This is a genomic window from Gordonia sp. IEGM753, from assembly GCF_050321825.1.
Lineage (GTDB): Bacteria > Pseudomonadota > Gammaproteobacteria > Pseudomonadales > Pseudomonadaceae > Aquipseudomonas.
Window position 1 is genome coordinate 1,164,328 of sequence record NZ_JBNQGB010000001.1, and the last position, 54,904, is coordinate 1,219,231.

The following is a 54,904-nucleotide window of genomic DNA, read 5'->3' on the forward strand; positions in this document are numbered from 1 at the left end:
ATCAATGTCGCCTGACACACCGCCATCGCTAGCAGGCTAGCTCCCACAAGGAATCCAGGACGGACACATAACCCGTGACCAACACGGAACAAAGTGTGGGAGCGAGCCTGCTCGCGATGGGGCCATTTCAGTCGATATCAATGTCGCCTGACACACCGCCATCGCTAGCAGGCTAGCTCCCACAAGGAATCCAGGACGGACACATAACCCGTGACCAACACGGAACAAAGTGTGGGAGCGAGCCTGCTCGCGATGGGGCCATTTCAGTCGATATCAATGTCGCCTGACACACCGCCATCGCTAGCAGGCTAGCTCCCACAAGGAATCCAGGACGGACACATAACCCGTGACCAACACGGAACAAAGTGTGGGAGCGAGCCTGCTCGCGATGGGGCCATTTCAGTCGATATCAATGTCGCCTGACACACCGCCATCGCTAGCAGGCTAGCTCCCACAAGGAATCCAGGACGGACACATAACCCGTGACCAACAGGGACCAAACTGTGGGAGCGAGCCTGCTCGCGATGGGGCCATATCAGTCATTACCCATGCCACATGACACTCCGCCAGCACAGGAAAATTCGTTTCGAAAAATTAAACACCCGAATAGATGGGCATCACCACCAACACGCTTTTCACCCACCCACTCATCGAACCTGCTGAGCAACTCCACCAAACGTGATTTAATACCCGACTTTCAAATATCCGGGACAGGGAAGCGGTACTTTCGCGGCCAAAAGTCGCCCGCCATCCACCCCCATAACCCTTAAGTATTTCCCACATAAGGCTGTCATGGACACGGGCTCACGACTCAAACTAGTACGCGAAAGCTACAAACTCTCCCAGCGCGAGCTGGCCCGGCGTAGCGGCGTCACCAATGCCACCATCTCTCTGATCGAACAAAATCGCGTCAGTCCCTCCGTCAGCTCACTGAAAAAATTGCTCGAAGGCATCCCCATGTCCTTGGCGGACTTTTTCACCTTCGACCAACCGCCACGCGAGCATCAATACGTATTCCGCGCCAACGAACAACCGGACCTCGGCCGTCATGGCTTGCGGTTGCTGCTGATTGGCGCTTCAGTGCCGAGCCGGCAAATGCGTTTGTTGCGCGAGCAGTACGCGCCTGGCGCCAGTTCTGGCGATGAGCCGATTGTGCATGCTGAAGGCGAGGAGTGCGGGCTGGTGACGCGGGGTACGGTTGAGTTGACGGTCGATGGGCAGATCAGCGTGCTCAATGCTGGCGACGGCTATTACTTTCCGACCACATTGCCGCACAAGTTTCGCAACATCGGAGCGGATGAGGCGGAAATCATCAGCGCCAACACCCCAGCCAACTTCTGAATGGATGGGCGAACCCTTCGCTATTACCTCTGGGCATGGCCGATGGTGCTGGCCTGTTCAGTGGTTTATACCGTGATAGTCATGGTCGGCCTGAAACAACTGATCACGCTGGAAGACAGGCATTTCTACGCGACAGGACTCGCCATTTACGGGATCTTCTGTTTCGTCGGCTTGCGCTACTACGCTCCGAAGATGAAAACGATTGAGTTCGATGAATCGCTGAATGGCCGTTACACCAGCGTACGGGCTTCAAGAATTGCCATCGTTGTGGGCGCTTGTATCGGGACGGTTATTTTTATTCCACAGATCGACACGATCCAGTATTTGAGCGACTTGCCGCATTGGGCGGCGATTGGCGTTTTGTTTTTGGCCTTTGCGGGTGTGGTGTCTGTTTTCAGCCACTTTGTGTGGCAACCAGGGCGCAGACGTTAATAAGTCGAAGACAAAGCCCCGAATCTTCGGGGCTTTGTAGTGGTGTTACTGCCTGGCTTGCGGTGAATGCGGGTTGTGTTCGGTGTGTTTTGGACCGACAAGGGCCCATGCCATGACCCCAAGTAGTGGCACAAACACAATCACTACGATCCATAAGAGTTTGTTACTCGATTTACCCTGAGCTTTGCGCACCCGGTTGATTGCCCATAGTTCAATCACCAGAAGAATTGCCACCAGTACGATCCAGATTGTTTCGATTTGCATGGGTCACCCTCTAGATAGTCTTTTAATTAGGTGGGCGAGGGTGAGCAGGGTTCATTAAATTTTGGTCTGCGTGACAGGGCCGCTCAGTTGCAAATGGAGGACAGCATCCGTTGCAGCATTTCATCGCAACCTTTCAACTGCTGCAGGCTGACGAATTCGTCGGGTTTATGGCCTTGGTCCATGCTGCCGGGACCGCAGACGACGGTGGGGATTCCTGCCGCGTCGAACAGGCCGCCCTCGGTGCCGAACGCTACCGTACCGAAGTCTTCAGAACCGCAGAATTCAGCGATCAATTCAGCCGCCTCACTGTGGGCATCTGTCACCAAACCCGGATAGGCGGACAGCTCGCTGAAGCGGATTTCACTCTGCTCACTGACCGCCCGCATGCGCGGTAATACCTGCTGTTCGGCGTACGCCTGTAACGCCTGCGCAACTTCGCGGGGATCCTGCGAGGGCAGCGCTCGAATTTCGAAATCAAAGCGGCAGTCAGCGGGGACAATGTTCAAGGCTTTGCCTCCGGAAATGACCCCGGTTTGCACGGTACTGAACGGCGGATCGAAGCGCACATCGTGATGCTCGGGCGCTTTCAAACGTTGGCCGAGGCGAGCCAATTCACTAATCAATTGCGCAGCATGTTCAATCGCGTTGACCCCACGCGGCGCGTACGCCGAGTGGCACGCTTCACCGTGAATATCACAGCGCATTGCCAGTTTGCCTTTATGCCCGAGCACCGGTTTCAGCTCGGTTGGCTCGCCGATGATGCAGAGCATCGGTTTGACCGGGCGTCCTTCCAGTTCCGCCAGCAAGGAGCGCACGCCCAGGCAGCCGACTTCTTCGTCGTACGACAGCGCGATGTGCACCGGCAGGCGCAACGAAGCTTTTACCAGCGAAGGCACCAGGGCGAGCACGCAGGCGATATAGCCTTTCATGTCTGCCGTGCCGCGACCGAATAACTTGCCATCGCGCTCGGTGAGTTCGAACGGCGGTAACGTCCATGGTTGGCCGTCGACCGGCACCACGTCGGTATGACCTGACAGCACGATGCCCGGTACATCCGTCGGGCCGATGCTGGCGAATAGATTGGCCTTGCTGCGTTGTGGGTTGTAGATCAGTTGGCACGGCACGTCGAAACCCGCGAGGTAGTCGCGAACGAATTCGATCAGTTGCAGGTTGGATTCGCGGCTTGTGGTGTCGAATGCCACCAGCGCTCGCAGCAAATCGCGACTGCTGTTCATCGGTCGTCTCCAGCCACGCCATAGCCCGGTGATTTGTCCGGGGCGAGGGCGCGGTCGATGTAGTCCTGAACTTGCGGTCGATAGGCGTCCCAGAGTTTTTCCAGCGCACCGATGGGGTTGTCGTCGGCCCAGTCGACACGCAGGTTGATGATCGGCCACGTCAGTTCGCCAACCACCACCAACGCCGCCGAATGCACCGGGCCGGCCTCGCCACCTGCCGCAATGGCGGCTTTCATGGCCGACAGCAAACGATCGGCCAATTGGCCTTCGGCATGTTCGAACGCCTGCACCATGGCCTGGACCACCGCGCGGTCGGCGAGCATGTTGCCCGCTGCCACGCACTGGTCGCCGGACACGGCATTGTGGTTGCCCAAAGTTTGCCCGCCGCTGAAATGCGCGGTCTGACCGAGGTGGTCGATTGCGGTGATCTGGCGATATTGGCTGTAGCCGTTGCGCGTCAGGACAGTGTCCAGCGCCTCGGCAGGGGATTGGCCTTGCTCCATGAGCGCCAGGGTTTCCGGGCCGAGGGAGGGCAGGGTGATGTTCTGTGTGGAGACCGCGCCGACACCCGGCAACAGCCACGGGCAACGTGCGCCAACGGCGATGCTGGAGGAACTGATCGCAATGCCGAACTGGCCGGTTTCAGGGCAACGGGCGGCGATGGAAAAGGTCATGGTTGTGCTCCTTGGTTTGCCTTGGAGAAATGGGTGTTTGTTCGGGCCTCTTCGCGAGCAAGCCCGCTCCCGCATTTGATCTGCGTTGCACACAAATCCCCTGTGGGCGCTGGGTTGCCTGTATGCCTGCTTACTCGGGAATCACCGCAATCACATCAATCTCCATCAACCACTGCGGCTGGCCCAACGCTGACACCACCAACCCGGTTGAGATAGGAAACACGCCTTTGAGCCACTTGCCGACTTCTTGATAAACCGGCTCGCGATACCGCGGGTCGATCAGGTAAGTCGTGGTTTTGACGATGTGGCTAAGTTCGCTGCCAGCCTCTTCCAGTAACTGCTTGACGTTGCGCATGGCCTGCTCGGCTTGCGCTCTTGGGTCACCGAGACCGATCAGATTGCCCTCGAAATCAGTCCCGACCTGACCACGCACATACACCGTGTTGCCGGCACGAACGGCTTGGCACAGGTCATTGTCGAGGCTCTGGTTGGGGTAGGTTTCTTTGGTGTTGAACATGCGAATTCGGGTATGAGTTGGCGTCGTCATCTGAAACTCCTGGGAAAAATCAGGCACTGGCCTTGGTTTTGAGGGCGACCGGGGCCGCGTCGGCCTCGCGCTGGGCGGCATCGTGGTACTCGAGGTAGGAACGCTGGATGGCGATGTGATCAGCCACGTATTTGGCGTCGTGCCAAACACCCCAAATGAACGAAGACCCGCGACGCGACTGCCATGGCAAACCCAGGAAGTACACGCCGGCCTCACTCGACACGCCACGCTGGTGCTGCGGTTTGCCGTTTTCGTCGAAGGCCGCGACCTTGAGCCAGCTGTAATCGGTCGCAAAACCGGTGGCCCAGATGATTGACGTCACGCCGGCCTTGACCAGGTCCAACTGCAGAATGGGCTGCGTCACGCAGTCCGGGTCGGGGAAGGTGTGACGTGCCTGCGGTTCTTCCGGCAGGTCCAGGCCATTGCGCTCGATGTAGGCATCGGCAGCGTTCAGTAGCGCCAGGTAATTCTCATCGCCGCGCGCCAGGTTCTCCGCCAGGTTTGGCTGGAACGTTGCTACACCGCCATCGAACGCCTGGGTCAGGCCGACCAGGGTCATGCCGCGCTGGGCCAGGTCACGAAAGTCCACGGTGCGGCCGCCCTGTGCACCGCTTACTGCAATGGTCACGTGTTCGCGGCCCGGTTTCATGGCGGCTTGGTCCCACTCGCCGAGTACGCCCAGCCACCAGCAGAAGTCGCGGTTGCGATAAGCACGAGGCGGGCGGTCGTGGGCGCCGACGGAGAGGTAGACCTTTTTACCGGAACGCTGCAGCTCGTCGGCAATTTGTACCCCGGACGAACCCGCACCCACCACCAGCACCGCGCCTTCAGGCAGTTGTGCCGGATTGCGGTAATCGGCTGAGTGAATCTGCATGAAGGGCTGATCTTGCGGTGCAATCGGCGGGATCACCGGGCGCTGGAAAGGCCCGGTGGCAGCGACCACTCGATTGGCTTCGATCACGCCTTCAGAGGTTTCAATGGTGAAGCCCGGGCGACCGACGTTGCGCTCGACCTTCAGGACGTCCACGCCCGTGCGGATGGGCGCCTTGAATTTGCGGGCATAGGCTTCGAAGTAATCGGCTACCCGCTCTTTGGGCGCAAAGCCGTCAGGGCTGAGATCGTCAAACGCCATGCCGGGAAAACGGTCATGCCACGCAGGACCATTCGCCACCAGCGAATCCCAACGCCCGGTGCGCCAACGCTCGGCGACACGGTGACGCTCCAGCACCAGGTGCGGCACGCCCAGTTTGCTCAGGTGTTCACTCATGGCCACGCCAGCCTGACCAGCGCCCACGATCAGCGTATCTGTTTTTATTTTTTCGGTGGTCATCTCTATACCCTTCGAAGGTTGCGTCAGGTCGCTAACGGCCTGCCATTTCTTGGGCTCAAGACTAGGGATGACCCTGTTATCGGTAAAATATTATTAAGCTGGCATTTGAGTATAAATAACTGAGGCAGAGCGTTTGATTCTGTAGCGCTGTAAACTGACAGCCACTTTTTACCCCCTCGAACAAGAGAACCCCATGGCTAACCAGGACATCACTTTTACCCCCGATCCCGATGCGGACTCCATCTCATCCGACGTTGCCGGTTTCGGCGGCATTCTGGTTTCAACGCAGATCCCGACGCGTGCCGATGGCAGCCTCGAACTGGGCGATATCACGCTACAAAGCGAGTGCACGTTGCAAGCGTTGAAGGTCGCGCTGGAGCGTGCAGGCAGTTCGATGGACCGTGTCATGCACCTCACCATCTACCTCACCGACATGGCTGACCGTGCCGCATTCAATGAGGTGTACAAGCGCTTCTTCGCCAAGCCATGGCCGGTTCGTGCCGCCGTGGGTGTCGCAGCACTAGCGGTTGAAGGCATGCGCGTGGAAGTGACCGCGATGGCCGCCAAAGCCTGAGTTTACGGACTTGATGAGCGGCCCTTTTCAGTGAAGGGTCGCTACATAACATAATGTGCGGAGGAATGATGGCGCTGCCGCCGCTTAATGGCTTTCGTGTTTTTGAGAGCGTCGCTCGCCTGGGAAGCATCTCCGCTGCCGCCGTGGAGTTGCATGTCACGGCAGGCGCCATCAGCCAGCAAATAAAAGTGCTGCAGGGCAGTCTTGGGGTTGATCTGTTTTACAAGCGTGGCCGGCAACTGGTGCTGACCGAGGGCGGTAAAACACTGCGCAAGAGTGTGGCCAAGGCGATTGGCGAGATTGAAGGGGCCGTGCAATTACTGCATGACTCATCCACGGGTCCGCAACCAATGACTGAAGTGACGCTCTCGTTGCCCTCGGTCGATGGCGTTACCTGGTTAGCGTCACACTTGTTCGCGTTCCTTGAAGAAAACAAAAATGTCAAACTGAGTGTCATCAGCGCGGACAACTTTTACGAGGTTGATTGGCGTCGTGCCGATGTCGCTGTCGTGTATGGAACGCCGCCGTGGTCTGGTTTCTGGTGGCGGCTATTGCATGCCATTCGAATGACGCCGGTTTGCAGCCCCAAGTTGCTCAGAGGCCCTGCCGGCATACGCTGTATCGCCGACCTCGCGACTCATCGATTGCTGCATGAAGACGACGGTGCTCAGTGGAAACAATGGCTGGCAGAGGCACGCCTGACTCGAAGTGATCCGCGCGATATGTATTTCGATGACTTCGGGATGGTGCTGCAGGCCGCGCGCGACGGGTTTGGTGTCGCATTGAGTGACGAGATGGTGTCTTCGCGGGATCTGGACGATGGCCGCTTGATCCAGCCGCTGACACTGACCGTTCCGGCGCTTCACAATTACTACTGCATCTGTGCCGAAGGCAAACGCGACAGGCCCGAAGTCAATGACCTGATTGAGTGGCTGTACTCTGTTTCAAACAAACCCTATTAGTGCACTGTGAAATGATAGCCCGCCTGAGTATTGAGCTCAGGCGAACTAAAGGCATTTCTATCAATAACCGTAAGTTCGACCGTCGGTAAATTTGATGTTTGTCAAAATACTGATGTGATTGTCGACCTTATAGAGTTTGGAGTCCTTGATCAGGTCCGGGTCGGTGAATGTTTTTCCCTTGGCCTTGCCTGCATTCATTTCGAGCATTTTGTCGCGAATGCTGGCGATCTCTTCATAGTTCATCTCAGGAACTTTGTTGGCGTCTTCGTCGGCATGAGCGCCATAAATCAGCGTCTGTTTATTGATGATGCCGAGGGTGGCATTAACCGATTTGATGTAGTCCTTCAGGTTGCCGGCCAGTAGCCAGGAGGGATAAAGATGATCTCCCGACAACAGGATGTTGTGTGCTTCATCATAAAGCGCCACTTCGTCCTGAGTATGACCGGGCGTACTGAGAAGCTTGAGTTTGACGCCGCCCAAGTCAATCACTTCATCAGCCTTGACCAGCCTGGCAACCTTGAAGGGGGCCAGCTTGAAGTGGTCGAGGTTGCCCAGGTAGACGGGTTCCGGCACGTGATACAGGCCGTCGGCTTGCTTGAAGTGCTGTGTGTAGGGCGAGTCAAGCAAGTAGACGCTGTCGAAGTTGTGCAAGCCGCCCAGATGATCGAAATGCAGGTGCGACGGCAGGACGGATAAAGGCTTGTCAGTGATGGTTTTTACCACTGTTGTGATGTCTTCCTTCTGATTGGCGCCGGAATCGAACATCAGTGCTTTTTCTGAACCCACGACCAGGTACGAGTAGTTTTTTTGATAGTAATTCGGCTCGCCAATCGCATACAGGAAGTCGTTGAGTTTGTGCACGACGAAGGCCGGTTGTGCTTTTTCAGTCTGGGCTGCTGATACTGTGTGGGCGCCAGATGCCAACATAGCCACGGCAGTAAAGATAAGGTTTTTTATTGTTTTTGCCATGAGGTTCTCAGCTTTGTATTCAGCGGTCAGTTAGGGGGCTGCAGCAAAAAACTGCACGTCATAACTACCGTTTGAGACCAGAGCAATCAATGCATTAAAACTAACTCATGACACTTTAGAAATTCTAACTGACCAAGGCTGGTCAAGTTCTTTGCCAGCGAATACTGTTGTTGTTTGCGGAGCGCATGTCCAATGAACAAACAAGCACTGTGCGATGCCTATCGCGGCTACATTGCCTGTCTCAATCAGCAGGACTGGCAAGCCTTGGGCCAGTTTGTGGGTGATGACGTCCATTACAACGGCAAGCGAGTCGGGTTAAGCGGTTACCGGGAAATGCTCGAAGGCGACTTTCGGGCAATCCCGGACCTGCGGTTTGTGATCGAACGCCTGGTTGCCGACCCTCCGCACATTGCTGCCAGGTTGCACTTCGATTGCACGCCGGTAGGGGAACTGTTTGGTTTGCCGGTGAACGGTCGGAACGTGGTGTTCTGCGAGAACGTTTTTTATGAGTACAGGGGCGGCAGGATCTTCGACGTGTGGTCGCTGATCGACAAAGCGGCGATCGAGGCGCAGCTCGATGCGATTTCATAGCATCAGTTCATTGATCACGCCGGTGAACGCTTCGACCAGCACACTGCGACCTTGGGCTCGCGTCAGCATCAACAACGGTGCGCAGGCCTTGTCATCGCTCAGAGGCCGATAAACAACGCCTTTTTTTGCCAACGCCTGAGCGCACTCCGGCACCAGCGCCACGCCTTGGCCGGCCGCGACGAGTGCAATGATTGAAGTGATCTGGCGACCGGCCGGACCCGGTTGCAAGGGCAGGCCGTGGCGTTGGTATAACTGTTCGATGGTCTGGTTGAGTCCGGAGCCGAAATCGGCGGGAAACAGGATCAACGGGTAGCCACTGAGTTGTGCCAGCGACACTTCGACCTGGCTGGCCAACGGATTATCGCAGGCGAGGGCGGCCACCAGCGGCTCGTCACCCAACGACATTGCCTGAGCCCCTGTCTGACTGTCGGCCAGCGGCATGCGACTCAAACCGATGTCCAGACGTCCGTCGATAATTTGTGACCATTGACTGCCTGAAGAACCTTCCACCAGCGTCAGTTGCACGTCGGGGTAACGCTGAGCGAACACCTGGATGGCCTGACTGAAAATATCTGACAGTGCAATCGAGCTGGCATAACCCAGGCTTAGCTGCCCGGCCGAACCTGCGGCCAGTTTTTTCGCGATGACCTCGGCGAGGCTGACCTGCTCCAGCACGGCCCGGGCGTGAGGCAGAAAATGGCGGCCTTGCGCAGTCACGAAACCGTACGGCTGGTGCGGTCGAAAAGGCGAAAGCCCAGTTCTGTTTCCAATGCCGAAATATGCCGGGTCAGAGGCGGCTGGGCGAGGTGCAGGCGCAAGGCTGCACGGCCAAAGTGCAGCTCTTCAGCGACCGTCAAAAAGTATCGTAGCCTGCGTAAATCGAGCATCCGTGTCCTTGGGTATCAATCGGTTCGAATTCGGTATTGGTGTCGGTGGGGCAGCCCATTTTATAAAGGCTTCGGCTCATAACACGAGAGGTCTCATGAATTCGCGACTGCAATCGGCCCGCGTCGCGCTGTTCCTGTGCGGGTGTGCGGCTTTTCTCAACCTGTATGCCACACAAAGTATTCTTCAGGCGTTGGCTGCGGATTTTCAAACCAGCATTCGCCTCGCCGGATGGAGCATTACCGTGACCACCCTCGCGGTTGCAATCACGGCACCCTTTGTCAGCCGTATGACCCGGCGCTTCGATCAGCGCTCGGTAATCACTGGCGCGGCGCTGTTGCTGGTTGTGCCGGCGTTGCTCGCCGCGCATGCCGGCAGTTTCCCCGAATTACTGGTGTGGCGCTTCGCAGAAGGCATGCTGATTCCCGTGGTGTTTGCCACCAGCGTGGCCTACATCGGTGATCGATGGCGCGGTGGCACGGTGACCGAAGTCACCAGTTTGTATGTCGCCGGCACCGTGCTGGGCGGTTTTGCGGGACGATTCCTGACCGGCGTCATGACCCAGTACCTTGGCTGGCGTGAAGGCTTCGTCTTGCTGGCTGCTGTGAGTCTATTGATTGGCCTGGCCATTTACCGGTTGCTGCCGTCGAATACGTTGCCAGTGAACCGCGTTGTCACCAGCCCTTTGCTGGCCCGACGCGAGCTGTACAGCACGCCGTTACTGGCGGCGTATGGCGTGGGGTTTTGTGTCCTGTTTTCGCAAGTGGCGACGTTCACCTACGCCGGTCTTTACCTCAGCCAGGCACCGTTCCTGTTGGGCACGGCGGCGCTAGGCTCGATCTATTCGGTGTTCCTGCTGGCGTTGGTGGTTATTCCCATTGCAGGTCGCTTGAGCAAATCCCGACCGCCATCCGAACTGCTGATGGGCGCGGCAGTGCTGGGTATCAGCGGATCGCTGTTGACCCTGCTGCCGTCGCTGTGGCTGATCGTCGTGGGATTGAGCTTGAGTTCGACCGGGGTTTTTCTTGCGCAGGCAGCGGCCAGCGCCTTTACCGCTAACACCGCCCGTCACAACAAGTCTGGCGCCGTGGGGCTCTACCTGACCTGTTATTACCTGGGGGGTAGCTTCGGCGCGGTGGTTCCAGCGATGATCTGGATTCATTGGGGCTGGCTGGGCTGCGTAGCCCTGATTATCGGTTTTCAGCTGTTGTCGTTACTGATAGCAGTGGCCGGGTGGAAGCCTGTGATAGCCGGTGAGCCGATGCGCTCGCCCGATTGACCTTTCAACAACTCTCTTTAGTGCCCGACTACGATGACGACGCTGAACGACGAAATCACCTCACACCCGTCGCCGCCCGCCGATGCTTCCGTGCGGCGCCGGTCGCTGGTGGCGGCCTGCAGTGCACACGCGATACATGACGGTTTGACCGACGTTATCTATGTGCTACTGCCCCTTTGGCAATTGCAATTTGGCTTGAGCCTGGCGCAAGTCGGGCTATTGCGCGGTGCTTATTCGGGGACGATGGCGTGTTGTCAGCTGTTGGCGAGCCGCGCCGCCAAACGCTGGGGGCGCAGCCGTTTGCTGGTGGGCGGAACCGCGTTGGCGGGTTTGGCTTACCTGTGCGTAGGCCTGGCAGACGGTTTGCCGCTGCTGTTGCTGGCGCTGATGTTGGGTGGCTTGGGCGCCAGCACTCAACATCCGCTGGCGTCTTCGATGGTCAGCGACACCTTTGAGGAGGGTGGCGGGGTCAAAGAGGCGTTATCGCAATACAACTTTGCCGGTGACATCGGCAAGATGCTGATCCCGGCACTGGTGGGCGTGTTGCTGACCGTCGTCAGTTGGCGCGTCAGCGTGACGCTGATGGGCGTGTTGGGGCTGGCTGCCGCAGCAATGCTCTGGTGGTTGATTTCGGCGCGCACGGCGTCTCCTCTCAAACTGAAGAAAGCCACCGCGCCTAGGGCCGGGAGCGACTCCGTCAGCGGCATACGTGCATTGCTATTGACCGGGATTATCGACAGCGCGGTGCGCATGGGTTTTCTGACGTTCCTGCCCTTTGTGTTAACAAGCAAAGGCGCCGGCACTGCAGGTATCGGCCTGGCACTGGCGTTGTTATTTGTCGGTGGCGCATTCGGCAAATTGCTCTGCGGTTATCTGGGCGCACGCATCGGCATGATGAAAACGGTTTGGCTGACCGAGTCGATGACCGCACTGTTGATCATCCTTGCCGTGTACCTGCCGCTGACCGGCATGATGCTGATGCTGCCCTTGTTGGGCCTGGCCTTGAATGGCACCTCGTCGGTGCTCTACGGCGTGGTGCCTGAGCTGTCGAGCGCTGCAAAACGTGAGCACGCCTTTGCGCTGTTCTACACCGGCACGATTGGCGGAGGGGCGTTGGCGCCGGTGTTGTTTGGCCGCTTGGGCGACGCCACCGGTATTCCCGTGGCGGTCATGACGCTGGCGGCGATTCTGTTGCTGACGTTGCCGTTGTCCTGGTGCGTGCAGCGCGCACTGGACCGCAGCATTGCGCCTGACAGTGATTCATCATTGGTATAGCGCGTTTACTGACAACTCTCGTTACACTTTGTCACTCCATCATTCCCAAGACCAGACCTCCATGTCCGAAGCGTTCGAAGTCCCCAGCCCGCATGAACAACACGTGGAACACGCGACTAAAAACGCCCATGCCCACGGCGACAATTTCGCCAGCAAGATCGCGGTGATGACGGCGATCATGGCCACCGTCGGCGCGATGCTCAGCTATCAGGCCGGCTCCACGGAGAGTGAGGCGGCCATGGACAAGAACAACGCCGCCATCGAAAAAACCGAAGCGTCCAACCAGTGGAATTATTACCAGGCCAAATCCAGTCGTCAGAACCTGGCGGAACTGGCGACTCATATCCCAGGCTTGGACGCGGCGCATTACGTGGCGGAGGCGCTGCGTTACAAGAATGAAAAAGAAGTGGTGCGCAAGAAAGCCGAGGCGATGGAGGCGGAGTCTCGCGCGTGGGATGAAAAATCAGAGCTGGCCTTGCATCAGCACCACCGCTGGGCGCAGGCGATGACGGCCATTCAGATTGCAATTTCCCTGGCCGCGATTACCCTGTTGACGCGCAAGGAATGGCTGAAGCGGCTCGCCTACACCGCGGCGGGTGTCAGCGTCGTGTTGGGCAGCCTGGCGTGGCTGAATATTTAAACGAACACGCTGCGGGTCAAGCAGCAGGACTTCACCGGTTTTATAGGGATAAGAATGGACGCTTGGACATTGCATTGGCTGGAAGCCTCGGGAAGTCTTGCTGACTTTCGCTCTGATTTGACCGGCGAATTCGAGGCCGCGTACCACACCGTTTCAAGGCTGGTTCAGCCGCCGCAACTTGATGTGTTGATCCAGCGGCTGCCGGGCGAAGTGCTTGCGGAGATGGGGCTGGTGGGGCGCGCGTATCGAAGCAGTATGTTCTCGATGACCGTCGACCCGGATAACCCGAATTTCTTGCCTAGCCTGGGCAATGGTGCGTTGCATCGGCAAATCGTTCATGAAGTGCACCACTGTCTGCGCATGGCCGGACCTGGCTACGGCTGGACGTTGGGTGAAGCCTTGGTCAGCGAGGGGCTCGCCGGCCAGTTTGTCCGGCGCCTGCTCGGCAGCGAGCCAGAGCCCTGGGAAAATGCCCTGGGTGCTGAAGCGCTGCAACGTACGCCCGTTGACCTGCAGACGCTTGGGGCCACCCACTACCATCACGCTGAATGGTTTTTCGGTTTGGGTGCTTACCCCAAGTGGCTGGGTTACACGCTGGGTTATCGGATGGTTGCAGGCTGGCTTGAATCCGTTGGCGAGGTCGATGCTGAAACCTGGATCAACGTGCCCGCGCAAGAGATCATTGCGTCGGCACTCGATCGCGGCATTTTGCGCTCGTAACGCGCGCAGTCATGGCCTACATTACGGCCGTCAACGTAATCGAGTGACCCTTGCAGTGATCGAACGACGCCAATTCAGCGGTGGCATGAAGGGCAAGAATCTTCGCTACCTGAACGAGAACGCTCAGCCTGTGCCAATGACCCGCACAGGCTTTTTGCTGCTCGAACATTTCTCGCTGCCCGCGTTCACCCAGGCGCTGGACACGATTGTTACCGCCAATCTTCTACGGCCAAAGCTGTTCTCTTCGCGAACGTTTGGCCTGAGCGACGGCGAAGTGGTCAGCGACCTCGGCCTGATTATCCGGCCCGATGCACGCATTGATTCCTCCGCGATTCAGGCACTGGACCTGTTGGTAGTGTGCGGCGGCTATCGCACTGAATTGAAGGCAACCGATGAACTGACCGGACTGTTGAAAGCGGCGGCGGATTCGGGGGTGACGCTGGCGGGATTATGGAACGGCGCCTGGTTCCTTGGCAGCGCTGGCCTGCTCGACGGTTATCGATGCGCGATTCACCCCGAGCATCGCCCGGCCCTGGCGGAGGTGGCGAAGTCGGCGCATGTCACCAGCGAACCTTTTGTCATCGACCGTGACCGGTTGACGGCCTCCAGTCCCTCGGGTGCCTTTCACATGGCCCTCGACTGGATCAAAAACCTGCACGACAAAGCGCTGGTCGAGGGCATCGAAGACATTCTTGCGTTCGAAGAGTCGCGCTATCGACGGATAAAACCGAGCGAAAACATTTGCGTCAGTGCGCCGCTGCGCGAGGTGGTGAAACTGATGGACGCCAACCTTGAAGAACCGCTGGAACTTGAGCAACTGGCGGTCTACGCCGGTCGTTCGCGGCGGCAACTGGAGCGTCTGTTCAAGGAGCAACTGGGCACCACGCCACAGCGCTATTACCTGGAATTGCGCATCACCGAGGCACGTCGCCTGCTGCAGCACACCGAGTTGTCTCAGGTCGATGTGTTGGTGGCGTGTGGTTTTGTGTCTCCGAGCCATTTCAGCAAGTGCTACAGCGCCTACTTTGGCTATCGGCCTTCAAAAGAAAAGCGCTTGGTCAAATAGCCGTTTCGGACCCGGTCAGGACGGCCAACGCGACATGAGTGCTTCGGTCAGATAATCCATAAATGCTTTGACCTTGGGGGTGATCGCCGCGCGGTCCTGGACGCACAGATAGATATCCAGCGGTTCGGGGCAGGCGCGGGTCATGGCTTGGCGATCTTCGAATAAGGGCACCAATTGCCCGCTCTCGATAAACGGTGCCGCCACGAATGCAGCTAAGCGAGTAATGCCTGCACCGCGCAGCGCCATGTGTGTGAGGGCATCAACGTCATCGCTGATGGCGGTGACATTGAGCGTCGCGTCAAAACGTTGTTCATCTCGCACGAAGCCCCAGCGTAGAAATCGCCCGTCCAGCGGGTAGCGAAATGCCAGGCAGGCGTGGTCTCGCAGGTCTTCGGGGGTGTGGGGCCAGCCCGCCCGTGCCAGATAAGCGGGCGCCGCGCAGATGATAAAAGGCACGGACGCGATCTTGCGCGCGACGATGCCTTCTTCCAGTTGCGGTTTGATCCGCAGGCTAAGGTCTATGCCTTCCTGAATGTGATTGATCTTGCGGTCTGTGGTCGACAGTTCGAGTTGCAGGCGTGGGTGACGCTGGGCGAAGCCTGCAATCAACGGGGCCAGCACGTGCCGGCCAAACGCCGACGTTGACGCAATGCTCAAGCGGCCCAGCAATTGCGATTGCGTGGTAGTGATTGCGCTGTGCGCCGCGTCAAGATCATGGGCAATACGTTTGACCTTTTCGTAGTACGCCGCGCCACTTTCAGACAACGCCATGCTGCGCGTGGTGCGCTGCAGCAGGCGCACGTCCAGGTGCGTTTCGAGGCGAGTGAGGGTCTGGCTGACGGCTGCGGCGCTGACCCCCAGGTTTTTCGCAGCGCCGACGATGGAGCCTGCTTCCACGACTTTGATAAAGCTTTCAATCGCTCCCAATAAATTCATTACTGTTCCAACACGTGGCGCTATTCGTAAGTAATTCTTTATAAAGCACTCACGGATAAGCGTCTAGTTAGCAGTATTTGATGTTGTTAAGGTGCACCTCGCTTACTCGATTGAAGATCATAAGGGACTGATATGAATTCACCGGCATCCTCCAAGACGCAGCTTTCAGGCCAGCGCAGGCTCTCTGCACGTGCCACGCCCTATGTGTTTGCTCTGTACATGGCCACCATCATGGCGTTCCTGATGTCGTTGGTGATTACCGCGGCCAACTCCGGCATTGGCAGCGATTACTTAAGCAATACGCTGCATGCCTACAGTTTGGCGATGCCGGTGGCTTTCCTTTGCATCCTCGTCGTGCGTCCCATTGTGGTGAAACTGGTCGCGCTGACCGTGCATCCACATCGTTGAGGGCGGCGCCCATCCACCTCGTCTGTCAGGTCAGTGTTGTTCCGGGGCCTTCGCAATCACTTTGATTTCGAACTGGAAGCCATACAGCCACGTCACGCCGACGGCAGTAAGTGTCGGGTGCGGAGCATTGCCCCAGAATTCCGGCACGACGGTCCAGATGGCTTCGAAGTGCGTCTGCGGATCGACGATGAACACGGTGATGTCGATCACGTCTTCGAAGGTGCAACCGGCCGCTTCCAGGATCGCGTTTAAATTGTTGAACGCGGTGCGCACCTGATCCTCAAGCACCGGCTCGGGCGAGCCGTCTTCAGTGCTGCCTACTTGGCCTGAGACAAACAAAAAACCATTGGATCGGATGGCCGGCGAATAACGATTGCGCTCGTAAAGCGCCCGCCGCCCGGCTGGAAAAACCACGTCACGTTGGGTCATACAGTGTCTCCATCAACGGGTCAGAACCGACCCGACATTATCGATGGAGGGACTTTAGGGGCTTGTGCCCACTCGATAAACGAGCAACTGTAGCTATCACTGTTTGCAAATCCCAAACAATCGAATGGCTAGCAGAGGCGCCCATGGACCGTTTTGATGCAATGCAGGCCTTCGCCCGGGTAGTGGAGGCGGGCAGTTTCACCAAGGCTGCCGAAACGCTGCACATGAGCAAGACCAGCGTGACGCAACTGGTGCAGCAACTGGAGGCGCGGCTGCGGGTAAAACTGCTCAACCGCACCACGCGCAAGGTCAATGTGACCGCCGATGGCGCGGTGTTTTACGAGCGCGTGGTGCGGCTGCTGGCCGACATGGACGATGCTGAAACCAGTCTTTCGAGCGCTGCGACACTGCCCAGAGGCCGACTGCGGGTGGACGTGCCCAGCCCGCTCGCGAGCATGATCCTGGTGCCGGCACTGCCAGCGTTTCACGCGCGGTATCCGGATATCCAGATCGACATGGGGGTCAGTGACCGCATTGTCGACATGATCGGGGAAAACGTCGATTGCGTGGTGCGGGGTGGCGAGATCAGTGACCAGTCGTTGATGGCGCGGCGTATCGGCGACCTGCAACTTGGCGTGTACGCCGCGCCCGGCTACCTGGAGCGTCTGGGCACGCCAACCCATCCTCGGGAGCTGGAAGATTCTGATCAGCGCATTGTCGGGTTTCTCTGGGCACGCACGGGCAAGGCGCTGCCGTATGCCATGCATCGGGACGGTGAGAGCGTCAATATCAAAGGCCGCTACGTGCTTGCCGTTGACGATGGCAATGCCTACCTTGCGGCAGGGCTGGCCGGGTTGGGCGTGCTGTGGATGCCGGACTACATGGCAAAGGCTCATGTAGCCCGTGGTGAGTTGGTGCGATTGTTCGAAGATTGGCAGTTTGAACCGATGCCGATTTTCGTGGCATTCCCGCCCAATCGGCATATCAGCATCAAGCTGCGGGTGTTCATTGATTGGGTCGCCGAATTGATGGCGCAGCACGCGCCGGTGATGGACCTTCAAGCGCGGCGACATTTATGAAGATCGTGTTAATCGTCAGGCTTGAACTTGCGCAACCATTCGTTTGGTCGATACTCAACATCAAGTAATGCACGTTCTGTTTTTCCGACAAGGGAGGAAGATAGCTTCATATCGAATTCGCCTTTGAAGGAGTCTGCGCGATGAAAATTTCAACTTTGCTGACGTTTGTTGCTGTATTGACCGGCAGCGCTTTCGCTTCAATTCCAGCCTACGCGGCCGACCCGTCCTGCCACTTTCTGCCGATGGCCGATAGCGCTGCCACTTTGCAGAATGCGCAATCGGTAGGCGTGCTCTATAGCGAAAACACCGTCGATACCCTGCAATACCTTGAGCAATACCATTCGGTGGCAGTGAACGGCGCGAAAAATCCTGCGCTGGATTCGCGCATCAGCAGTGCGTTCGTTAAAAGCTCCGATCCGAAACTGGCGATCAACTGGTTGATGGCGTCATTGCACAAGGAATTTGCTTCGGTGACGGTGTACGACAACCTCGATGCCTTGGTGCAAGCGCACCCGGACGTGGTGGTGATGCTCGACACCTACAGCCGTTTGGTTTCGAAGCGCAACGATCAGGTCGAAGCGCGTTTCATGGCCAAGTTCTACGACGCCAACCTGCAATACATCGGCATGGCCGAAGGCTCGCGTTCGCAAAAAATGCCGTCGGTCTGGGTGCACGGCAAAGCTGCGCCAGAAATTGCCGCGCAAATCGACAAGCAGAATGACATCCAGCTGAACGCGTTGAAGCAATTTGACTCGTCGCTGAAAGCGTTGGTGAAATCAGGCAATGTGGCGCAGGTCGCGAACAACTGATCGCTGCCTGGCCACACCGCTTTTCATCTCAAGCCTTGATCACGTAGCCGTACGCGCGGATGCGCCCCTCGGTCTCTTTCAAGTACACGCCCTGAAGTTCCGGGGTGAAGCCTGGCAGTGAATTGATCCCTTCTTCCAACGCCAGGAAGTACTTGAGCACCGCGCCGCCCCATATTTCCCCCGGCACCACACACAGCACGCCGGGCGGGTAGGGCAGCGCACCTTCGGCGGCGATGCGTCCTTGCGCGTCGGCCAGCGCTACCAGCTCAACGTTGCCGCGCACGAATTCGAATTGCGCTTGTTGCGGGTTCATCGCCTTTTTCGGGAAGTGTTCCTTACGGAACATCGCCTTCTGCAAATGCTGAACATCGTGTTCCCGATACAGGTCGTGCATTTCCTGGCAGAGCTGGCGAATCGTGTAGTTGCGATACCGTTGCTCGTGTTGCGCGTAAATGGCCGGCAGTACTCGGCTCATTGGCGCGTCGTCATTGATGAAACGCTCGAAACGGGCGATTTGCGCGGCGAGATGCGTCATCTTCGCCCAGTCTTCGGCCGGCGTGAGCAGGAACAGAATCGAGTTCAGGTCGCATTTTTCCGGAACGATGCCGTTCTCTCGCAGGAAGTTGGCGAGGATGCCCGCGTGAATCCCGAAGTCGGTGTAGTTGCCATCTACCGGGTCGATGCCCGGCGTGGTGAACAGCAATTTGCAGGGATCGATGAAGTATTGTTTGTCTTCATAGCCTGCAAACGCATGCCAGCGATCTTTTGGATGGAACTCGAAAAACCGGATGTCACTGGCGATTTCGTCAGTGGGATAGTCTTCCCACGCGCGACCTTCGATGGTCACAGGCACGAACGGGCGGACCATGGTGCAGGCTTCGAGGATCAACTTGCGCGCGTCGATACCGAACTTCACGCAGTCTTCCCACAGGCGCAGGCCGCTGCGTCCGGAGTGGATGCGCGCATTCACATCCAGGGAGGCAAACAGTGGGTAGAACGGGCTGGTAGAGGCCTGCGCCATGAACGCGTTGTTCAGTCGCGCGTGGTTACAGTAGCGGGCCTGACCTTTGATGTGCCGGTCTTTCTTGTGGATCTGTGAAGCCTGGGAAAATCCTGCCTGCTGTTTATGCACCGATTGGGTGACGAAAATACCCGGGTCGTTTTCATTCAGGTCGAGCAGCAGTGGCGAGCAATCCTTCATCATCGGGATGAACTGCTCGTAACCCACCCACGCCGAATCAAACAAAATGTAATCGCACAGTTTGCCGATGCGATCGACGACTTGCCGGGCGTTGTAGACCGTGCCGTCATAGGTGCCGAGCTGAATCACGGCGAGGCGGAACGGTCGCGCCAGGCCTGCCTTTTCGGGTGCGACTTCGCGGATCAGCTCGCGCAAATATTCCTCTTCGAAGCAATGCGCGTCGATACCGCCAATGAAGCCGTAGGGGTTGCGTGCGGTCTCCAGATAAACCGGGGTCGCGCCGGCCTGAATCAACGCACCTTGGTGCACGGATTTATGGTTGTTACGATCAAACAGCACCAGGTCGCCAGGGGTCAGCAACGCATTGGTCACCACTTTGTTCGACGCCGAGGTGCCGTTCAGGACGAAGTAGGTTTTGTCGGCATTGAACACTTTGGCTGCGTGTTTTTGAGCCAGTAACGCGGGGCCTTCGTGAATCAACAAGTCGCCGAGTTTGACGTCGGCGTTGCACATGTCGGCGCGAAACAAGGTCTCACCGAAGAAATCGAAAAACTGCCGGCCCGCCGGGTGTTTGCGGAAAAACTGACCGCCCTGATGCCCGGGACAGGCGAACGTGGCATTGGCCGATTCGGTGTAGGTTTTCAGGGAATCGAAGAAGGGTGGCAGCAAGCTTTCTTCATACGCCTTGGCCGCCGTTTCCAGTTGATGCCCATGGTATTCGGCGTTGTTGCGCGAGGGGTCAAAAATACCATTGACCTGCAGCAACACGTCTTGCAAGTGCTTGTAGACATCGCGAGGTTTGTTGTCCGAGCCCGGGGAGGCGACCAGGAAAATCGGGATATCAAAACCGGTGCGCTGCAGGGCTGCAAGCGCACCCGCCATCACATCGTCTACCGCGAACACCGCGACGGCGACGTCGGTGTAATCGGTCTGGTTGATCGGCACCACTTCTCGTGAAGTCGCAAAGCATTCGATGGCGGAATAACTGGCGGCTATTTTCAAAGCTTTCATGCGAACAATCTCCTAGCGGACACTCACTTGTCCGCTGTTATTCAAGAGATCAATTTACCGAGGCCGCCTTCAGGCGACCCTGACCCAAATCATGTCCACAGTGGTTATAGATCATGACCGGCCATTGCCTGGCATTTCTAGCGCAGGACGGACGAGAGGTGCTGCAACGTCTGCGCTTCCACGCTCCCTTCGTTAGCGCCTTGATCGAAAACCGCACACGTGGCGCTAACGCCGGCAAACGTGCTGCGATAAACCGCAATAACGCTGCCCGGCCCGGCGCCGGTGTGTCCGCTTAACACCCGCCCAGCGGTTGCCGCACCGTGCATCAGGCCCAAGCCATAGCCTGGCGAAATCCAGGGCCGTCCGGCGATAGGACCGCCCAATACTCGCGCCGCTTGCATGTCCTGCACCATCGATACGGGTAACAGATGCCCTGCCAGCAGACGGTCCAGGCACAACGCTGCCTGTGCCAGTGGGCCTACCAACAAGCCGTGATAGACCCAGCCTGGAGCGTATGTCGACGGGGTGATATCGCCTTGCGCGGTTGCCAGCCGAATGCCGGACAGGCCGAGCGGTGAAAACACCCGTTCGTTCAAGGCCTGTGCGAGCGGCAGATCGGTCAGTCGCTCGATCACCTTGGCCACAAACAGATAACCGACATTGGAGTAGCGCCAGCCTTCGCCGGGCGTATAGCGCAACCGTGTGGCGTCGAGTCGATGCAGCATGTCCTCGGCCGTCCACGGTGCCTCATTGCGGGCAACCGCTGCGTGGTAATCGGCCAGTTCACTGTAATCCGCCAAACCGGCTTCATGCCGCAGTAACTGGCGCAAAGTGAACGGGCCCTCAGGCAAGGCGTCATCGAGGCCGAGCAAGCCGTCGCGCACCAGCGACATTGCGGCGCCAGCCAACACGGTTTTGGTAAAGCTCCACCACGGCACTGTTGCCTCCGACAGTTCAGGGGTGCGCAGCGTACTGTCAGAGACGAGGGCGAAAAGCATGGCAGGTGACTCTGAAAAGGAATGCGCGGATTTTGCCAGAGTTCGATTCGCCTGCACCCGCATTGTATTCGCGCAAGGGTTTGGCTAATCTTGCACAAACCCGCATAAACAGGCAAAACCATGCAATCACAGCATTCTTCGGCTGAACTGCCTCATGTCCGTCGGCAGAAAATACTGCTGATTCTGGAGCGTGACGGCAAGGTCATGGCCTCCGCGTTGAGCCAGCATTTCGCGGTGTCCGAAGACACGATTCGGCGTGACCTGCTGGAGCTGTCCGTTGCAGGCTTGGTGCAGCGTGTGCACGGCGGCGCGCTGCCTCGTCCCAAGGACACCGGCAAGGATTTCTTTACCCGGGTCAGCGAAACCGATGAAGTGAAGACGCAGTTGGCGCAACTGGCTGCACGCGAAGTTCAGAACGGTCAAATCGTGATGTTCGATTCTGGCTCCACAACACTGCAGATTGCGCGGTCGTTGCCCTCGGATATTTCCATCACGGCAGTCACCGCGTCGCCGATGATCGCGATCATCCTGGCTGAGCACAAAGGCATCAACGTGATTCTGGCGGGTGGCCAACTCAACCCGGCGACCCTGTCTGTCAACGGTCATGAAACCCTGAGATTGATTGAAAGCATCAAGGCAGACCTGCTGTTCACCGGCGTCTGTGCCATTCACCCGGACGTCGGGATTACGTCACTGCATTTCGATGAAGTGCCGGTGAAGCTGGCAATGCTCGACAGCGCTTCTCATGTGATAGCGGTGACCACGGCAGACAAACTGGGGGCCGTTGAACCGTTTGTGGTCGCCCCGTGCAATCGCATTCATACGCTGATGACTGAACAATACCTTGCCTCAGGCAGCGTCGAGGATTACCAGCGTCAGGGCATCCACGTGGTACAGACCCTGCCTCAGCATTCGTTAAGCCGCAACTGAGCGCACAAGCCGCCCTCAGGCAAGTTGTAGAGCTTGAGGCTGCTGCCGATCTTGCTCACGATCATGGCCACGATGGCCAGCCCGAGGCCTGCGCCATTGGCATTGCCCTGGCTGTAGAATCGCTCGAACAGCCGGGCGTATTCCGCCTCGTCAATCCCTGGCCCGCAGTCGGCGATGCTGATGTACACCGCCCCCGAGGTTTGCAGACGAATCTGCACCCGGACTTCACTGCCGGGCGGGGAGAAGTTCAGGGCATTGGTCACAAGATTTTGCAGGGCGATGGCCAACGCCACGGGGTCGGTGTGGACCTCGCAATCGTGGTCACTCTCCAGCACCAGGTCGACGTCTTTTTCCAGCGCCAGCGGTGCCAACTCGGCCAATTCTTCGCGCACCAGTGCGGTCAGTTCGACGACGCTGATGCGCGGATTGTTCAGGCGCGGTTCGATGCGGGCCATGGTCAGTAACTGGCTACCGATGCGGGTGGCTCGATCAACGCCTGCGACCAAAAATTCCAGTGCTTCTTCACGCTGTTCCAAGGTACTGGCGCGCTGCGCGTTTTGTGCGTGAATGCGCAAGATCGCCAACGGCGTGCGCAGCTCATGGGCCGCGTCGGCGATAAAACGACGCTCGCGCTCCAGCAACTTGTCGATCTGCGCCAACAGGCCATTGAGCGCGGTTTGCATGGGCTCCAGGTCGACGGGAAGCGGTTTGAGCTGCAGCGGCTGCAATGCTTCGGTGTTACGCCCACGGATTGCCCGGGTCATGGCGCGCAACGGTTTGAGGCCCCAGCCGATGGTCAGCCAGATCAGCGCCGCCAGTAGCGGTACGCCGATCAACGTGGGCCACAGGGTATGGCGAACGATGCGCTGAATCAGGTCCTGACGAATGTCGTCACGCTCGCCAACCCAGATCAGCAAACCCTGTTGCGGGTCTGCGAGCAAAAAGGCGCACCAGTCGCGGCCGTTTTCCAACAGGTCGTGCGCGCCCAGCGTGGTCGGCGGAAACGCCAGCACCGGTGCTTCGGCGGAGCGCATCAGCAGTTCGCCATCGGTGCGCCACACCTGAAAAGTCAGCCGCGTTTCGTAAGGGTGCGCCACTTCGCCGTCACCCACCCGGCTCATGGCGTCATCGAACGCCTGGTACAAACGATTCCAGTCGGTATCGCCGGGTTCCCGTTGGCGCAGTACGCCCTGCAGCAGTCGGGCACTTTGCGCGAGTTGAGCGTCGTAAACTTCTTCGATTTCGTGATGGCTGTCGCGCAAGGCGAGCCAACTGATCAGTACGTTGCCGATCAGCAACAGCACCAACACTGGCACCAGAATGCGTGCGCGTACCGAGATCATGGTTTGAGCTCCACGACATAACCAACACCGCGCACGGTGCGAATCAGTTCCGTGAACAGTTTCTTGCGCAGGTTATGAATCAGAACCTCCAGCGTATTGCTCTCGACCCGGTCCTGCCAGCCGTACAACGCCCGGGACAAGCGTTCGCGGGTGACCACTTTGCCGGGGCGAGCCATCAGTTGATGCAGCAACTGGTACTCCATCGGTGTGACCACCACCTCCCAACCCTGATAGCTGACTTGCTGAGTGGCCGGGTCCAGGCTGACACCCGCGTGCTCCAACAACGGTTGCGCGCGGCCCTGGCTGCGGCGCAGCAGGGCACGGACCCGGGCCTTGAGCTCTTCGACGTCGAAGGGTTTGATCAGGTAGTCGTCGGCGCCAGCGTCGAGCCCGGCAATCCTTTCGGCGGTGCCGTCGCGGGCGGTCAGGATCAGCACCGGAAGGTCATGTTGATCGGCGCGCAGTTGTTGCAACAACGTCAGGCCGTCGAGCCGCGGCAAGCCAAGGTCGAGCAGCAGCAGGTCGAAATTTTCGCAGCGCAAGGCGTGCTGCGCACTGAGCCCGTCCTGCAGCCAGTCGAGCGTGTAGCCCTCGGCGCTCAAGGCCACGCGAATGCCTTGGCCCAAGGCACGATCATCTTCGACAAGCAGCAAGCGCATGGGCGGTTCTCGGCAGTAAACAGGTAACGGGACGGCGGCATGATGCCGCCACGAACGCGGCGCTGGCAGCCCCCTCGCCGGGAAAGATGTAACGGCGCGTTGCGAACTAAGCTTGGGCTAAGGTTGGTTTTGCACAGTGCAGCTCCCTCATTAAACGAGAGTGCTTCCATGCGCAAACTACTGCTGTTGTCGTTGGTCATCCTGAGCCCGATGGCCGTTGCCGGACCTCAATGCACCACTGCCGAACGTTCGCAATGGCAAGACCAGAAAGCCTTCCAGGAGCAACTCAAGGCACAGGGTTATGAGATCAGCAAGTTCAAGGTCACCGACGGTAATTGCTACGAGATCTATGGCTTCGACAAGGACAAGCGCAAGGTCGAGATTTACCACGATCCGGTGACCGGCAAAGCGATCAAGAGTGAGATCAAAGGCTGATGCCGCCTGAGTCCCTGCGCCTCTGGGACCCCGTGGTAAGGGTGTTTCATCTCTCTATTGCGGGTGTCTTCGTTGCCAATTACTTCTTCAACGAAGCGGGTGACGACTGGCATGTCTGGCTCGGTTATTACGCCGCTGCCTGGTTGCTGGTACGTGTGGTGTGGGGGTTCATCGGGCCACGAAGTGCTCGTTGGGCAGACTTCTGGCCGACGCCGGCGAGGCTTATCGGGCACGTGCGATCACTGATGGCCAAGCGTCCCGAGCATCGTCTCGGGCACTCGCCTATGGGTGCGTTAGTGATGATTGCGATGATGTTGGCGATGGCGATCCTGGCACTCAGTGGCTGGGCAATGGAGGAGGTCGATGCTTTGTGGGGCGCCGACTGGCCATTGCTGGTTCACGAAACCTGCGCCAACGTGCTGCTCGGTCTGGTCGGTATTCATGTCGCGGCCGCACTGGTTGAAAGTGTGATGGTCCGCGACAACTTGCCGTTATCGATGCTCACCGGCCGTCGTCGGCGACTCCCCGATGATGCTGCGCGCTGATCACCCGCGCCCTGTCGCTTGCCCCCCACCCGCACCTGCAACAGGTCATTCATGCGTACCCTTTCTTTTCGCCTGATTTTCATCATCAGCAGTGTGTTGCTGGTCAGTATTTTCTTCGCCGCGTGGCGTAGCCATCCGGACCATGTCCTGGCGGATTTCGCCGAGGCCAGTCCGGCCATTCCGACGCCGGCACAAAAGCCTGCGGTGGTGTACACCAGCCGTTTCGTGTCCTCAGATCTGGGGGATTTCGTGCATTCCTCATCGGTGACCGCATTGCCTGGCGGCAACTTGATGGCCGTGTGGTTCGCTGGCTCCCGCGAAGGGGCAGCCGATGTGCAGATACGCGCCTCGCGTTTTGACGCCAACAGTGCCGAGTGGGGCGCCGAACAGGTGCTGGCCACGCGCGAATCGACGCGCCTCGGCACCCTCAAGCACATCCGCAAACTGGGCAACCCGGTGATTGCCATGGCACCCGACCAACGCCTGTGGCTGTTCTATGTGTCGGTGTCGGTTGGCGGTTGGGCCGGCAGTGCGATCAATGCCATGGTCTCGGATGACCTGGGTCGCAGTTGGTCGCCACCTCGGCAACTGATTACCTCGCCGTTCTTCAATATCAGCACGCTGGTGCGCGCTGCACCGGTGTTTCATGCGGACGGCTCAATCGGTTTGCCGATCTATCACGAGTTCCTCGGCAAATTCGCCGAGTACCTGTACCTGAATGCGAACGGCGAGGTGATCGACAAGTTTCGTATCAGCCGTGGCACCAACGCCTTGCAACCGACGATTGTGCCGCAGGATGGGCGTCGCGCCGTGGCCATGTTGCGGTACGCCGGCAACACTCATCATCGGGTACTGGCCAGCCGCACTGAAGACGCCGGGCAAACCTGGAGCAAGCCCTATCCGCTTGAGCCGGCCAACCCCAACTCATCGTTGGCGGCGGTGGGTACCCCCGATGACGGCTTGCTGGTAGCGCTGAATGACCTGCGCGATGGGCGTTTCAAGTTGAGCTTGTATGGCACCAACCCCGGGCTTAGCGAGTGGCGCAACCTGGCCGAACTGGATCAGTCGCCTGATCCGTTGGGCAAGGCGTTTGCGCCACACGCGTACAAGGCAATCATCGGCGAGGGCTTTCGTGCCTCAAGTGGCGCGCGGCGATTGCCACTGGAACAGGGTTTCCTGAGCAATCTGGATTACCGGGTGTGCAAACCCGAAGGCTGTGAGTTCGAGTACGAATACCCGTACTTCAGCCGCAGCCCGGACGGCATGTACCACCTGGTTTATTCGTGGAACAACACGTTCATTAAACATGTCAGCTTCAATGATGCCTGGCTGGCGGAGCGACTCTGATGCTACCTCTCTGGCAAGCCCACTTGAGTTTCACCCTGGTGCTTTTTGTACTGCTGGGTTCGTTTGATTTCACCGCACGTTGGCGTCCCTGGTTATTGCCGGCGCTGGCGCTGGTCGGCTTCATTCCCATTGAGGGCCTCTCGCTGGCAGCGTACGCGCGCAGCTTTACCGATGATCTGGCCATCAGCACGCTGGTGTTTCTAGGCTGGGCCTGTTTGTTGCGTCTGGGCGTGATGCAACCGTTGAAACGGGCCCCGCGCAGTCAACTGCTGCTGGTGTTCGCAGTGTTCGGTTTGATCTTGTACCCGGCCACCCTCGGCCTGACTTATTTCGACCCTTATCGATGGGGCTTCAACCCGCGACCGATGATCGTGCTTGTCGGGCTGACGGCGCTGTTGCTGCTCTGGCTGCGCAACGCCTTGGGCGTATGGATGCTGGCCGTCGGCACGTTGGCGTTCACGCTGCGGTTGAAGGCGTCGGAAAACTATTGGGATTACCTGATCGATCCGCTGTTAGCGGGGTACTGCGTGGTGGCCGGGTTCAGGCTGCTCGCCGTGGCTATCTGGCGTTGGGTCCGGCCTGCGCAAGGTGTTCTGAAACCTTCGCTGCACGGCTGACCCGCTCCTGCGCCAATGCATGAATAACACTTAGAGGTAAACGATGGGCTGGTTGCAATCACGGCGCCTGCGCTACGGCGTCGGCGCGATAGGGTTGATGTTTTTACTGTTTGCCTTACTCAGGCTGATGTTTGTGTTGGGGTTTTCCGGGATCGATATCCGGGGGTCGCCGACAATCCGCACGTGCTCGAAACGTTAGGCATCGGTCTGCGTTTTGACCTGCGCCTGGCGGTGTTGCTGATGCTGCCGTTGGCCTTGTTCGCATGGTTGCCGCGCTGGAATCTGATTCGTACACCGGCATTGCGTTGGTTGGCCCGGGGTTATCTGCTGCTGGCGCTGGCCGTTGTCGGGTGGGTGTACATCGTCGATTTTGGTCACTACGCCTACCTCGGTGTGCGGATCAACGCGACGGTGCTGCGTTACCTGGAAGACGCGCAAATCTCGCAGCAAATGGTGTGGCAAACCTACCCGGTGCTGTGGATCACTGCTGGTTGGGTGACGGTGGTTGCGCTGTGGTTTTACGGCCTGATTCGCCTGGAGCGCGTGACCCTGGACCGTGAGCCTGCCGTGATTCGCCGAACCTCGATGGCCTTCGGTGCCGGGTTGGGCGTGGTCGTGGTGCTGCTGGCATTGCTGGGCCGTGTCGAGAACCTCAACCTGCAAAACCCGGTGCCGCTGCGCTGGAGCGACGCGTTCTTTTCCGGTAATGGCCAAATTGCCGCCCTGGGCTTGAACCCGGTGATTTTTCTATACGACACACTCAAGGTCGGGCAGTCGCAGTTCGATGAAGCGCAAGTGCGGCAGCATTACCCGGCGGTGGCTCAATACCTGGGGGTAGAACTGCCAGACCCGCAAACGCTGACCTTCGAACGCCGACAAGCCGTGCAGCCTTATAAAGCCCCGGGCGAACGAGCGCCGAACGTAATCTTCGTGATGCTCGAGTCACTGGGCACCAGTGCCGTCGGTGCTTATGGCAACCCGTTGAACCCGACCCCAAACATTGATCGCCTGGCGGGCCAGAGCTGGTTTTTCAAGCACTTCTACGTGCCGGTCACCGGCACCGCGAAAACGGTATGGGCCAGCATTACCGGAGTCCCCGACGTTACGCGCCAGGAAACCGCAACGCGTAATCCACTGATTACCCGCCAGCACACCCTGATCAATTCTTTTACTGACTATCACAAGCTCTACATGATTGGTGGCAATGCCGGGTGGGCCAATATCAACGCCTTGATCCGGCAAAGTGTCGATGGCGTTCGGCTCTACGAGGAAAGTGACTGGCGCTCGCCGCTGGTCGATGTGTGGGGTATTTCGGACCTTGACCTGTTCAAGGAAAGCGACCGCATCATCCGCGACCTGCCCAAGGACCAGCCGTTCTTTGCCTACCTGCAAACCTCCGGCAATCACCGGCCCTTTACCATTCCCAAGGACAACGACGGTTTTGAAGTCAGTCACCTGACAACCGAACAAGTGCAAGCCGCCGGATCGCGCAGCGTCGAGCAATACAATGCCGTGCGCCTGCTGGATTTCAATATCGGAAGGCTGATGGACATCGCGAAGGAGGGCGGTTACTACGACAACACAATCTTCGTGTTCTTTGGCGATCACAACACCCGCATCAGCCAGATTCCTCACATGGCGCCGGCCTTCGAGCAGTTGGGGTTGGAAAGCAATAATGTGCCGATGCTGATTCACGCGCCGGGCCTGTTGCAACCCAAGGTCATCGATGAAGCCGTGGGGCTGGCGGATCTGCTGCCAACAGTGGCGGGCATGGCGGGCATGTCATTCACCAATGGCGCGATGGGCCGCGATATCCAGCAACCGGCGCCGGAAGGTGAGCGGGTGGTGCCGTTGGTGTTGCGTGAAGGCACTTTTCCGCTGATCGGCGGCGTGACCCAACATCACTTGCTGCAAATGCAGCACGATGGCAGCTCGCCGACGCTGCACGACCTGGCGTCCGCCACGCCGACCGAGAATATCGCCGAGCAGAATCCGCAGGAGTTCAAGCGCCTGGTGGAGCTGACGCGGGGCCTGCATGAGAGTTCACGCCTGATGTTGTACCGCAACGTGCGCACGGATTAGTTGCGACGCTGCTCAGGAAACAGGTGCTCTTTGAGGAAGTCGATAAACACCCGCAACTTGAGTGCCGGGTGTTTACCGGAAGGCCACATGATCCGGTATTCACCGGGCTGTGAGCAGTCGTCCAATACCCTCAGCAACTTGCCGCGTTCCAGCCATTCCCTGATCGCGAAATCCGGCAGGCAGGCGATGCCGATACCTTGCACTGCGAAACTGACCCTGGCTTGAAGATTATTGCAGACCACTGACGTGGGTAACTGCAGGTCGATTTCCTGCGCATCGGCGCGCAATGGCCAGACCTGGAGTTTGCCGGTGTTGGGGAAGCGGAACTGGATGCAGGCATGCTGCGCCAGCTCAACAGGGTGCTGCGGCACGCCGTGCTCATGGAAATACTCCGGTGCGCCGACCAATATCATTTGATAGTCGCCCAGGCGACGTGAGGTCAGGCTTGAGTCAGGCACCTCACCGCTGCGCAGCACGGCGTCATAACCTTCTTCGATAACGTCAACCCGACGGTCATCAAAGGTCAGGTCGAGGTCGATCGCCGGGTAGTTTTTTTTGAACTGCGCCAGCACCGGCAGAAATGGATCACCGATCAGCGGCAGGCTTATCTTCAGCTTTCCGCGCGGCGTGGCATTGGTTTGTGAGAAGTCCGCCTCCGCGCCTTCAATTTCGGCAAGAATTCGCACACTGCGCTCAAGAAACCGCGAACCCTCATCCGTCAGCGTGACACTGCGCGTGCTGCGGTTGAACAGCCGCACGCCGAAGCGTTCCTCGAGTCGCACGATGCTTTTGCCGATGGCGGAGGCGGAGACGCCCATCAGGCGTCCGCTGGCGACAAAACTGCGGGTTTCGGCCACTGATACGAAGACGTTCAAAGCATTCAAACTGTCCATTTGGCTCTCGGATAGGGGCGACGGCAGGAACGTTTAATGTACTCCATTGCGGAATAAAACGTCCGCAGATAGCGGAGGGTTTACCTACTTAATCCGCACCTCTGGGTCTTTTATCATCGGTACGACTGTCACTCACCGAGGTAAACGTCATGTCCGAATTAATGCAACGCTGGGAAATTTCTGCATTTGGCCTGGATAACCTGAGCCTGGCATCCATGCCGCGGCCGACCCCGAAACACGGGGAAATCCTGGTAAAAATAGAAGCCGTTTCGCTCAACTATCGCGACACCCAGGTCGCCGAAAACGGCATGACCGCACACCTGGATTTTCCATTCACCCCGGCCTCCGACATGGCAGGTACCGTGGTTGCGGTGGGTGAGGGCGTCACACGCTTTGCCGTCGGTGAGCGCGTGATCTCAACCTACATTACCAACTGGATAGATGGTAATCCAAAGACCTGGGCGCAGATGCCGACGCAAGGTGGACCGATCCAGGGAATGCTCGCGCAATACGTGGTGACGCCAGCAGAGTGGTGCGTGCGTGCGCCGAAAAACCTGTCGGCGGTAGAGGCCAGCACCCTGCCAATCGCTGCATTGACGGCATGGATGGCATTGATCGAACTGGGCCATCTGCACGCCGGGCAAACGGTTGTGGTTCAGGGCACTGGCGGTGTCTCGTTGTTCGCCGTGCAACTGGCAGCGGCCAGTGGCGCGAACGTGATTGTCACCAGCAGCAGCGAAGAAAAAATCGCTGAGGCGATCAAGCTTGGCGCCACCCATGGCATCAACCGCACCACTACACCCGATTGGCACACTGCGGTACTGGCGCTGACTGACGGGCGCGGCGCAGATCACATTCTGGAAATGGCGGGTGGCGACAATCTTGGCCGCTCACTGCAGGCGATTGTGCCGGGTGGCCGGGTGTCGATCATCGGTTTGTTGGACTCCGATGAACTGCGTACTCCGATCATGCCGTTACTGGGTAGCCGGGCCTCGATTGTGGCGGTTGCGGTGGGCCCGCGCCGCGCGTTGGAAGACTTGGTGCGCATGATTGACCACCACGCCATCAAGCCTGTTATCGATGCCACTTATTCTTTTGCGCAGGTACCGCAAGCGTTCGCCCACCTCAATCGTGGCGCGTTCGGCAAAGTGGTGGTCGACTTCGCAAAGGATGCGCAATGAACCGCACGATCAAACCCATGAGCGTCATGCCCTTTATCATCCTGGGCTTGTTTGGGTTGTATACGCTGGAGTTGGGCGTGGTCGGTATTTTGCCGATGATTGTCGAGCGCTTTGGCGTAACGGTTGCCCAGGCCGGTTTGCTGATGAGCTTGTTCGCTTTCATCGTGGCGATGTCCGGGCCGTTTCTGGTGCTGGTTTTTTCCCGATTCGATCGTAAGAAAGTGCTGGTGGGCGCATTGCTGTGCTTTTCCGTGAGCAGTGTTTTTTCGGCTTATGCGCCCAACTATTCAACGCTGATGGCATTGCGGATTTTACCGGCCATGCTGCACCCGGTATTTTTCTCTGCGGCTTTCGCCGCTGCCATCTCCCTCTATCCGAAGGAGCGGGCAGCCCACGCGACCACGGTAGCGTTCATCGGCACGACACTGGGGCTGGTGTTCGGAGTGCCGCTGACTGCGTGGGTTGCAGGGCGTTTCTCGTATGAGGCTTCCATCCTGTTTTGCGCGGTGGCCACGTTGCTTGCCGGGATTGGCCTGTTGCTGGCATTGCCGCGCCAGGTCAGCGCTGCGCAAAGCTTTGCCAGCCAGTTGTCGATTTTGCGAAAGCCGTCGGTGTGGTTGGCAATCATAGCGACGGTGTTGGTGTTCACCACCAAGTTCGCGGTGTACAGCTACGCCGCCGAATACCTCAAAACCCAGACGGGCATGGACGGTGAAACCATCAGCATTCTGCTGGTGATTTTCGGCGTCGGCGGGGTGCTGGGTAACCTCTTGGCAGGTCGGGCGCTGGCCAGTCACCTGGTGAAAACGGTGGTGTTGTTCCCGATCCTGCTGAGCGCTGCTTACCTGATCCTTTACGCCTTCGGCAGCCATTCTGTGGGTTCGATGATTTTTATCGTGTTGTTCTGGGGGGCGATTCACACCAGCGGCATGGTCATCACTCAAATGTGGATGACCCATGCGGCGCCACAAGCACACTCGTTTGCCACCAGCCTTTACGTCTCGGCGGCGAATGCCGGGATTGCGTTGGGCTCGTGGATCGGCGGCGTGTTTATCAACGCTTATGGCTTGCCTGGCATTCTGTGGTGCGGCCTGATATTTGCGGGGCTTTCGCTGGTTGCCATCGTGACAGGCGCAGTGCTCGACCGCGCTCGCAGCGATACCGGTCAAACCTTGGCCCTTGCCCGCTAGGCAGGGTGGCGCAGGGCTTTGATAAAGGCTTGCAACGCCGAAGACATCTGCCGGTTGCTGGGGTAATACAAGTAGAAGCTGGGGAACGGTGTGGACCACTCTTCAAGGAGCGGCACCAATGCACCGCTGTCCAGCTCTGCTTTTATCCACTCGCGAATCCACACCGTTATGCCCAGGCCATCGACTGCCGATTGCAACGCAACCGCGCAGTCGCTGACCACCAGTGAACCTTTTACGCTGAGCTCGAAAGGCGTGCCGTCGTTGAAAAAGCGCCATTTGTAGAGCCCGGCCTCACCCGACCGGCGCCAATTCACACAACTGTGTTGCAGCAGGTCCACAGGCTTGCGCGGCGCACTTCTGTGCAACAAGTATTTGGGCGATGCCACGGCGATCTGCGTCAGGGGTTCGCTGAGTTTGAGCGCGATCATGTCCTGCTCGATGAATTCGCCCAGACGAATCGCCGCGTCGTGACCTTGGGCGACGATGTCGGTGGTGCTGTCGTCGGTGGTCAGCTCGAGTTCGATGTCCGGGTAAGCCGCTTGAAACGAGGGCAAAATCGGCTGGATGAAATGCAACATCGCCACTTGTGGCGCACTGATGCGCAGCGTGCCGATGGGTGTATCCCGATAGTCGTTAAGGGCTTCCAGGGCCGAGTCCAGGTCAGCGAAAATCAGCTGCAGGCGTTCGGACAATTTGCTACCCGCCTCGGTGGTCGACACGCTGCGCGTGGTTCGATTCAGCAGGCGCACACCCAGACGTTCCTCCAGGCCTTTGATGGTCTGGCTCAGCGCAGAAGGGGAAACCCCCAAGGCGTGGGCCGCGCGGGAAAAGTTACGCGCTTGCGCCACCGCATAAAAGGCTTTGAGATTGGCGAATTCCTGACTGCGCATTGTGTATGCGCTCCTTCATAATGTTTGAAGATTGTTCAGTATTCTAAATAAACACCTTGGGCCAGACAATGCGGGCAACAGGCGATCCCGCCCCCGCACCCAAGGAACCATCATGCCATTTCCCGCACATCCTGACCGGTTGCATTCGGCCCTCAAACCGTTGCCCGACGCTGAACGCTTGCTGCTGATCAAGGGTGGCATGATCGTCACCATGGATGACAAGCTGGGCAACTTTGCCGAGGGTGACATTCTGATTCGCGGCACCGAAATCATCGGCGTCGGTGCACGACTCAATGCTGAAGGCGCCGAGGTAATCGACGCCAAAGGCATGATTGTCATCCCCGGAATGGTCGATACCCATCGCCATGCGTGGGAAGGCCAGTTACGTCGCATCAATCCGGATTCGCCTTCGCTGGAAGACTATTGCAACGCCACCCACTTCTCGTTCGCCAAGTACTACCGACCACAGGACATGTACGTCGGCAACCTGTTGACAGCGCTGGGCTGCATCAACGCGGGCATCACCACCATCATCGACAACTCCCATAACGCTCGCAGTGGCGCGCACTCCGATGCGGCCATCGAGGCGCTGCAGGACGCGGGTATCCGGGCCGTTCATGCGCCGGGTGCGCCGTTGTCGGGGGAGTGGGAATCGACGCAGTGGCCCGGTGATTTGCGCCGCTTGAAGAGCAAATACATGCAGCAGCCGGAGTCGTTGGTGACGCTGGCGATGATGTCGCAAATCAACCGGGAGCAGTGGGCAGTTGCCCGCGAACTGGATTTGAAAATAGTCACCGAGTTCTTCGGTGCCGGCATGGCCTCTGAACTGGAGGCCTTGAGCGAAGAGGGCTTGCTGGGCCCAGACAACATTTTCAACCACTGCACCTGTCTGCCCGATCAAGGTTGGTCGATCTTGCGGCATGCCGGGGTGAAGGTGAATGTCTGCCCGCGCTCCGATGCTCACTATGGACTTGAAGACGGTGTATTTGCCTGGCAGAAAGCCGTGGATCATGGCATGAATCCTGGCCTGAGCGTGGACAACGAAAGTTCATACGGCGGCGACATGTTCAGTGAAATGCGTGTGGCGTTTTACCTGCAGCGTGCCGCCGCTCACAGCGCGCACTTTCACGGTAAACAAGCGGCGCCAGACCTGGTGAATGCGCGGCAGCTGCTAAAAGCCGCCACGCTCGACGGCGCGGCGTGTGCCGGGCTTGAGTCGACAATCGGCAGCCTGACGCCGGGCAAGCAAGCCGACATCGTGCTGATTCGCACCGACAGCCTCAGCCTTTATCCCTCCAACAACGCTATAGGCACCGTGGTGCATGCGGCGGAGCGCGGCGACATCGACACCGTGATCATCGCCGGGCGCATTCGCAAGCAAAACGGCGTGGTGTTGAACGTGGATCGTCCGCAACTGGAGATGGCGACCGAGGAATCGCGCACTCATCTGTTCTCGGCGGCGGGCTACAGCCCGGACCCTTTTGCCGAAACCTTCAGCCTCATTCACGCCCAATAAGAGGTCACGGTCATGGTCCTGATTTCATTTGCGCTGGCCTTTTTGGCCGGCATAGCGATAGCGGTGCAAGCGGCAGTCAATAGTCAACTGGCCGGGGCCATGACCGGCAACACGATGGCGGCGGCGTTCTATTCGTTCTTTACCGGAATGATCCTGCTGGGTGTGATCGCGTTTTTTCGTGGCGGCCTCAGCGAGTCGCTCAGCGTCATCCCCAGCCAACCGGGCTGGCGTCTGGTGGGCGGGGTGTTGGGCGCCGGTGCGATTTTCTGCACCGTGTGGCTGGCACCCCGCATTGGCCTGGCGAACTTGTTGGTGCTGGTGATCGCAGGGCAATTACTGTCGTCGGTTGCCATCGATCATTTCGGTTGGCTGGGCGCAGTGGTCCGGCCGGCGGCGGCGATAAAGATCGCAGGCGCCGTGGTGGTTCTGCTCGGCGTGGCACTGACGTTGTTCGGCGAACGGCTGATCGCGCTGCTGGCGCGAGCCTTCTGAGGGTGATGTCATGTCGTTACCTGGATTTGGCTCGATGCACAGAGCGCTGGCAGGTGCCTTGCTGCTGACGAGTGTCAGTCAGTGGGCGAACGCCGATTTTTTCAACGATTCCCATGCAACGTTTGAAACACGCAATGTGTATTTCAATCGCGACTTCCGCGACGGTCCCGGCACTCAGCAATCCAAACGCGAAGAGTGGGCTCAGGGCTTGATGCTGAAATTTGAGTCGGGCTACACCGCAGGCTTTTTAGGGGTTGGAGTGGACGCCATCGCAATGTTGGGGGTGCGTCTGGACTCCAGCCCCGATCGCGCCGGCAGCGGGTTGTTGCCAGTGCGTGCCGATGGCCGTGCCGCCGCGCAATACGGCAAGTTGGGTTTGACCGGTAAAGTAAAGGTGTCGCAGACGCAATTGAAGGTCGGTTCGCTGATTCCCTCATTGCCGACGTTGCGCCCGAACGATGGCATGATCCTGCCGCAATCATTCGAAGGTGCGCTGCTGACTTCGCAGGAGTGGGCCGGCACGCTGTTGACGGCGGGACAATTGCAACAAGTCAAAGCGCGTAATGACACCGGCTATGAAGACATTACGCTCAACAACAAAAACAACCGGTTTACCCGTAACGCTCCCGGTGACCACTTCGACCTTGCAGGTGTCGACCGTCAACTGAGCGACGACCTTGCGTTCAGCTATCACTACGCGGCGCTGGACAATGTGTACCGCCAGCACTTTGTCGGGTTGGTCGCGAAACGGGCGCTGGCATTGGGCACGTTCACCAGCGATTTGCGATGGTTTACGAGTGAAGATCAAGGCGCCGCGCGTGCAGGGAACATCAATAATCAGGCGTTCAACGGCCTTGTCGGTTACGGCCGTGATGGCCACAAAATCACTGTCGGCTATCAACGGATGGTCGGTACCAGCGCATTTCCCTACATCGAACGCAGCGATGCCTACCTGGTCAACTTTGCGCAAATCGGTGACTTCGCTGAATCCTCGGAGCGTTCCTGGCAAGTGCGATACGATTTCGATGTCGAAAAACTGGGTGTGCCAGGCCTGACGGTCATGAGCCGCTATATTGCCGGCGACAACGCTCAGGTAACGGGCGTGACGGGGAAAGGCAATGAATGGGAACGCGACACTGAAGTCAAATACGTCATACAGGGCGGTACCTTCAAAGACCTCGCATTGAGAGTGCGCAACGCCACTTATCGCTCCTCGTTCAGCCGCGATGCCGATGAAACCCGCATCCTGCTCACTTACACCAAGAGCTTGTGGTAACTGCAGAGCCAGCCCCTGTGTTCGAAATCAATCGCGAAAAGGGTGACCAGGGCACAAGGTGCGTGGCCGAGGTTGCCGTCCCAAAAAGGTGCGACCGCGCACTGTTTGTGAACCTGCTACCCGACCACCGTAGCCAACGGTAGCGCCTGTGAGCGGTACGTCGGGTAACACTGGTTTCGGCCAATCATGCATCCATCTGATTCAAAACAACTTTCAAACAACACACATTTCGCGACAGACCTGTGGCACACTTTCTGCTGTCTATTCCGTTGTTACATACCAATATCCGGTATAGCGGAATACACATCATCCTGGAGTGCTTGCCATGCATCGCCGACCTTCCTTGTTAAAAGCGTGTGTTTTTGTTGTCGCAGCTACCGCTGCTGCCATGGGCGTTGCTCATGCGGCAGACAGCAAACTCGATAGCGTGTTGGCCCGTGGAAAATTGATTGTGGGCACGGGCAGTACCAATGCGCCGTGGCACTTCCAGGGAGCAGATGGCAAGTTGCAAGGTTTCGATATTGATATCGGGCACATGATCGCCAAAGGACTGTTCAACGACCCGAGCAAGGTTGAATACGTGGTGCAGTCTTCCGACGCGCGTATTCCCAACCTGCTGACCGACAAGGTGGACATCAGTTGCCAGTTCATCACGGTGACCGCCAGCCGCGCACAGCAAGTGGCGTTCACGCTGCCGTACTACCGCGAAGGCGTCGGTTTGTTGCTGCCAAACAACAGCAAGTACAAGGAAATCGAAGACCTGCAAGCGGCCGGCGACAGTGTGACGGTGGCGGTGCTGCAGAACGTGTATGCCGAAGAGTTGGTGCATCAGGCGCTGCCCAAAGCCAAGGTCGATCAGTACGACAGCGTTGACCTGATGTATCAGGCGGTGAACTCCGGGCGTGCCGATGCAGCCGCAACGGACCAGTCTTCGGTCAAATACCTGATGGTGCAAAACCCGGGTCGTTATCGCAGCCCGGCGTATGCCTGGAGCCCGCAAACCTACGCTTGTGCAGTCAAGCGTGGCGATCAGGACTGGCTGAATTTCGTCAACACCGTGTTGCATGAAGCCATGACCGGCGTTGAGTTTCCGATGTACGCGGCATCGTTCAAGCAATGGTTTGGTGTCGACTTGCCGTCGCCGGCAATCGGTTTCCCTGTCGAATTCAAATGAAAACTGCTGCGCTCGGGAATGCTGGGTTGAACACCGGCTCGACAGGCTCGTTGGCTGACGTCGACTGCGCTGCCTCGCCCGTTTTCGCCTTGCCTTTCCTGCGCGCGCGACGTTTCCAATCGTGAATGAGCAGCGGGGCGCCTTTAACGCGCCTCGCTCAAGGTACTGCTGACCATGAACTATCAGTTGAACTTTGCCGCCGTGTGGCGTGATTTCCCCAGTTTGCTGGCAGGGCTCGGTTTGGGCCTGGAGCTGGCGCTGGTGTCGATCGCCATTGGCTGCGTGATCGGCCTGCTGATGGCGTTTGCTTTGCTTTCAAAGCATCGCGCCTTGCGGGTGCTGGCATCGGTGTACGTGACGGTAGTGCGTAATACGCCGATTCTGGTGTTGATTCTGTTGATTTACTTCGCCTTGCCAAGCCTTGGGATTCGGCTGGATAAAATACCTTCGTTCATCATCACGCTGTCGCTGTACGCCGGGGCTTATCTGACCGAAGTGTTCCGCGGTGGGCTGCTGAGCATTCCCAAAGGGCAGCGTGAAGCAGGGTTGGCAATCGGGCTGGGCGAATGGCAGGTCAAGGCCTACGTTACGGTGCCGGTGATGCTGCGCAATGTGCTGCCGGCCTTGTCCAATAACTTCATTTCGCTGTTCAAGGACACCTCGCTGGCCGCTGCGATTGCGGTGCCGGAGCTGACGTATTACGCGCGCAAGATCAACGTCGAGAGCTATCGGGTGATCGAAACCTGGATGGTCACCACTGCGCTGTACGTGGCGGCTTGTTACCTCATTGCCATGATGCTGCGTTACCTCGAGCAGCGTCTGGCGATTCGCCGATAGGAGCCCCTCATGTACGAATCACCGAGTTGGTTGCATGAGTTGTGGGTTGCCCGGGAAGTGCTGTGGCAAGGCTTTGTGACCAGTGTGCAGGTCTCGGCACTGGCGATATTACTGGGCACGCTGATCGGCGTTTTTGCCGGACTGGTGCTGACCTATGGCAAGTTCTGGATGCGTGCGCCGTTCCGTTTTTACGTCGACATCATTCGCGGCACGCCCGTGTTTGTGCTGGTGCTGGCCTGCTTCTACATGGCACCTGCGTTGGGATGGCAAATCAGCGCGTTTCAGGCCGGCGCCTTGGGCTTGACGCTGTTCTGCGGCTCGCATGTGGCAGAGATAGTGCGCGGTGCCTTGCAAGCGCTGCCGCGAGGACAGATGGAGGCGAGCAAGGCCATCGGCCTGACGTTTTACCAATCCCTGGGCTACGTGTTGTTGCCCCAGGCGCTGCGGCAAATCTTGCCGACCTGGGTCAACTCATCCACCGAGATCGTCAAGGCGTCGACGTTGCTGTCGGTGATCGGCGTGGCCGAGTTGCTGCTCAGTACGCAACAGATCATCGCTCGCACCTTCATGACCCTGGAGTTTTACCTGTTCGCTGGATTTCTGTTTTTCGTCATCAACTACGCCATCGAATTACTCGGGCGGCACATTGAAAAGCGGGTGGCCTTGCCATGACTCAACCTCAAGCTTCCACGAATCAAAACGCTCAGGCCCTGCTGGACATTCGCGGTCTGCACAAGCAGTACGGCAAACTCGAGGTGCTGAAGGGCGTCGACCTGACGATGCAGCGCGGCAACGTTGTCACGCTGATCGGTTCCAGCGGCTCGGGCAAGACCACGTTGCTGCGCTGCGTGAACATGCTCGAAGAATTTCAGGGCGGGCAGATCGTGCTCGATGGCGAGTCCATCGGCTATGACGAAGTGAATGGCAAGCGTGTGCGCCACCCGGAGAAAACCATCGCCCGCCATCGTGCGATGACCGGCATGGCGTTTCAGCAATTCAACCTGTTCCCGCACCTCACCGCGTTGCAGAACGTGACGCTCGGCTTGCTCAAGGTCAAAAAACTGCACAAGGATGAAGCGGTCGTCCTGGCCGAAAAATGGCTCGATCGCGTCGGCTTGCTTGAGCGCCGCGATCATTTTCCCGGTCAGCTGTCTGGCGGTCAGCAACAACGCGTGGCGATTGCCCGGGCGATTGCGATGAACCCCAGCTTGATGCTGTTCGACGAAGTCACCTCAGCGCTCGACCCGGAACTGGTGGGCGAAGTATTGAACGTGATCAAAGGCCTGGCCGATGAAGGCATGACGATGTTGTTGGTGACCCACGAAATGCGCTTCGCCTTCGAGGTGTCGGACAAAATCGTGTTTATGAATCAGGGGCGTATCGAGGAGCAGGGTCCGCCAAAGGAACTGTTCGAGCGCCCACAATCGCCGCGACTGGCGGAGTTTTTGAAGAACACGCGTTTTTAATCTTTTAACTTTTCAATCAGGAGAAACACTCATGAGCATTACTCGTTACGGCACTGGCAGCACCGCCGGTGGCGGCCAGCCCCGTCCTTTCGCCCGCGCCGTTGAAGCCGATGGTTGGCTGCACGTGTCTGGCCAGGTGCCGGCGCTGGATGGCGAAATCATTGTGGGTGGCATCGTCGAGCAGACTCACCAGACCATGAAGAACCTGATCGCCATTCTCGAAGAGGCCGGTTATGGCCTGGAAGACGTGGTGCGCACTGGCGTCTGGCTGGAAGATCCTCGGGATTTCTGGAGTTTCAACAAAGTTTTCTCCGAGTACTTCAAAAGCGAACACGCCCCGGCGCGGGCCTGTGTGCAGGCGAACATGATGGTCGACTGCAAGGTTGAAATCGACTGTGTCGCGTACAGGAAAAAGGCTTGAGATTTGCGGTGGGTTCTTCGCGAGCAAGCCCGCTCCCACAGGGCAACGCGTTCCGATGTGGGCGCGTGGCTTACCCGCGAAGTCGGCCTAACGGTTGCCGCTGCTCTCTGGTTAAACTCCCGGCATTTTGAAGGGGACTTGAAGACATGACTGAAGACACCATCAAGCGCCGGGCACGTGGTCTGGACCGGGCGTTCGATATTCTCGATTTCCTCAAGGAAGTCGGCAAACCGTTACGTCCGAATGAAATCGCCAGCGGCATCGACAGCCCGAAATCGACGATCTACGAATTGGTTGCCTCATTGCTGGAGCGGCGCATCCTGGAGCCTGTGGGCAAGGACGGTCACGTTTATCTCGGGCGCCAGTTGTACTTTCTCGGGCAGGCACATTTGCGTCATTTCGACCTGACCCGTGAGGCCGATCATGCTTTGCAGGAGATCGTCAGCCAAACCCGTGAAACCGCGCAAATGTGCCTGCTTAACGGGCGCAAATACACCGTGGCCTTGATGAAAGAGGGCGAGCGGCATTTCCGTATTTCTTCCGATATCGGCGAGAACGCGCCCATTCCCTGGACCGCTTCCGGGCGCCTGCTGCTGGCGCACCTGAGCGATCAGGAAATCGACGACCTGATCGATCACGATGACTTCATCCTGCCCAGCGGCGAGCGCCTGCCGATGGAGCAATTCCTGCGGGAAATCCGTCAGGCGGACATCGATGGGTTTTTCTCTTTTGATAGCGTTGCCGACACCTTTACCCACTGCTTCGCCGCCCCGGTCAAAGACCCCGGCGGTATCGCGATTGCGACCTTGTGCATCGTCGCCCCACGGGCGGATGCCAAAAACAACTACAACGACTATCGCCGAGTGCTGATCGACAGTGCCAACAATCTGGCCCGGCGCATCAACGAATAACCGCGCCGGCCTGCTGCCGCGCTTGTAAGGAGTTCCACCATGTCTACTGCCGAAAATACTGCCGCCGTGGAAAAGGGCTTTGCCCAGACCGGTGCCAACCTGGTGCGTGACGTCAGCCTGCCGGCGCTGGTGTTGCACCGCGACGCCCTGGAACACAACATTCGCTGGATGCAGGCCTTCGTCAGCAACAGCGGTGCTGAACTTGCTCCCCACGGTAAGACCAGCATGACGCCTGCGTTGTTTCGTCGCCAATTGGACGCGGGTGCCTGGGGCATCACCCTGGCCAGCGCCACGCAAACCCGTGCCGCTTACGCGCAGGGTGTGCGTCGCGTGCTGATGGCCAACCAATTGGTCGGCACGCCGAACATGGCATTGATCGCCGACCTGCTGGCAGACCCGGGTTTCGAATTTCATTGCATGGTCGATCACCCGGATAACGTCGCGGACCTCGGTGCGTACTTCGCTGCACGCGGTTTACGCCTGAATGTGATGATCGAGTACGGCGTGGTGGGCGGTCGTTGCGGGTGCCGCACTGAAGAAGAAGTGGTGGCGCTGGCCAAGGCTATTGCCGCGCAACCGGCGCTGGCGTTGACCGGCATTGAGGGCTATGAAGGCGTTATCCATGGCGACCACGCGCAAACAGGTATTCGCGCGTTTGCCGCTTCACTGGTGCGCTTGGCGGTGCAGCTGCAGGACAGCGGCGCGTTCGCCGTTCCCAAGCCGATCATCACGGCGTCGGGCTCCGCCTGGTACGACCTGATCGCCGAATCTTTCGAGGCGCATAACGCCGGTGGACGTTTCCTCAGTGTGTTGCGCCCAGGCAGTTATGTGGCGCACGACCATGGCATTTACAAGGAAGCGCAATGCTGCGTGCTGGACCGTCGCAGTGATCTGCACGAAGGCCTGCGCCCGGCGCTGGAAGTCTGGGCACACGTGCAATCGTTGCCGGAAGCAGGCTTTGCGGTGATCGCCCTGGGCAAACGCGACGTGGCCTATGACGCCGGTTTGCCGGTGCCGTTGCTGCGCTACAAGGCCGGCGTCGTGCCGGCGACGGGTGACGACGTCAGCGCCTGCAAAGTGACGGCGGTGATGGACCAACATGCTTTCATGACGGTGGCGCCGGGTATTGAATTGCGGGTGGGCGACATTATTTCGTTCGGCACTTCGCACCCGTGCCTCACGTTCGACAAGTGGCGGACCGGGTGCCTGGTGGATGAGCAGTTGAATGTGATCGAAAGCATGGAGACCTGTTTCTAAGGTTTGGGACCGAAGTGCGGCCATCGCGAGCAGGCTCGCTCCCACACTGAACCGCGTTGCAATGTGGGAGGCCATGGAGGCTTGCTTCTAGGGTTTGAGAGCGAGGCGCGGCCATCGCGAGCAGGCTCGCTCCCACACTGAATTGCGTTGCAGTGTGGGAGGCCATGGAGGCTTGCTTCTAGGGTTTGAGACCGAGGCGCGGCCATCGCGAGCAGGCTCGCTTCCACACTGAATTGCGTTGCAATGTGGGAGGCCATGGAGGCTTGCTTCTAGGGTTTGGGACCGAGGCGCGGCCATCGCGAGCAGGCTCGCCCCCACACTGAACCGCGTTGCAGTGTGGGAGGCCATGGAGGCTTGCTTCTAGGGTTTGGGACCGAGGCGCGGCCATCGCGAGCAGGCTAGCTCCCACACTGAACCGCGTTGCAATGTGGGAGCGACCCTGCTCGCGATGGCGGCCGTCCAGACAACACCGAAACACCAGAGACTTCACACGATGAACACCTTCAGTACCCTTAGCCTCAACACTGTTCGCATCGCCCTGATCGGCGAATGCATGATCGAACTGCAACAGCGCGCCGATGGCAGCCTGCAACAAAGCTTCGGCGGCGATACGTTGAACACAGCGGTTTATCTGTCCCGCGAACTAGGCAGCGCTGGCCGCGTGGATTACGTCACCGCACTGGGCGATGACAGCTTCAGCGATGCCATGTGCCGCAGTTGGGCAGAAGAAAATATCGGGCTCGGCATGGTCCAGCGTCTGCCCGGCCGTTTGCCTGGTTTGTATTGCATCCAGACCGACGCGGCGGGAGAGCGGCGCTTCCTTTATTGGCGTAATGAGGCCGCTGTTCGCGATTGTTTCACCACGGCGGCCGCCGCGCCGATTCTCGACGCGCTACCGGATTACGACGTGTTGTATTTCAGCGGCATCACCCTGGCAGTACTGGGCGCGCAGGGGCGGGAGAAGTTGCTGAAAACCGTGATTGATGCGCGGCAACGCGGCGCGCGGATTGTTTTCGACAATAACTACCGGCCGCGTTTGTGGGCGTCGGTCGAAGAGGCCCGCGCCGCCTATCGCAGCCTGTTGCCTTACGTGGACCTGGCGTTGCTGACGGTTGATGACGAACAGGCGTTGTTTCATTTTGCCGACACCGACGCCATATTTGCTGCCTACCAACAAATCGGTACACCTGAGGTGGTGCTCAAGCGTGGCGCCGAAACCTGCTTGATTCGCTGCGACGATCAAGTGTTCGAAGTGCCGGCGCAAAAGGTTGAGCTTGTGGTCGACACCACCGCGGCCGGGGATTCGTTCAGTGCTGCGTATCTGGCGGGCCGGCTCAAAGGTGCAAGCCCGGTCAAAGCCGCCGAGGCTGGGCATTGGTTGGCAAGTCGGGTTATTCAGGTGCCGGGAGCGTTGATCCCCAAGGTTTGAAATCCAAGCGGAAGGTTTAATCCACCAAGGCTTGAAATCCAATCCTTGTGGTGAGGGGATTTATCCCCGTTGGGCCGGGGAGGTTAACCACAACGGGCCTGCTGCGCAGTCCAGCGGGGCGGTGCGACGTTTCGATAAATCCCCTCGCCACAGGGTCTTCGGTGGGGGATTGGAACCTTGAGTCAGCGCTTCAATCGCGGAAAAACACCTGCACCAAGTGATAACCGAACTTGCTCTTGATAGGGCCGTGCACGACTCGCAATGGTTTTTTGAAGATCACCGCGTCAATCACCCCGACCATTTGTCCTGGCCGGACTTCACCCAGGTCGCCGCCGCGTTTGCCGGAGGGGCAGGTGGAGTATTTCTTGGCCAACACATCGAAGGCTTCGCCCTTGGCGATGCGTTGTTTGAGTTGCTCGGCTTCTTCCGAGGTTTTCACCAGAATATGGCGGGCTTGAGCTTTCATTGGGGCGAGTACCTTGCAACGGTGGTGACAGCGGGGCGGGCGATTATGCCTCAACTCACTCGGGTTGGCCGATCATCGTACGAATCTTGTTCGCCAGCAGGTCGATGGAAAAGGGTTTGGCCACCATGTCCATGCCTTCCTCCAGGAAACCCTGGCGCTCAGTGGCTTTTTCGGCATAACCGGTCATGAACAATACCTTTAGGTCAGGCCGGTGCTGACGAGCGATTTCTGCCAGTTGCCGACCATTCATGCCGGGCAACCCGACATCGGTCACCAGCAGGTCTACTCGCCGATCTGATTCCAGCAACGGCAGGGCACTTTTCGCGTCCTCCGCTTCGTGGGCGTGGTAGCCCAGCTCGTTAAGCAGGTCCAGTACCAGCATGCGCACCGCCGGGTCGTCCTCCACCAGCAACACCGTTTCACCGGCAAATGCCGCAGGGGCCTCGCTGGTGACCGGCACCAGCGTATCTTGCGGCTCCGGGTAGTGCAGGCGTGGCAAGTACAGGCGCACGCAAGTGCCTTTGCCCGGTTGGCTATCGAGATTGACGTGCCCGCCTGATTGCTGCGCAAAACCGTAAATCATCGACAAGCCAAGACCTGTGCCCTGGCCGATGGGTTTGGTGGTGAAGAACGGGTCGAACGCCTTGGCCAATACCGAAGGTGTCATGCCGGTGCCGTTGTCGCTGACGGCGATCATCACGTAATCCCCGGCCTTGATCGGTTCCAGCGTTGTGAGGTCGCTGCCGTCGAGATAAACGTTGGCCGTTTCAATCAATAACTCGCCACCGTCGGGCATTGCGTCGCGAGCGTTGATCACCAGGTTGAGCAGCGCGTTTTCCAATTGGCTGACATCGGTGCTGACCGGCCAGACTGTCTCGGCCAGGCGCAGCGTGAGTCCTATGTGATCGCCTTTGGTTCGGCTGAGCAGATCTTCCAGCGAGTGCACCATATCGTTGGCGTCCAGTGGCTTGCGATCCAGTGACTGGCGCCTCGAAAACGCAAGCAATCGATGGGTGAGGGCGGCTGCCCGGTTGGCGGATGAAACCGCTGCTTCGGTAAAACGGCCGATTTCGTCGGCGCGCCCATCGGCAATGTAGCGTTGCATCAAATCGAGGCTGCCGATAATGCCCGTGAGCATGTTGTTGAAGTCATGGGCGATGCCGCCCGTCAACTGGCCGACTGCTTCCATTTTCTGCGCATGACGCAAGGCGTCTTCGGCGCGTTCACGCTCGAACATCTCATTTTGCAAACGCTGGTTGGCTTCGGCCAATTGTTGCGTGCGTGCAGCCACGCGCTCCTCCAGGGTTTCATTGAGGTTGCGCAGCGCTTCTTCGGTCTTTTTGCGTTCTGTTTCGTCGATCACGAAGATGTAGAAACCGTTAACTGCACCATCCGGTCCGTGGCGAGGCAGGTAATTGGTCAACGCGTGACGAATGCTGCCGTCGTGGTGTCGTGTATTGAGGCTGAAACTGCAAGGTTTGCCCTTCAATGCGTCCTTGATGTGCTCGGCGCGCAACGCATATGCCTCGTGCCCCAGCACCTCGCGGATGGTCTTGCCGTACAGTTCCTGAGGCGTGCGGCCGTACCAGTGCAAGTAGGCGGCGTTGTTCAGCCTGAAACGTTGTTCATGGTCGACATAGCTGATCAACACCGGCATCGCGTTGATGATCAATTGCAATTCTGTCTGGCTCTGACGCAGCGCCTGCTCGGTGTGCTTGCGTTCGGTGAGGTCCAGCGCAGCGCCGAGAAACCGTACCGGCCGGCCATGATGGTCCTTGTAGCAACGCCCGCGAGCGAATACCCAGCGCAATTGGCCATCGGCCTGCAACAACCGATATTCCTCGGCGTATTCGGTGCCGTGGGTGATGCAATGCTTGATGCTGCGAGCGATCAGCGCCCGGTCTTCGGGGTGCACGCCGTGCAGGTAGTCGGTGATTGGCAATTGGCGGGCCTTGGCCGGGTCCACACCGTGCAATTGAGCGAAATGCGCATCGGCGATGAAGCGATCTTCGCGGATGTCCCAATCCCAGGTGCCCACGGCGTCCGTGGCAGCCAGTGCCAATTGCAGGCGTTGTTCGGTTTCGTGCTGCGCCTTGAGGCTGGACGCCGAGCGCTGTTCGAGTTCCAGGGCGATGCTGCGGCGTTCGTTGGTTTCGATGACAGTGACCAATATCCCGGTCACTTGCGCGGCTTCATCACGGATCGGGCTGTAGGTCAGGTCCAGCCAAAAGTCGGATTCTTTGCCGTCGCGCTGCAGGGTAAAGCGCTGTTCGCTGTAGGTTCGCACTTGCCCCTGTAGGACAGCGCTGTAAATAGGGTCGGTAAAGTCTTTAAGTTCTGGCCATATCTGGTGCGCGGGTTGTCCGAAAGCCTCCGGGTGCTTGCTGCCGGCGAGCAAGGCAAAGCCATCGTTGTAGATCTGCGTTAACTCCGGGCCCCATAACAAAAGCATGGGCATCGGCGAATGAATCACGATGTCCACGGCGGTACGCAGGCTCTGTGGCCAGTTACTGGCGGCGCCCAGGGGGCTGCGACTCCAGTCAATTCGGGCGATCAAGGCCTGGGCATCGCTGCCGATCGGTGATGCGTTCATCAAGATGTCCTGCACTTAAGTCGGTGTGGCTGCGTCGACTATCCTTGTCAGGCGGTAGACGCTGAATGACCCGTTTCGGGTCATATTTTTTCATAGAATGCTTCGCGGGTGTTTTTTGCCATGGTAATCGATGCACTGTTAAACATGCTCGCCAGTCGCAATGGCTCCGATCTCTACCTGTCCACGGGTGCAGCGCCCAGCGCACGGTTTGACGGCGTGCTTGAAGCCCTGCAAGAGCAACCGTTCAAACCGGGTGAGGTCGCCGCCATCGCTGCCTCAATCATGGACGCCGAACAGCGACTGGAGTTCGATCGGGAGCTGGAGATGAACCTGGCCATATCATTGCCCGGCGTTGGACGCTTTCGGGTGAACATTTTCAAGCAACGCAACGATGTATCGATCGTGGCCCGCAACATAAAACTCGATATTCCGCGCTTCGAAGACCTGGGTTTACCCGACGTGCTGCTGGAAATGGTGATGCTCAAACAAGGCCTGATCCTGTTTGTCGGCGCCACCGATTCGGGTAAGTCCACGTCGCTGGCGGCGTTGATCGATTACCGCAACCGCCACAGCAGTGGTCATATCATCACCATTGAAGACCCGGTGGAGTATATCCATCGGCACAACCGGTCGATCATCAATCAGCGTGAAGTGGGCGTCGATACCCGCAGTTTTCATGCTGCCTTGAGGAACACCCTGCGTCAGGCTCCCGACGTGGTGCTGATCGGGGAAATACGCGACCGTGAAACCATGGAACATGCGTTAGCGTTTGCCGATACCGGTCATCTGGTCATTTCTACCCTGCATGCCCATAACGCCAATCAGGCGCTGGACCGCATCATCAATTTCTTCCCGCAGGAGCGTCGAACGCAACTGCTGAACGACCTCGCCAACAATTTAAAGGTGTGCGTTTCGCAGCGACTGGTGCGCAGCCGAGATGGCCAGCGACGGGCGGCAGTAGAAGTCATGCTGGGTACGCCGACGATCAGTGACCTGATCCGCAGCAACGCGCTAACCGAGCTTAAAGGCATCATGGAGAAGTCATCGACGCTGGAAATGCAGACGTTTGACAGCGCACTCTTCAATCTGGTGGTGGAGGGCGCGATCAGCGAAGAGGAAGCTCTGAAGCATGCCGATTCGCTGAACAATTTGCGCCTGCGGCTCAAACTGCACGCTGAAGCCGCGCCCGATCCACATGCCCCGCCGGGAGATTGGGGGCTGATGGATTAACGTCGTTCAACGGTAGGAGGCTGGCTTGCCGGTGATGGCGCCCGCGAGATCGTCATCACCGGCAAGCCGGTTTCCTACGCGTTATCCATAAGTTCGGGGCGGTCACGAAACTGCTGCAACGCCTCGGGATTGGCCAGTGCGTCGGTATTTTTCACCTGCTGGCCGTGCACCACGTTCCTCACTGCCAGCTCGACCACTTTGCCACTGATGGTGCGAGGGATATCCGTTACCGCCACAATTTTTGCCGGTACATGCCGTGGCGTGGTGTTGGTGCGGATCACCTGGCGAATCTGCTGTTCAAGCGTCGGGTTCAGCTCGACGCCTTCGCGCAAGCGCACAAACAACACCACCCGCACATCATTTTGCCACTGCTGGCCAATGGCGACGCTGTCGAGCACTTGGGTGATTTTTTCCACTTGGCGATAAATTTCCGCGGTGCCGATACGCACGCCCCCGGGGTTGAGCACGGCATCCGAGCGGCCGTGAATCAGCATCCCGCCCTCTGGGCTTTGCTCGGCGTAATCACCTTGTGCCCACACCCCCGCAAACTGGCTGAAATACGCGGCGCGCAGTTTTTCCTGCTGCGGGTCATTCCAGAAGCCGATGGGGATCGCCGGGAAGTGCCGGGTGCACACCAGTTCGCCTTTCTCGCCGATCACCGGCAGCCCGTCGTCGTTCCACACTTCAATCGCCATGCCGAGGCTCTTGCCTTGCATTTCGCCACGGCGCACCGGTTGCAGCGGGTTGCCATTCACAAAGCACGAAACGATATCGGTACCGCCCGACATTGACGCCAGGCACAGGTCGCTCTTGAGGTCGCGGTAGACATAATCGTAACTCTGCGGCGACAGCGCCGACCCGGTGCAGAGCAAGGTTCTCAGGCTGCCGAGGTCGTGGCTCTGGTTGGGTTTGAGGCCATTGCTTTCCAGGGTCGCGAGGTATTTGGGGCTGGTGCCAAAAACGTTGATGTGTTCGTCGTCGATCAAGTCGATCAGGCGCTCGGGGCCGGGATGGAACGGAGAGCCGTCATACAGCACCACGGCGCTGCCGACCGCCAGCGCCGAAACCAGCCAGTTCCACATCATCCAGCCGCACGTGGTGTAGTAAAACAGCCGATCACCGGGCCCCAGATCGGCGTGCAGACCATGTTCCTTGACGTGTTGCAGCAACACCCCACCAGCGCTGTGGACGATGCATTTGGGGACGCCGGTAGTGCCGCTGGAATAGAGGATATACAGCGGATGGGCGAAGGGCACCGGGACGAATTCCGGTGAGCCACCGACGTCGTAAAAATCTTCCCAAAGCGTCACGTTCGCCTCGGTGCGAAAATCATCGACGCGTACCTGCGGCCGGGTGTACGGCACGACGATCAACTGTTGCAGCGACGGCAGGCGCGCGAGGATTTCATTGAGCTTGGCAGTCTGGTCGATCTCTTTGCCGGCATAGCGGTAACCGGCGCAGGTGATCAGCACTTTCGGTTCAATCTGGCCGAAGCGATCAATCACGCCTTGCGTACCGAAATCGGGCGATGAGCATGACCAGATGGCACCAAGGCTGGTGGTGCCGAGCATCGCCACCAGGGTCTGCCAGGTATTGGGCATGCATGCCGCCACACGGTCGCCGAGGCCGACACCGGCAGCTTTCAAGCTGTTCTGGAAACCGGCCACGTGCTGCGCCAGTTCGAGCCAGGTCAGTTGTTCGCGCTGACCGTTTTCACCGATGGCGACCACTGCCACCGCATCGTCACGACGGCGCAACAGGTGCTCGGCGAAATTCAGCGTGGCGCCGGGAAACCATTCGGCGCTGGGCATTTGCGCGCCTTCAACCAGCACGGCCTCTGGCTGTTGATGAAAGTGAATGTCGAAATAGTCGACGATGGCTTGCCAGAAGGATTCGCGCTGATCAATCGACCATTGATGCAGCGCCGGGTAGCCCTCAATCTGAAGGTTGTGCCGTTGATTGATGAAGCGCCGAAAGGCCTCCATGCGCGTCTTGCCAATGCGCTCGGCGCTGGGTTGCCAGAGGATATCGGACATGGCTTTGCCTCTTTTTTATGTGTACTCAGGCTTTTGCAAATAGCTTTTTGTGGCGAGGGAGCTTGCTCCCGCTCGGCTGCGCAGCAGTCGTCGATGACACACGTGGTGCGCTTCGCTACCCAGTGCGAGCGAGTTTCCTCGCCGCAATGGTCTGGCGCGGGGCTACTGTGCCAACCACCCGCCATCGATATTCCATGCCGCGCCACGCACCTGGCTGCCCGCTTCACTGCACAGAAACAGCACCAGTTCGCCCAGTTGTGGCGGCGTCACGAACTCCAGCGATGGCTGTTTTTCAGCGAGTAAGTCATGTTGTGCCTGCTGCGGGTCAATACCGGACGCGGCGCGGTCATCAATCTGCTTCTGTACCAGCGGCGTCAGCACCCAGCCCGGGCAAATCGCATTGCAGGTGACATGGGTGGTCGCGGTTTCCAGGCCGACCACTTTGGTCAAGCCAATCACGCCATGCTTGGCCGCGACATAGGCAGCCTTGCCCACGGAGCCGACCTGGCCGTGCACCGAGGCGATATTGATGATGCGGCCCCAGTTCTTGGCGCGCATGCGCGGCAGGCACAGGCGGGTGCTGTGGAACACCGAGGACAGGTTGATCGCGATGATCGAATCCCAACGCTCCACGGGAAAGTCCTCCACCGACGCCACGTGCTGGATCCCGGCGTTGTTGACCAGAATGTCGATGCCGCCGAATTCGCGCTCGGCGTAGGCGACCATCTCGGCAATCTGTGCCGGGTCACTGACGTCGGCCGGGTGATGACCGACCTTGCCACCGAACTGCTGGACCTCGGCGATGACTGTGGCGGCGTCACCGAAACCATTAAGGATCAAATTGGCGCCAGCCTTGGCCAGGCTGAGCGCAATGCCCAGACCGATGCCGCTGGTGGAACCGGTAACCAATGCGGTTTTGCCCGAAAGATTTGTCATTAATGCCTCACACAATGCCGGTGGCGTAGAAAGTGCCGATCACTACAAAGACCGCCAGGGTCTTGATGATCGTAATACAGAAAATGTCTTTATAGGCTTCACGGTGCGTCAGGCCCGTCACCGCCAGCAACGTGATGACCGCGCCGTTATGCGGCAGTGTGTCCATGCCGCCACTCGCCATCGCGGCCACCCGGTGCAGCACTTCCAACGGAATGTTGGCCGCATGCGCCGCGCTGATGAAGCTCTCGGACATCGCCGCCAGCGCAATGCTCATGCCGCCCGAGGCCGAGCCGGTGATACCGGCCAGCAACGTCACGGTGATAGCTTCATTGACCAGCGGATTGGGAATGCCCTTGAGCCAGTCGGCCAGCACCAGAAATCCTGGCAGGGAGGCGATTACCGCACCAAAACCGTATTCCGAAGCGGTGTTCATCGCTGCCAGCAGCGCGCCGCTGACCGCACTTTTGCTGCCTTCGGCCAGTTTGCTGCGAATCGCCTTGAAACCAAATGCCAGGACCATGAGGATGCCGATCAGCAGCGCGGCCTGAACCGCCCAGATGGCCGTGAGTTTGGCAATTTCAGTGGTGATCGGTGTGGCCATTCCCGGCAGCGCCAAAGTGTGAGTCTTGCCGTACCACAGCGGAATCCAGTGGGTGAACAGCAGGTTCATGACGCCGACCATCAGCAGCGGCGACAACGCGACCCACGGGTTGGGCAGCGTGATGTCTTCAGCCGTTTCCGGCTCGTTGCGCAACTCGGTGCCATACCCTTCGCCGGCCCGTTGCGCCTTGTTGCGTTGGCGCATGAGAAACAGCATGCCGGCGCAAAACACGAATACCGTGCCGATCAGGCCCAGCCAAGGCGCGGCCCAGGCCGTAGTGTTGAAAAACGTACTGGGAATGATGTTCTGGATTTGCGGGGTGCCGGGCAAGGCATCCATGGTGAACGAGAACGCGCCGAGGGCGATGGTCGCCGGGATCAGGCGTTTTGGAATATTGCTCTGGCGGAACATTTCTGCGGCAAACGGGTACACCGCAAACACCACCACAAACAGCGAAACGCCGCCGTAAGTCAGCAAGGCGCAGACCAGCACAATGACCAGCATCGCCTGGCGGGTGCCCAGCAACCGTATGGCAGCGGCAACGATCGATCGCGAAAATCCGGACAATTCAATCAGCTTGCCGAACACCGCACCGAGCAGGAACACCGGGAAATACAGCTTGATGAAACCGACCATTTTCTCCATGAACACGCCGGTGAACACGGGCGCAACGGCAGAAGGGTCGGTGAGCAGGACAGCGCCAAGGGCGGCAATCGGGGCGAAAAGGATAACGCTGTAGCCACGGTAAGCAGCCAGCATCAGCAGCGCGAGGGCTGCCAAGGCAATGATCACACTCATGGTGTGTCTCCTGGATTGTTATTTTTTTGGGTAGTACGTGTGGGAGAGGGCGATAGCGAGATTCGTGCCAGGTGAATAAGTTGTTGAAATATATAGATATATTTTAAGGCTGGCCGTGAGTCTGAAGTGAATTGTCTCTTTATTGAGATATATTTCTGCATGAGACCTTATCGCGAGCAGGCTCGCTCCCACATTTGATTGGGATTCCCCTGTGGTAGAGAGTCTGCATCGCGATGCTTTTGTGCGTTCTCTGCATGGAGACTTTCGTCTCGTTATTGAGACTCGACAATCCCTAGTGCCACCATTTTTTTGTACAGCGTCGAACGACCAAGCCCCAACTGCGCTGCCGCTTCAATCACCTTGCCCCCGCATTGCGCCAGGGTGGTTTCGATCAACTGGCGATCAAATTGTGCCCGTGCTTCGCTGAAAGTCTGCTGCGTCGCAGATTCGATGAGTCGCGGAGCAGGGCGCTCCACCGGCATCAACGTGCCAATCGCCGCGCGTATGTCCACTGCGTTCAACAGCACGTCATCGCTGAGCAGCGCCGCGCGCTCCAGCACGTTGCGCAGTTCGCGGATGTTGCCCGGCCAGGCGTGTTGGCCGAGCAGTTCCAGCGCCTCCTGATTCAATTCATGCCGGCTGCGCAATTCCTCAAGAATCCCCTCGCTGAGGGCCGGCAAATCGTCGAGGCGGTCACGCAATGGCGGCACTTGAATCGGCAGGACGTTGAGTCGGTAGTACAAATCGGCGCGAAACTCGCCGCGTTTGATCGCCGCTTCAAGGTCGGTGGAAGTCGCTGCGATCACGCGCACGTCGCTCTGGATCACTTCGTTGGAGCCGACGGGTTCGAATTCCTTTTCCTGCAGCACCCGCAACAGTTTGCTTTGCAGTGGCAGCGGCATGTCACCAATTTCATCGAGAAACAACGTGCCGCCCTGGGCGATGTGTAGTTTACCGGCCCGCCCTTTGCGGTCGGCGCCGGTGAACGCGCCGGGCGCGGTGCCGAAAAACTCCGCTTCCAGCAACGACTCGGGGATCGCCGCGCTGTTGATGCTGACGAAGGCTTTGTGGGCACGCGGCGAGGCGTTGTGGATGGCTTGCGCCAGCAACTCTTTGCCGGTGCCGGTTTCGCCCAGCAGCAACACCGGTGATTCAGCGCTGGCGCTGCGCCGGGCACGGCGCTTGACCTCAAGGCTGGCGGCGCTGGTGCCGATAAAATGCGCGAAGTTGTATTTGGTCTGCCGTGCTCGCAGCAGTGAGCGCGTGGACGCCAATTCTTCCTGCATGCTCATGTAGCGCTTGAGCATCGGCGACAAGCTGCGTAATTCGTCGAACAGTGCAAAACCAATCGCGCCGATCACCACGCCGGCATCGTCATGAATCGGCAGGCGCATGACCACCAGCGGCTCTTTGGGCGTGTCTTGCATGTCCAGCAGAATCGGGCGCCCGGTGCGCACCACTTCACGCAGCAAACTGCCGGGGATGACGCTTTCGCAGGCCTTGCCGATGGCGACTTCAGCAGACTCCAGGCCAAAGCGCCGGGCGTAACGCTCGTTCATCCAGACAATGTTGGCATCGCGATCGACAATCACCGTGCCTTCACTCGACTGTTCAATGATCTCGAACAACGAACGGATCGCCAGCAGTCGAACGCGCTGGTAGTCCTTGAGGCTTTCGGTGGTGTTCATAACGGAATCC

At 58.6% G+C, this 54,904-nt stretch carries 55 protein-coding genes; 33 read left to right on the forward strand and 22 right to left on the reverse strand.

Going from position 1 to position 54,904, the window contains the following annotated elements; genetic code table 11:
* The first annotated feature begins 792 nt into the window (after window positions 1-792).
* Together ACQR3R_RS05370 and ACQR3R_RS05375 are read left to right on the forward strand one after the other, a co-directional pair.
* Entirely contained in the window at window positions 793-1,341 is a 549-nt protein-coding gene (locus ACQR3R_RS05370) for a cupin domain-containing protein (RefSeq protein ID WP_428270977.1), read from the forward strand.
* Between the two features lie 81 nt (window positions 1,342-1,422).
* Window positions 1,423-1,773: a hypothetical protein gene (locus ACQR3R_RS05375; RefSeq protein ID WP_428270978.1), complete on the forward strand. Its 351-nt coding sequence runs from the start codon at window positions 1,423-1,425 to the stop codon at window positions 1,771-1,773.
* Window positions 1,774-1,818: 45 nt separating this feature from the next.
* On the opposite strand, the gene ACQR3R_RS05380 is transcribed toward ACQR3R_RS05375, so the two are convergent.
* The 5 genes from ACQR3R_RS05380 to ACQR3R_RS05400 all read right to left on the reverse strand — a co-directional run bounded on the left by ACQR3R_RS05380 (window position 1,819) and on the right by ACQR3R_RS05400 (window position 5,823).
* A complete protein-coding gene (locus tag ACQR3R_RS05380; protein WP_428270979.1) occupies window positions 1,819-2,037 on the reverse strand; it encodes a PLDc N-terminal domain-containing protein in 219 nt (72 codons plus the stop codon).
* A gap of 83 nt (window positions 2,038-2,120) precedes the next feature.
* A complete protein-coding gene (gene argE / locus ACQR3R_RS05385) occupies window positions 2,121-3,272 on the reverse strand; it encodes an acetylornithine deacetylase (protein WP_428270980.1) in 1,152 nt (383 codons plus the stop codon).
* Window positions 3,269-3,946 (reverse strand): DUF1028 domain-containing protein, encoded by a 678-nt coding sequence (locus ACQR3R_RS05390; RefSeq protein WP_428270981.1) that lies wholly within the window; start codon window positions 3,944-3,946, stop codon window positions 3,269-3,271. Before ACQR3R_RS05390 ends, argE begins: the two co-directional genes overlap by 4 nt.
* Window positions 3,947-4,076: 130 nt before the next feature.
* Window positions 4,077-4,493, reverse strand: a complete 417-nt coding sequence (locus ACQR3R_RS05395) for a Rid family hydrolase (protein WP_428270982.1) — start codon at window positions 4,491-4,493, stop codon at window positions 4,077-4,079.
* A gap of 19 nt (window positions 4,494-4,512) precedes the next feature.
* Window positions 4,513-5,823 (reverse strand): NAD(P)-binding domain-containing protein, encoded by a 1,311-nt coding sequence (locus ACQR3R_RS05400; RefSeq protein WP_428270983.1) that lies wholly within the window; start codon window positions 5,821-5,823, stop codon window positions 4,513-4,515.
* Between the two features lie 193 nt (window positions 5,824-6,016).
* On the opposite strand from ACQR3R_RS05400, the gene ACQR3R_RS05405 reads away from it, so the two are divergent.
* Together ACQR3R_RS05405 and ACQR3R_RS05410 are read left to right on the forward strand one after the other, a co-directional pair.
* Window positions 6,017-6,397: a Rid family hydrolase gene (locus ACQR3R_RS05405; protein WP_428270984.1), complete on the forward strand. Its 381-nt coding sequence runs from the start codon at window positions 6,017-6,019 to the stop codon at window positions 6,395-6,397.
* Window positions 6,398-6,465: 68 nt separating this feature from the next.
* Window positions 6,466-7,359, forward strand: coding sequence for a LysR substrate-binding domain-containing protein (locus ACQR3R_RS05410; protein WP_428270985.1), 894 nt, complete (start codon window positions 6,466-6,468; stop codon window positions 7,357-7,359).
* Between the two features lie 60 nt (window positions 7,360-7,419).
* Here the strand turns inward: ACQR3R_RS05410 and ACQR3R_RS05415 are convergent, their stop codons facing one another.
* The gene (locus tag ACQR3R_RS05415) at window positions 7,420-8,220 is read right to left on the reverse strand and encodes an MBL fold metallo-hydrolase (RefSeq protein ID WP_428270986.1); all 801 of its coding nucleotides are present in this window, start codon (window positions 8,218-8,220) and stop codon (window positions 7,420-7,422) included.
* Window positions 8,221-8,520: 300 nt separating this feature from the next.
* On the opposite strand from ACQR3R_RS05415, the gene ACQR3R_RS05420 reads away from it, so the two are divergent.
* The gene (locus ACQR3R_RS05420; RefSeq protein ID WP_428270987.1) at window positions 8,521-8,919 is read left to right on the forward strand and encodes an ester cyclase; all 399 of its coding nucleotides are present in this window, start codon (window positions 8,521-8,523) and stop codon (window positions 8,917-8,919) included.
* Here the strand turns inward: ACQR3R_RS05420 and ACQR3R_RS05425 are convergent.
* Both ACQR3R_RS05425 and ACQR3R_RS05430 read right to left on the reverse strand, forming a co-directional pair.
* Window positions 8,914-9,636 carry a LysR substrate-binding domain-containing protein gene (locus ACQR3R_RS05425; RefSeq protein ID WP_428270988.1) on the reverse strand — a complete coding sequence of 241 codons (723 nt, stop codon included), beginning with the start codon at window positions 9,634-9,636 and terminating at the stop codon, window positions 8,914-8,916. The genes ACQR3R_RS05420 and ACQR3R_RS05425 overlap by 6 nt on opposite strands.
* A complete protein-coding gene (locus tag ACQR3R_RS05430; protein WP_428270989.1) occupies window positions 9,633-9,806 on the reverse strand; it encodes a LysR family transcriptional regulator in 174 nt (57 codons plus the stop codon). Before ACQR3R_RS05430 ends, ACQR3R_RS05425 begins: the two co-directional genes overlap by 4 nt.
* Window positions 9,807-9,901: 95 nt before the next feature.
* Here ACQR3R_RS05430 and ACQR3R_RS05435 point away from each other — a divergent pair, with 95 nt between their 5' ends.
* From ACQR3R_RS05435 to ACQR3R_RS05455, 5 genes are all read left to right on the forward strand, one after another.
* A complete protein-coding gene (locus ACQR3R_RS05435) occupies window positions 9,902-11,083 on the forward strand; it encodes an MFS transporter (protein ID WP_428270990.1) in 1,182 nt (393 codons plus the stop codon).
* A gap of 33 nt (window positions 11,084-11,116) precedes the next feature.
* Complete coding sequence (locus ACQR3R_RS05440) at window positions 11,117-12,358, forward strand: MFS transporter (protein ID WP_428270991.1); 1,242 nt, start codon at window positions 11,117-11,119, stop codon at window positions 12,356-12,358.
* A 61-nt stretch (window positions 12,359-12,419) separates the two neighbouring features.
* The gene (locus ACQR3R_RS05445) at window positions 12,420-12,998 is read left to right on the forward strand and encodes a DUF4337 family protein (protein ID WP_428270992.1); all 579 of its coding nucleotides are present in this window, start codon (window positions 12,420-12,422) and stop codon (window positions 12,996-12,998) included.
* A 54-nt stretch (window positions 12,999-13,052) separates the two neighbouring features.
* Complete coding sequence (locus ACQR3R_RS05450; protein ID WP_428270993.1) at window positions 13,053-13,718, forward strand: DUF2268 domain-containing putative Zn-dependent protease; 666 nt, start codon at window positions 13,053-13,055, stop codon at window positions 13,716-13,718.
* A 43-nt stretch (window positions 13,719-13,761) separates the two neighbouring features.
* Window positions 13,762-14,784: a helix-turn-helix domain-containing protein gene (locus ACQR3R_RS05455; protein ID WP_428270994.1), complete on the forward strand. Its 1,023-nt coding sequence runs from the start codon at window positions 13,762-13,764 to the stop codon at window positions 14,782-14,784.
* A gap of 15 nt (window positions 14,785-14,799) precedes the next feature.
* Here the strand turns inward: ACQR3R_RS05455 and ACQR3R_RS05460 are convergent, their stop codons facing one another.
* Complete coding sequence (locus tag ACQR3R_RS05460; RefSeq protein ID WP_428270995.1) at window positions 14,800-15,720, reverse strand: LysR substrate-binding domain-containing protein; 921 nt, start codon at window positions 15,718-15,720, stop codon at window positions 14,800-14,802.
* A 132-nt stretch (window positions 15,721-15,852) separates the two neighbouring features.
* Between ACQR3R_RS05460 and ACQR3R_RS05465 the strand changes: the two genes are divergently transcribed.
* Window positions 15,853-16,128: a DUF2798 domain-containing protein gene (locus ACQR3R_RS05465; protein WP_428270996.1), complete on the forward strand. Its 276-nt coding sequence runs from the start codon at window positions 15,853-15,855 to the stop codon at window positions 16,126-16,128.
* Window positions 16,129-16,158: 30 nt separating this feature from the next.
* Here the strand turns inward: ACQR3R_RS05465 and ACQR3R_RS05470 are convergent, their stop codons facing one another.
* The gene (locus ACQR3R_RS05470; protein ID WP_428270997.1) at window positions 16,159-16,557 is read right to left on the reverse strand and encodes a Rid family hydrolase; all 399 of its coding nucleotides are present in this window, start codon (window positions 16,555-16,557) and stop codon (window positions 16,159-16,161) included.
* 143 nt (window positions 16,558-16,700) lie between these two features.
* Between ACQR3R_RS05470 and ACQR3R_RS05475 the strand changes: the two genes are divergently transcribed.
* Together ACQR3R_RS05475 and ACQR3R_RS05480 are read left to right on the forward strand one after the other, a co-directional pair.
* Window positions 16,701-17,636, forward strand: coding sequence for a LysR substrate-binding domain-containing protein (locus tag ACQR3R_RS05475; RefSeq protein WP_428270998.1), 936 nt, complete (start codon window positions 16,701-16,703; stop codon window positions 17,634-17,636).
* A 140-nt stretch (window positions 17,637-17,776) separates the two neighbouring features.
* Complete coding sequence (locus ACQR3R_RS05480; protein WP_428270999.1) at window positions 17,777-18,445, forward strand: hypothetical protein; 669 nt, start codon at window positions 17,777-17,779, stop codon at window positions 18,443-18,445.
* A 28-nt stretch (window positions 18,446-18,473) separates the two neighbouring features.
* Here ACQR3R_RS05480 and speF read toward each other — a convergent pair whose 3' ends face one another.
* Together speF and ACQR3R_RS05490 are read right to left on the reverse strand one after the other, a co-directional pair.
* Window positions 18,474-20,657, reverse strand: coding sequence for an ornithine decarboxylase SpeF (gene speF, locus ACQR3R_RS05485; protein ID WP_428271000.1), 2,184 nt, complete (start codon window positions 20,655-20,657; stop codon window positions 18,474-18,476).
* 137 nt (window positions 20,658-20,794) lie between these two features.
* A complete protein-coding gene (locus ACQR3R_RS05490; protein ID WP_428271001.1) occupies window positions 20,795-21,655 on the reverse strand; it encodes a serine hydrolase in 861 nt (286 codons plus the stop codon).
* A 120-nt stretch (window positions 21,656-21,775) separates the two neighbouring features.
* Here ACQR3R_RS05490 and ACQR3R_RS05495 point away from each other — a divergent pair, with 120 nt between their 5' ends.
* Entirely contained in the window at window positions 21,776-22,585 is an 810-nt protein-coding gene (locus ACQR3R_RS05495) for a DeoR family transcriptional regulator (RefSeq protein ID WP_428271002.1), read from the forward strand.
* On the opposite strand, the gene ACQR3R_RS05500 is transcribed toward ACQR3R_RS05495, so the two are convergent.
* Together ACQR3R_RS05500 and ACQR3R_RS05505 are read right to left on the reverse strand one after the other, a co-directional pair.
* Window positions 22,561-23,928: an ATP-binding protein gene (locus ACQR3R_RS05500; protein ID WP_428271003.1), complete on the reverse strand. Its 1,368-nt coding sequence runs from the start codon at window positions 23,926-23,928 to the stop codon at window positions 22,561-22,563. The genes ACQR3R_RS05495 and ACQR3R_RS05500 overlap by 25 nt on opposite strands.
* Window positions 23,925-24,587, reverse strand: a complete 663-nt coding sequence (locus ACQR3R_RS05505; RefSeq protein WP_428271004.1) for a response regulator — start codon at window positions 24,585-24,587, stop codon at window positions 23,925-23,927. Before ACQR3R_RS05505 ends, ACQR3R_RS05500 begins: the two co-directional genes overlap by 4 nt.
* 168 nt (window positions 24,588-24,755) lie before the next feature.
* Here ACQR3R_RS05505 and ACQR3R_RS05510 point away from each other — a divergent pair, with 168 nt between their 5' ends.
* The 5 genes from ACQR3R_RS05510 (at window position 24,756) to ACQR3R_RS05530 (ending at window position 29,613) form a co-directional block, all read left to right on the forward strand.
* Window positions 24,756-25,022, forward strand: coding sequence for a PepSY domain-containing protein (locus tag ACQR3R_RS05510; RefSeq protein WP_428271005.1), 267 nt, complete (start codon window positions 24,756-24,758; stop codon window positions 25,020-25,022).
* Window positions 25,022-25,567: a cytochrome b/b6 domain-containing protein gene (locus tag ACQR3R_RS05515; protein ID WP_428271006.1), complete on the forward strand. Its 546-nt coding sequence runs from the start codon at window positions 25,022-25,024 to the stop codon at window positions 25,565-25,567. The genes ACQR3R_RS05510 and ACQR3R_RS05515 overlap by 1 nt, the downstream gene beginning before the upstream one ends.
* A gap of 51 nt (window positions 25,568-25,618) precedes the next feature.
* A complete protein-coding gene (locus tag ACQR3R_RS05520) occupies window positions 25,619-26,914 on the forward strand; it encodes an exo-alpha-sialidase (RefSeq protein ID WP_428271007.1) in 1,296 nt (431 codons plus the stop codon).
* A complete protein-coding gene (locus tag ACQR3R_RS05525) occupies window positions 26,914-27,531 on the forward strand; it encodes a hypothetical protein (RefSeq protein WP_428271008.1) in 618 nt (205 codons plus the stop codon). Before ACQR3R_RS05520 ends, ACQR3R_RS05525 begins: the two co-directional genes overlap by 1 nt.
* A 183-nt stretch (window positions 27,532-27,714) precedes the next feature.
* The gene (locus tag ACQR3R_RS05530) at window positions 27,715-29,613 is read left to right on the forward strand and encodes a sulfatase-like hydrolase/transferase (RefSeq protein WP_428271009.1); all 1,899 of its coding nucleotides are present in this window, start codon (window positions 27,715-27,717) and stop codon (window positions 29,611-29,613) included.
* On the opposite strand, the gene ACQR3R_RS05535 is transcribed toward ACQR3R_RS05530, so the two are convergent.
* Window positions 29,610-30,506, reverse strand: coding sequence for a LysR substrate-binding domain-containing protein (locus ACQR3R_RS05535; RefSeq protein WP_428271010.1), 897 nt, complete (start codon window positions 30,504-30,506; stop codon window positions 29,610-29,612). The two genes, ACQR3R_RS05530 and ACQR3R_RS05535, sit on opposite strands and share 4 nt — an antisense overlap.
* A gap of 149 nt (window positions 30,507-30,655) precedes the next feature.
* Between ACQR3R_RS05535 and ACQR3R_RS05540 the strand changes: the two genes are divergently transcribed.
* A complete protein-coding gene (locus ACQR3R_RS05540; protein WP_428271011.1) occupies window positions 30,656-31,687 on the forward strand; it encodes a zinc-binding dehydrogenase in 1,032 nt (343 codons plus the stop codon).
* Entirely contained in the window at window positions 31,684-32,877 is a 1,194-nt protein-coding gene (locus ACQR3R_RS05545; protein ID WP_428271012.1) for an MFS transporter, read from the forward strand. The genes ACQR3R_RS05540 and ACQR3R_RS05545 overlap by 4 nt, the downstream gene beginning before the upstream one ends.
* Here the strand turns inward: ACQR3R_RS05545 and ACQR3R_RS05550 are convergent.
* Complete coding sequence (locus ACQR3R_RS05550) at window positions 32,874-33,767, reverse strand: LysR substrate-binding domain-containing protein (protein WP_428271013.1); 894 nt, start codon at window positions 33,765-33,767, stop codon at window positions 32,874-32,876. The two genes, ACQR3R_RS05545 and ACQR3R_RS05550, sit on opposite strands and share 4 nt — an antisense overlap.
* A 112-nt stretch (window positions 33,768-33,879) precedes the next feature.
* Here ACQR3R_RS05550 and ACQR3R_RS05555 point away from each other — a divergent pair, with 112 nt between their 5' ends.
* From ACQR3R_RS05555 to ACQR3R_RS05605, 11 genes are all read left to right on the forward strand, one after another.
* Complete coding sequence (locus ACQR3R_RS05555; protein ID WP_428271014.1) at window positions 33,880-35,283, forward strand: amidohydrolase family protein; 1,404 nt, start codon at window positions 33,880-33,882, stop codon at window positions 35,281-35,283.
* A 12-nt stretch (window positions 35,284-35,295) separates the two neighbouring features.
* A complete protein-coding gene (locus ACQR3R_RS05560; protein WP_428271015.1) occupies window positions 35,296-35,775 on the forward strand; it encodes a DMT family transporter in 480 nt (159 codons plus the stop codon).
* Window positions 35,776-35,785: 10 nt separating this feature from the next.
* A complete protein-coding gene (locus ACQR3R_RS05565) occupies window positions 35,786-37,051 on the forward strand; it encodes an OprD family outer membrane porin (RefSeq protein WP_428271016.1) in 1,266 nt (421 codons plus the stop codon).
* Window positions 37,052-37,376: 325 nt separating this feature from the next.
* Entirely contained in the window at window positions 37,377-38,225 is an 849-nt protein-coding gene (locus ACQR3R_RS05570; protein ID WP_428271017.1) for a transporter substrate-binding domain-containing protein, read from the forward strand.
* A gap of 174 nt (window positions 38,226-38,399) precedes the next feature.
* Window positions 38,400-39,062: an ABC transporter permease subunit gene (locus tag ACQR3R_RS05575; RefSeq protein WP_428271018.1), complete on the forward strand. Its 663-nt coding sequence runs from the start codon at window positions 38,400-38,402 to the stop codon at window positions 39,060-39,062.
* A 9-nt stretch (window positions 39,063-39,071) separates the two neighbouring features.
* Window positions 39,072-39,734, forward strand: coding sequence for an ABC transporter permease subunit (locus ACQR3R_RS05580; protein WP_428271019.1), 663 nt, complete (start codon window positions 39,072-39,074; stop codon window positions 39,732-39,734).
* On the forward strand, window positions 39,731-40,528 hold the full coding sequence (locus ACQR3R_RS05585; protein ID WP_428271020.1) for an ATP-binding cassette domain-containing protein: 798 nt from the start codon (window positions 39,731-39,733) through the stop codon (window positions 40,526-40,528). The genes ACQR3R_RS05580 and ACQR3R_RS05585 overlap by 4 nt, the downstream gene beginning before the upstream one ends.
* A 31-nt stretch (window positions 40,529-40,559) precedes the next feature.
* Complete coding sequence (locus tag ACQR3R_RS05590; protein WP_428271021.1) at window positions 40,560-40,949, forward strand: Rid family hydrolase; 390 nt, start codon at window positions 40,560-40,562, stop codon at window positions 40,947-40,949.
* A gap of 146 nt (window positions 40,950-41,095) precedes the next feature.
* Window positions 41,096-41,860 carry an IclR family transcriptional regulator domain-containing protein gene (locus tag ACQR3R_RS05595; RefSeq protein ID WP_428271022.1) on the forward strand — a complete coding sequence of 255 codons (765 nt, stop codon included), beginning with the start codon at window positions 41,096-41,098 and terminating at the stop codon, window positions 41,858-41,860.
* Between the two features lie 39 nt (window positions 41,861-41,899).
* Window positions 41,900-43,117 (forward strand): alanine racemase, encoded by a 1,218-nt coding sequence (locus ACQR3R_RS05600; RefSeq protein WP_428271023.1) that lies wholly within the window; start codon window positions 41,900-41,902, stop codon window positions 43,115-43,117.
* A gap of 493 nt (window positions 43,118-43,610) precedes the next feature.
* The gene (locus tag ACQR3R_RS05605; protein WP_428271024.1) at window positions 43,611-44,546 is read left to right on the forward strand and encodes a PfkB family carbohydrate kinase; all 936 of its coding nucleotides are present in this window, start codon (window positions 43,611-43,613) and stop codon (window positions 44,544-44,546) included.
* 190 nt (window positions 44,547-44,736) lie between these two features.
* Here ACQR3R_RS05605 and ACQR3R_RS05610 read toward each other — a convergent pair whose 3' ends face one another.
* Window positions 44,737-45,012, reverse strand: a complete 276-nt coding sequence (locus tag ACQR3R_RS05610) for a peptidylprolyl isomerase (protein ID WP_008066899.1) — start codon at window positions 45,010-45,012, stop codon at window positions 44,737-44,739.
* Window positions 45,013-45,067: 55 nt separating this feature from the next.
* Window positions 45,068-47,605, reverse strand: a complete 2,538-nt coding sequence (locus tag ACQR3R_RS05615) for a PAS domain S-box protein (RefSeq protein ID WP_428271025.1) — start codon at window positions 47,603-47,605, stop codon at window positions 45,068-45,070.
* A 120-nt stretch (window positions 47,606-47,725) separates the two neighbouring features.
* On the opposite strand from ACQR3R_RS05615, the gene ACQR3R_RS05620 reads away from it, so the two are divergent.
* Window positions 47,726-48,835, forward strand: a complete 1,110-nt coding sequence (locus ACQR3R_RS05620) for a PilT/PilU family type 4a pilus ATPase (RefSeq protein ID WP_428271026.1) — start codon at window positions 47,726-47,728, stop codon at window positions 48,833-48,835.
* 74 nt (window positions 48,836-48,909) lie between these two features.
* Here ACQR3R_RS05620 and ACQR3R_RS05625 read toward each other — a convergent pair whose 3' ends face one another.
* From ACQR3R_RS05625 to ACQR3R_RS05640, 4 genes are all read right to left on the reverse strand, one after another.
* A complete protein-coding gene (locus ACQR3R_RS05625) occupies window positions 48,910-50,871 on the reverse strand; it encodes an acetoacetate--CoA ligase (protein ID WP_428271027.1) in 1,962 nt (653 codons plus the stop codon).
* Between the two features lie 162 nt (window positions 50,872-51,033).
* A complete protein-coding gene (gene hbdH, locus ACQR3R_RS05630) occupies window positions 51,034-51,807 on the reverse strand; it encodes a 3-hydroxybutyrate dehydrogenase (RefSeq protein WP_428271028.1) in 774 nt (257 codons plus the stop codon).
* A gap of 7 nt (window positions 51,808-51,814) precedes the next feature.
* A complete protein-coding gene (locus tag ACQR3R_RS05635; protein WP_428271029.1) occupies window positions 51,815-53,206 on the reverse strand; it encodes a GntP family permease in 1,392 nt (463 codons plus the stop codon).
* 272 nt (window positions 53,207-53,478) lie between these two features.
* Window positions 53,479-54,894, reverse strand: coding sequence for a sigma 54-interacting transcriptional regulator (locus ACQR3R_RS05640; RefSeq protein ID WP_428271030.1), 1,416 nt, complete (start codon window positions 54,892-54,894; stop codon window positions 53,479-53,481).
* Window positions 54,895-54,904 lie beyond the last annotated feature (10 nt).

What these genes read in the sequence shown, in the direction of transcription:
- ACQR3R_RS05370 (WP_428270977.1), top strand. Translation starts at nt 793, where the DNA reads ATGGACACGGGCTCACGACTCAAACTAGTACGCGAAAGCTACAAACTC.
- ACQR3R_RS05375 (WP_428270978.1), top strand. Translation starts at nt 1,423, where the DNA reads ATGGTCGGCCTGAAACAACTGATCACGCTGGAAGACAGGCATTTCTAC.
- ACQR3R_RS05380 (WP_428270979.1), bottom strand. Translation starts at nt 2,037, where the DNA reads ATGCAAATCGAAACAATCTGGATCGTACTGGTGGCAATTCTTCTGGTG.
- argE (WP_428270980.1), bottom strand. Translation starts at nt 3,272, where the DNA reads ATGAACAGCAGTCGCGATTTGCTGCGAGCGCTGGTGGCATTCGACACC.
- ACQR3R_RS05390 (WP_428270981.1), bottom strand. Translation starts at nt 3,946, where the DNA reads ATGACCTTTTCCATCGCCGCCCGTTGCCCTGAAACCGGCCAGTTCGGC.
- ACQR3R_RS05395 (WP_428270982.1), bottom strand. Translation starts at nt 4,493, where the DNA reads ATGACGACGCCAACTCATACCCGAATTCGCATGTTCAACACCAAAGAA.
- ACQR3R_RS05400 (WP_428270983.1), bottom strand. Translation starts at nt 5,823, where the DNA reads ATGACCACCGAAAAAATAAAAACAGATACGCTGATCGTGGGCGCTGGT.
- ACQR3R_RS05405 (WP_428270984.1), top strand. Translation starts at nt 6,017, where the DNA reads ATGGCTAACCAGGACATCACTTTTACCCCCGATCCCGATGCGGACTCC.
- ACQR3R_RS05410 (WP_428270985.1), top strand. Translation starts at nt 6,466, where the DNA reads ATGGCGCTGCCGCCGCTTAATGGCTTTCGTGTTTTTGAGAGCGTCGCT.
- ACQR3R_RS05420 (WP_428270987.1), top strand. Translation starts at nt 8,521, where the DNA reads ATGAACAAACAAGCACTGTGCGATGCCTATCGCGGCTACATTGCCTGT.
- ACQR3R_RS05430 (WP_428270989.1), bottom strand. Translation starts at nt 9,806, where the DNA reads ATGCTCGATTTACGCAGGCTACGATACTTTTTGACGGTCGCTGAAGAG.
- ACQR3R_RS05435 (WP_428270990.1), top strand. Translation starts at nt 9,902, where the DNA reads ATGAATTCGCGACTGCAATCGGCCCGCGTCGCGCTGTTCCTGTGCGGG.
- ACQR3R_RS05440 (WP_428270991.1), top strand. Translation starts at nt 11,117, where the DNA reads ATGACGACGCTGAACGACGAAATCACCTCACACCCGTCGCCGCCCGCC.
- ACQR3R_RS05445 (WP_428270992.1), top strand. Translation starts at nt 12,420, where the DNA reads ATGTCCGAAGCGTTCGAAGTCCCCAGCCCGCATGAACAACACGTGGAA.
- ACQR3R_RS05450 (WP_428270993.1), top strand. Translation starts at nt 13,053, where the DNA reads ATGGACGCTTGGACATTGCATTGGCTGGAAGCCTCGGGAAGTCTTGCT.
- ACQR3R_RS05460 (WP_428270995.1), bottom strand. Translation starts at nt 15,720, where the DNA reads ATGAATTTATTGGGAGCGATTGAAAGCTTTATCAAAGTCGTGGAAGCA.
- ACQR3R_RS05465 (WP_428270996.1), top strand. Translation starts at nt 15,853, where the DNA reads ATGAATTCACCGGCATCCTCCAAGACGCAGCTTTCAGGCCAGCGCAGG.
- ACQR3R_RS05470 (WP_428270997.1), bottom strand. Translation starts at nt 16,557, where the DNA reads ATGACCCAACGTGACGTGGTTTTTCCAGCCGGGCGGCGGGCGCTTTAC.
- ACQR3R_RS05475 (WP_428270998.1), top strand. Translation starts at nt 16,701, where the DNA reads ATGGACCGTTTTGATGCAATGCAGGCCTTCGCCCGGGTAGTGGAGGCG.
- ACQR3R_RS05480 (WP_428270999.1), top strand. Translation starts at nt 17,777, where the DNA reads ATGAAAATTTCAACTTTGCTGACGTTTGTTGCTGTATTGACCGGCAGC.
- speF (WP_428271000.1), bottom strand. Translation starts at nt 20,657, where the DNA reads ATGAAAGCTTTGAAAATAGCCGCCAGTTATTCCGCCATCGAATGCTTT.
- ACQR3R_RS05490 (WP_428271001.1), bottom strand. Translation starts at nt 21,655, where the DNA reads ATGCTTTTCGCCCTCGTCTCTGACAGTACGCTGCGCACCCCTGAACTG.
- ACQR3R_RS05495 (WP_428271002.1), top strand. Translation starts at nt 21,776, where the DNA reads ATGCAATCACAGCATTCTTCGGCTGAACTGCCTCATGTCCGTCGGCAG.
- ACQR3R_RS05500 (WP_428271003.1), bottom strand. Translation starts at nt 23,928, where the DNA reads ATGATCTCGGTACGCGCACGCATTCTGGTGCCAGTGTTGGTGCTGTTG.
- ACQR3R_RS05505 (WP_428271004.1), bottom strand. Translation starts at nt 24,587, where the DNA reads ATGCGCTTGCTGCTTGTCGAAGATGATCGTGCCTTGGGCCAAGGCATT.
- ACQR3R_RS05510 (WP_428271005.1), top strand. Translation starts at nt 24,756, where the DNA reads ATGCGCAAACTACTGCTGTTGTCGTTGGTCATCCTGAGCCCGATGGCC.
- ACQR3R_RS05515 (WP_428271006.1), top strand. Translation starts at nt 25,022, where the DNA reads ATGCCGCCTGAGTCCCTGCGCCTCTGGGACCCCGTGGTAAGGGTGTTT.
- ACQR3R_RS05520 (WP_428271007.1), top strand. Translation starts at nt 25,619, where the DNA reads ATGCGTACCCTTTCTTTTCGCCTGATTTTCATCATCAGCAGTGTGTTG.
- ACQR3R_RS05525 (WP_428271008.1), top strand. Translation starts at nt 26,914, where the DNA reads ATGCTACCTCTCTGGCAAGCCCACTTGAGTTTCACCCTGGTGCTTTTT.
- ACQR3R_RS05535 (WP_428271010.1), bottom strand. Translation starts at nt 30,506, where the DNA reads ATGGACAGTTTGAATGCTTTGAACGTCTTCGTATCAGTGGCCGAAACC.
- ACQR3R_RS05540 (WP_428271011.1), top strand. Translation starts at nt 30,656, where the DNA reads ATGTCCGAATTAATGCAACGCTGGGAAATTTCTGCATTTGGCCTGGAT.
- ACQR3R_RS05545 (WP_428271012.1), top strand. Translation starts at nt 31,684, where the DNA reads ATGAACCGCACGATCAAACCCATGAGCGTCATGCCCTTTATCATCCTG.
- ACQR3R_RS05550 (WP_428271013.1), bottom strand. Translation starts at nt 33,767, where the DNA reads ATGCGCAGTCAGGAATTCGCCAATCTCAAAGCCTTTTATGCGGTGGCG.
- ACQR3R_RS05555 (WP_428271014.1), top strand. Translation starts at nt 33,880, where the DNA reads ATGCCATTTCCCGCACATCCTGACCGGTTGCATTCGGCCCTCAAACCG.
- ACQR3R_RS05560 (WP_428271015.1), top strand. Translation starts at nt 35,296, where the DNA reads ATGGTCCTGATTTCATTTGCGCTGGCCTTTTTGGCCGGCATAGCGATA.
- ACQR3R_RS05565 (WP_428271016.1), top strand. Translation starts at nt 35,786, where the DNA reads ATGTCGTTACCTGGATTTGGCTCGATGCACAGAGCGCTGGCAGGTGCC.
- ACQR3R_RS05570 (WP_428271017.1), top strand. Translation starts at nt 37,377, where the DNA reads ATGCATCGCCGACCTTCCTTGTTAAAAGCGTGTGTTTTTGTTGTCGCA.
- ACQR3R_RS05575 (WP_428271018.1), top strand. Translation starts at nt 38,400, where the DNA reads ATGAACTATCAGTTGAACTTTGCCGCCGTGTGGCGTGATTTCCCCAGT.
- ACQR3R_RS05580 (WP_428271019.1), top strand. Translation starts at nt 39,072, where the DNA reads ATGTACGAATCACCGAGTTGGTTGCATGAGTTGTGGGTTGCCCGGGAA.
- ACQR3R_RS05585 (WP_428271020.1), top strand. Translation starts at nt 39,731, where the DNA reads ATGACTCAACCTCAAGCTTCCACGAATCAAAACGCTCAGGCCCTGCTG.
- ACQR3R_RS05590 (WP_428271021.1), top strand. Translation starts at nt 40,560, where the DNA reads ATGAGCATTACTCGTTACGGCACTGGCAGCACCGCCGGTGGCGGCCAG.
- ACQR3R_RS05595 (WP_428271022.1), top strand. Translation starts at nt 41,096, where the DNA reads ATGACTGAAGACACCATCAAGCGCCGGGCACGTGGTCTGGACCGGGCG.
- ACQR3R_RS05600 (WP_428271023.1), top strand. Translation starts at nt 41,900, where the DNA reads ATGTCTACTGCCGAAAATACTGCCGCCGTGGAAAAGGGCTTTGCCCAG.
- ACQR3R_RS05605 (WP_428271024.1), top strand. Translation starts at nt 43,611, where the DNA reads ATGAACACCTTCAGTACCCTTAGCCTCAACACTGTTCGCATCGCCCTG.
- ACQR3R_RS05610 (WP_008066899.1), bottom strand. Translation starts at nt 45,012, where the DNA reads ATGAAAGCTCAAGCCCGCCATATTCTGGTGAAAACCTCGGAAGAAGCC.
- ACQR3R_RS05615 (WP_428271025.1), bottom strand. Translation starts at nt 47,605, where the DNA reads ATGAACGCATCACCGATCGGCAGCGATGCCCAGGCCTTGATCGCCCGA.
- ACQR3R_RS05620 (WP_428271026.1), top strand. Translation starts at nt 47,726, where the DNA reads ATGGTAATCGATGCACTGTTAAACATGCTCGCCAGTCGCAATGGCTCC.
- ACQR3R_RS05625 (WP_428271027.1), bottom strand. Translation starts at nt 50,871, where the DNA reads ATGTCCGATATCCTCTGGCAACCCAGCGCCGAGCGCATTGGCAAGACG.
- hbdH (WP_428271028.1), bottom strand. Translation starts at nt 51,807, where the DNA reads ATGACAAATCTTTCGGGCAAAACCGCATTGGTTACCGGTTCCACCAGC.
- ACQR3R_RS05635 (WP_428271029.1), bottom strand. Translation starts at nt 53,206, where the DNA reads ATGAGTGTGATCATTGCCTTGGCAGCCCTCGCGCTGCTGATGCTGGCT.
- ACQR3R_RS05640 (WP_428271030.1), bottom strand. Translation starts at nt 54,894, where the DNA reads ATGAACACCACCGAAAGCCTCAAGGACTACCAGCGCGTTCGACTGCTG.